The sequence below is a fragment of the Caulobacter sp. GW821-FHT10F06 genome, assembly GCF_058809215.1.
Genome location: NZ_JBXASK010000004.1, coordinates 57,502 through 111,569 on the forward strand (window position 1 = coordinate 57,502; position 54,068 = coordinate 111,569).

General features: G+C 67.1%; 56 protein-coding genes and 1 pseudogene (1 of these 57 running past the window's edge). 26 read left to right on the forward strand and 31 right to left on the reverse strand.

Annotation, left to right across the window (positions count from 1 at the left end; all coding sequences use genetic code 11):
- Positions 1-373, reverse strand: the 5' portion of a protein-coding gene (locus AC1RUS_RS09610) for an acetyl-CoA acetyltransferase (protein WP_492915424.1). 848 nt of this gene lie to the left of the window's left edge; 373 of the gene's 1,221 nt are visible here — the first part of the coding sequence; it begins with the start codon at positions 371-373; its stop codon lies off the left edge, out of view.
- A 104-nt stretch (positions 374-477) separates the two neighbouring features.
- On the opposite strand from AC1RUS_RS09610, the gene AC1RUS_RS09615 reads away from it, so the two are divergent.
- Positions 478-1,458, forward strand: coding sequence for a winged helix-turn-helix transcriptional regulator (locus AC1RUS_RS09615; RefSeq protein ID WP_492915426.1), 981 nt, complete (start codon positions 478-480; stop codon positions 1,456-1,458).
- Between the two features lie 102 nt (positions 1,459-1,560).
- Here the strand turns inward: AC1RUS_RS09615 and AC1RUS_RS09620 are convergent, their stop codons facing one another.
- Positions 1,561-2,565, reverse strand: coding sequence for an aldo/keto reductase (locus AC1RUS_RS09620; protein ID WP_492915428.1), 1,005 nt, complete (start codon positions 2,563-2,565; stop codon positions 1,561-1,563).
- A 129-nt stretch (positions 2,566-2,694) separates the two neighbouring features.
- On the opposite strand from AC1RUS_RS09620, the gene AC1RUS_RS09625 reads away from it, so the two are divergent.
- Positions 2,695-3,579 (forward strand): LysR family transcriptional regulator, encoded by an 885-nt coding sequence (locus AC1RUS_RS09625; RefSeq protein ID WP_492915430.1) that lies wholly within the window; start codon positions 2,695-2,697, stop codon positions 3,577-3,579.
- Between the two features lie 80 nt (positions 3,580-3,659).
- Positions 3,660-4,148 (forward strand): VOC family protein, encoded by a 489-nt coding sequence (locus AC1RUS_RS09630; RefSeq protein ID WP_492915432.1) that lies wholly within the window; start codon positions 3,660-3,662, stop codon positions 4,146-4,148.
- 36 nt (positions 4,149-4,184) lie between these two features.
- Here the strand turns inward: AC1RUS_RS09630 and AC1RUS_RS09635 are convergent, their stop codons facing one another.
- The 5 genes and pseudogenes from AC1RUS_RS09635 to AC1RUS_RS09655 form a co-directional block, all read right to left on the reverse strand.
- Positions 4,185-5,225, reverse strand: coding sequence for a spore coat protein U domain-containing protein (locus AC1RUS_RS09635; protein WP_492915434.1), 1,041 nt, complete (start codon positions 5,223-5,225; stop codon positions 4,185-4,187).
- Between the two features lie 176 nt (positions 5,226-5,401).
- Positions 5,402-5,514, reverse strand: a pseudogene (locus AC1RUS_RS09640) (hypothetical protein); the annotation flags it as partial.
- Between the two features lie 17 nt (positions 5,515-5,531).
- Positions 5,532-5,753 (reverse strand): alkylphosphonate utilization protein, encoded by a 222-nt coding sequence (locus AC1RUS_RS09645; RefSeq protein ID WP_492915436.1) that lies wholly within the window; start codon positions 5,751-5,753, stop codon positions 5,532-5,534.
- Between the two features lie 176 nt (positions 5,754-5,929).
- Positions 5,930-6,838, reverse strand: a complete 909-nt coding sequence (locus tag AC1RUS_RS09650; RefSeq protein WP_492915438.1) for a site-specific tyrosine recombinase XerD — start codon at positions 6,836-6,838, stop codon at positions 5,930-5,932.
- Complete coding sequence (locus AC1RUS_RS09655; protein ID WP_492915440.1) at positions 6,835-8,298, reverse strand: hypothetical protein; 1,464 nt, start codon at positions 8,296-8,298, stop codon at positions 6,835-6,837. The genes AC1RUS_RS09650 and AC1RUS_RS09655 overlap by 4 nt, the downstream gene beginning before the upstream one ends.
- A 188-nt stretch (positions 8,299-8,486) precedes the next feature.
- Between AC1RUS_RS09655 and AC1RUS_RS09660 the strand changes: the two genes are divergently transcribed.
- The 7 genes from AC1RUS_RS09660 (at position 8,487) to AC1RUS_RS09690 (ending at position 17,970) form a co-directional block, all read left to right on the forward strand.
- Positions 8,487-9,056, forward strand: coding sequence for a shikimate kinase (locus tag AC1RUS_RS09660; protein ID WP_492915442.1), 570 nt, complete (start codon positions 8,487-8,489; stop codon positions 9,054-9,056).
- Between the two features lie 11 nt (positions 9,057-9,067).
- Positions 9,068-10,177: a 3-dehydroquinate synthase gene (aroB, locus tag AC1RUS_RS09665; protein ID WP_492916274.1), complete on the forward strand. Its 1,110-nt coding sequence runs from the start codon at positions 9,068-9,070 to the stop codon at positions 10,175-10,177.
- Between the two features lie 405 nt (positions 10,178-10,582).
- The gene (locus AC1RUS_RS09670) at positions 10,583-10,975 is read left to right on the forward strand and encodes a GreA/GreB family elongation factor (RefSeq protein WP_492915444.1); all 393 of its coding nucleotides are present in this window, start codon (positions 10,583-10,585) and stop codon (positions 10,973-10,975) included.
- Between the two features lie 16 nt (positions 10,976-10,991).
- A complete protein-coding gene (locus AC1RUS_RS09675) occupies positions 10,992-12,278 on the forward strand; it encodes an HlyC/CorC family transporter (protein ID WP_492915446.1) in 1,287 nt (428 codons plus the stop codon).
- 87 nt (positions 12,279-12,365) lie between these two features.
- The gene (locus AC1RUS_RS09680) at positions 12,366-13,967 is read left to right on the forward strand and encodes an HWE histidine kinase domain-containing protein (RefSeq protein ID WP_492915447.1); all 1,602 of its coding nucleotides are present in this window, start codon (positions 12,366-12,368) and stop codon (positions 13,965-13,967) included.
- A 2-nt stretch (positions 13,968-13,969) separates the two neighbouring features.
- Positions 13,970-14,347 carry a response regulator gene (locus tag AC1RUS_RS09685; RefSeq protein WP_492915449.1) on the forward strand — a complete coding sequence of 126 codons (378 nt, stop codon included), beginning with the start codon at positions 13,970-13,972 and terminating at the stop codon, positions 14,345-14,347.
- 392 nt (positions 14,348-14,739) lie between these two features.
- Complete coding sequence (locus AC1RUS_RS09690) at positions 14,740-17,970, forward strand: TonB-dependent receptor domain-containing protein (RefSeq protein WP_492915451.1); 3,231 nt, start codon at positions 14,740-14,742, stop codon at positions 17,968-17,970.
- An 88-nt stretch (positions 17,971-18,058) separates the two neighbouring features.
- On the opposite strand, the gene cdd is transcribed toward AC1RUS_RS09690, so the two are convergent.
- Positions 18,059-18,484, reverse strand: coding sequence for a cytidine deaminase (cdd, locus tag AC1RUS_RS09695; RefSeq protein ID WP_492915453.1), 426 nt, complete (start codon positions 18,482-18,484; stop codon positions 18,059-18,061).
- 109 nt (positions 18,485-18,593) lie between these two features.
- Positions 18,594-18,866 (reverse strand): BolA family protein, encoded by a 273-nt coding sequence (locus AC1RUS_RS09700; protein ID WP_492915455.1) that lies wholly within the window; start codon positions 18,864-18,866, stop codon positions 18,594-18,596.
- 58 nt (positions 18,867-18,924) lie between these two features.
- On the opposite strand from AC1RUS_RS09700, the gene AC1RUS_RS09705 reads away from it, so the two are divergent.
- Entirely contained in the window at positions 18,925-19,578 is a 654-nt protein-coding gene (locus tag AC1RUS_RS09705; RefSeq protein ID WP_492915457.1) for a J domain-containing protein, read from the forward strand.
- 94 nt (positions 19,579-19,672) lie between these two features.
- Entirely contained in the window at positions 19,673-20,122 is a 450-nt protein-coding gene (locus tag AC1RUS_RS09710; protein WP_492915459.1) for a hypothetical protein, read from the forward strand.
- A gap of 215 nt (positions 20,123-20,337) precedes the next feature.
- On the opposite strand, the gene AC1RUS_RS09715 is transcribed toward AC1RUS_RS09710, so the two are convergent.
- On the reverse strand, positions 20,338-21,063 hold the full coding sequence (locus AC1RUS_RS09715; RefSeq protein WP_492916276.1) for a phosphatase PAP2 family protein: 726 nt from the start codon (positions 21,061-21,063) through the stop codon (positions 20,338-20,340).
- A gap of 179 nt (positions 21,064-21,242) precedes the next feature.
- Here AC1RUS_RS09715 and AC1RUS_RS09720 point away from each other — a divergent pair, with 179 nt between their 5' ends.
- Positions 21,243-21,602 (forward strand): RcnB family protein, encoded by a 360-nt coding sequence (locus AC1RUS_RS09720; RefSeq protein WP_492915462.1) that lies wholly within the window; start codon positions 21,243-21,245, stop codon positions 21,600-21,602.
- Between the two features lie 132 nt (positions 21,603-21,734).
- Complete coding sequence (cobS, locus tag AC1RUS_RS09725) at positions 21,735-22,745, forward strand: cobaltochelatase subunit CobS (protein WP_492915464.1); 1,011 nt, start codon at positions 21,735-21,737, stop codon at positions 22,743-22,745.
- 80 nt (positions 22,746-22,825) lie between these two features.
- Here the strand turns inward: cobS and AC1RUS_RS09730 are convergent, their stop codons facing one another.
- From AC1RUS_RS09730 to AC1RUS_RS09740, 3 genes are all read right to left on the reverse strand, one after another.
- Positions 22,826-23,764: an IS110 family RNA-guided transposase gene (locus AC1RUS_RS09730; protein ID WP_492915466.1), complete on the reverse strand. Its 939-nt coding sequence runs from the start codon at positions 23,762-23,764 to the stop codon at positions 22,826-22,828.
- A gap of 367 nt (positions 23,765-24,131) precedes the next feature.
- Positions 24,132-24,278, reverse strand: coding sequence for a hypothetical protein (locus AC1RUS_RS09735; RefSeq protein WP_492915468.1), 147 nt, complete (start codon positions 24,276-24,278; stop codon positions 24,132-24,134).
- A 175-nt stretch (positions 24,279-24,453) separates the two neighbouring features.
- Positions 24,454-25,269 carry an MliC family protein gene (locus tag AC1RUS_RS09740; protein WP_492915470.1) on the reverse strand — a complete coding sequence of 272 codons (816 nt, stop codon included), beginning with the start codon at positions 25,267-25,269 and terminating at the stop codon, positions 24,454-24,456.
- 151 nt (positions 25,270-25,420) lie between these two features.
- On the opposite strand from AC1RUS_RS09740, the gene AC1RUS_RS09745 reads away from it, so the two are divergent.
- The 3 genes from AC1RUS_RS09745 (at position 25,421) to AC1RUS_RS09755 (ending at position 26,701) form a co-directional block, all read left to right on the forward strand.
- Positions 25,421-25,666: a DUF2188 domain-containing protein gene (locus AC1RUS_RS09745; protein ID WP_492915472.1), complete on the forward strand. Its 246-nt coding sequence runs from the start codon at positions 25,421-25,423 to the stop codon at positions 25,664-25,666.
- Between the two features lie 73 nt (positions 25,667-25,739).
- Positions 25,740-26,231, forward strand: a complete 492-nt coding sequence (locus tag AC1RUS_RS09750) for a bactofilin family protein (protein ID WP_492915474.1) — start codon at positions 25,740-25,742, stop codon at positions 26,229-26,231.
- Positions 26,232-26,383: 152 nt separating this feature from the next.
- Positions 26,384-26,701, forward strand: a complete 318-nt coding sequence (locus AC1RUS_RS09755; RefSeq protein ID WP_492915476.1) for a hypothetical protein — start codon at positions 26,384-26,386, stop codon at positions 26,699-26,701.
- 239 nt (positions 26,702-26,940) lie between these two features.
- Here the strand turns inward: AC1RUS_RS09755 and AC1RUS_RS09760 are convergent, their stop codons facing one another.
- Complete coding sequence (locus AC1RUS_RS09760; RefSeq protein WP_492915478.1) at positions 26,941-27,192, reverse strand: hypothetical protein; 252 nt, start codon at positions 27,190-27,192, stop codon at positions 26,941-26,943.
- Positions 27,193-27,410: 218 nt separating this feature from the next.
- The gene (locus AC1RUS_RS09765) at positions 27,411-27,794 is read right to left on the reverse strand and encodes a hypothetical protein (protein WP_492915480.1); all 384 of its coding nucleotides are present in this window, start codon (positions 27,792-27,794) and stop codon (positions 27,411-27,413) included.
- A gap of 200 nt (positions 27,795-27,994) precedes the next feature.
- Between AC1RUS_RS09765 and AC1RUS_RS09770 the strand changes: the two genes are divergently transcribed.
- The 5 genes from AC1RUS_RS09770 (at position 27,995) to AC1RUS_RS09790 (ending at position 31,895) form a co-directional block, all read left to right on the forward strand.
- Positions 27,995-28,462, forward strand: a complete 468-nt coding sequence (locus AC1RUS_RS09770) for a chemotaxis protein CheW (RefSeq protein ID WP_492915482.1) — start codon at positions 27,995-27,997, stop codon at positions 28,460-28,462.
- Positions 28,463-28,557: 95 nt separating this feature from the next.
- On the forward strand, positions 28,558-29,658 hold the full coding sequence (locus tag AC1RUS_RS09775) for a Zn-dependent alcohol dehydrogenase (RefSeq protein ID WP_492915484.1): 1,101 nt from the start codon (positions 28,558-28,560) through the stop codon (positions 29,656-29,658).
- 226 nt (positions 29,659-29,884) lie between these two features.
- Complete coding sequence (locus tag AC1RUS_RS09780; protein ID WP_492915486.1) at positions 29,885-30,262, forward strand: hypothetical protein; 378 nt, start codon at positions 29,885-29,887, stop codon at positions 30,260-30,262.
- 30 nt (positions 30,263-30,292) lie between these two features.
- A complete protein-coding gene (locus tag AC1RUS_RS09785; protein WP_492916279.1) occupies positions 30,293-30,799 on the forward strand; it encodes an ImmA/IrrE family metallo-endopeptidase in 507 nt (168 codons plus the stop codon).
- Between the two features lie 16 nt (positions 30,800-30,815).
- Positions 30,816-31,895 (forward strand): beta family protein, encoded by a 1,080-nt coding sequence (locus AC1RUS_RS09790; RefSeq protein ID WP_492915488.1) that lies wholly within the window; start codon positions 30,816-30,818, stop codon positions 31,893-31,895.
- Here AC1RUS_RS09790 and AC1RUS_RS09795 read toward each other — a convergent pair.
- Entirely contained in the window at positions 31,892-32,524 is a 633-nt protein-coding gene (locus tag AC1RUS_RS09795; RefSeq protein WP_492915491.1) for a sce7726 family protein, read from the reverse strand. The genes AC1RUS_RS09790 and AC1RUS_RS09795 overlap by 4 nt on opposite strands.
- Positions 32,525-33,440: 916 nt before the next feature.
- Here AC1RUS_RS09795 and AC1RUS_RS09800 point away from each other — a divergent pair.
- Entirely contained in the window at positions 33,441-34,745 is a 1,305-nt protein-coding gene (locus AC1RUS_RS09800; protein WP_492915493.1) for a M20/M25/M40 family metallo-hydrolase, read from the forward strand.
- A gap of 126 nt (positions 34,746-34,871) precedes the next feature.
- Here the strand turns inward: AC1RUS_RS09800 and AC1RUS_RS09805 are convergent, their stop codons facing one another.
- The 4 genes from AC1RUS_RS09805 to AC1RUS_RS09820 form a co-directional block, all read right to left on the reverse strand.
- Positions 34,872-35,741 (reverse strand): DMT family transporter, encoded by an 870-nt coding sequence (locus AC1RUS_RS09805; protein ID WP_492916281.1) that lies wholly within the window; start codon positions 35,739-35,741, stop codon positions 34,872-34,874.
- Positions 35,742-35,983: 242 nt separating this feature from the next.
- On the reverse strand, positions 35,984-37,357 hold the full coding sequence (locus AC1RUS_RS09810; RefSeq protein ID WP_492915495.1) for a M23 family metallopeptidase: 1,374 nt from the start codon (positions 37,355-37,357) through the stop codon (positions 35,984-35,986).
- 252 nt (positions 37,358-37,609) lie between these two features.
- On the reverse strand, positions 37,610-38,305 hold the full coding sequence (gene ctrA, locus AC1RUS_RS09815) for a response regulator transcription factor CtrA (protein WP_492915497.1): 696 nt from the start codon (positions 38,303-38,305) through the stop codon (positions 37,610-37,612).
- 425 nt (positions 38,306-38,730) lie between these two features.
- Complete coding sequence (locus AC1RUS_RS09820; RefSeq protein WP_492915499.1) at positions 38,731-39,492, reverse strand: LytTR family DNA-binding domain-containing protein; 762 nt, start codon at positions 39,490-39,492, stop codon at positions 38,731-38,733.
- Positions 39,493-39,612: 120 nt separating this feature from the next.
- Here AC1RUS_RS09820 and AC1RUS_RS09825 point away from each other — a divergent pair, with 120 nt between their 5' ends.
- From AC1RUS_RS09825 to AC1RUS_RS09835, 3 genes are read left to right on the forward strand one after another with little or no spacing between them, the layout of a single operon-like run.
- Positions 39,613-40,596 carry an alpha/beta hydrolase family protein gene (locus AC1RUS_RS09825; protein WP_492915501.1) on the forward strand — a complete coding sequence of 328 codons (984 nt, stop codon included), beginning with the start codon at positions 39,613-39,615 and terminating at the stop codon, positions 40,594-40,596.
- 57 nt (positions 40,597-40,653) lie between these two features.
- Positions 40,654-41,991: a flagellar protein export ATPase FliI gene (gene fliI / locus AC1RUS_RS09830; RefSeq protein ID WP_492915503.1), complete on the forward strand. Its 1,338-nt coding sequence runs from the start codon at positions 40,654-40,656 to the stop codon at positions 41,989-41,991.
- Positions 41,988-42,407, forward strand: a complete 420-nt coding sequence (locus AC1RUS_RS09835; protein WP_492915505.1) for a flagellar export protein FliJ — start codon at positions 41,988-41,990, stop codon at positions 42,405-42,407. The genes fliI and AC1RUS_RS09835 overlap by 4 nt, the downstream gene beginning before the upstream one ends.
- A 10-nt stretch (positions 42,408-42,417) precedes the next feature.
- Here AC1RUS_RS09835 and AC1RUS_RS09840 read toward each other — a convergent pair whose 3' ends face one another.
- The 11 genes from AC1RUS_RS09840 to AC1RUS_RS09890 form a co-directional block, all read right to left on the reverse strand.
- Positions 42,418-42,810, reverse strand: coding sequence for a DUF4282 domain-containing protein (locus AC1RUS_RS09840; RefSeq protein ID WP_492915507.1), 393 nt, complete (start codon positions 42,808-42,810; stop codon positions 42,418-42,420).
- A 109-nt stretch (positions 42,811-42,919) separates the two neighbouring features.
- Complete coding sequence (locus AC1RUS_RS09845) at positions 42,920-43,429, reverse strand: hypothetical protein (RefSeq protein WP_492915509.1); 510 nt, start codon at positions 43,427-43,429, stop codon at positions 42,920-42,922.
- Positions 43,430-43,505: 76 nt separating this feature from the next.
- Positions 43,506-45,614: a flagellar biosynthesis protein FlhA gene (gene flhA, locus AC1RUS_RS09850; RefSeq protein ID WP_492915511.1), complete on the reverse strand. Its 2,109-nt coding sequence runs from the start codon at positions 45,612-45,614 to the stop codon at positions 43,506-43,508.
- 132 nt (positions 45,615-45,746) lie between these two features.
- Entirely contained in the window at positions 45,747-47,114 is a 1,368-nt protein-coding gene (gene flbD / locus AC1RUS_RS09855; RefSeq protein WP_492915513.1) for a sigma-54-dependent transcriptional regulator FlbD, read from the reverse strand.
- A 27-nt stretch (positions 47,115-47,141) separates the two neighbouring features.
- Positions 47,142-47,477, reverse strand: a complete 336-nt coding sequence (gene fliN, locus AC1RUS_RS09860) for a flagellar motor switch protein FliN (protein WP_492915515.1) — start codon at positions 47,475-47,477, stop codon at positions 47,142-47,144.
- 5 nt (positions 47,478-47,482) lie between these two features.
- Positions 47,483-48,130: a FliH/SctL family protein gene (locus AC1RUS_RS09865; protein ID WP_492915517.1), complete on the reverse strand. Its 648-nt coding sequence runs from the start codon at positions 48,128-48,130 to the stop codon at positions 47,483-47,485.
- A gap of 13 nt (positions 48,131-48,143) precedes the next feature.
- The gene (fliG, locus tag AC1RUS_RS09870; RefSeq protein ID WP_492915519.1) at positions 48,144-49,166 is read right to left on the reverse strand and encodes a flagellar motor switch protein FliG; all 1,023 of its coding nucleotides are present in this window, start codon (positions 49,164-49,166) and stop codon (positions 48,144-48,146) included.
- Positions 49,166-50,815 carry a flagellar basal-body MS-ring/collar protein FliF gene (fliF, locus tag AC1RUS_RS09875; RefSeq protein ID WP_492915521.1) on the reverse strand — a complete coding sequence of 550 codons (1,650 nt, stop codon included), beginning with the start codon at positions 50,813-50,815 and terminating at the stop codon, positions 49,166-49,168. Before fliF ends, fliG begins: the two co-directional genes overlap by 1 nt.
- A 243-nt stretch (positions 50,816-51,058) precedes the next feature.
- Complete coding sequence (gene sciP / locus AC1RUS_RS09880) at positions 51,059-51,340, reverse strand: CtrA inhibitor SciP (RefSeq protein ID WP_062148715.1); 282 nt, start codon at positions 51,338-51,340, stop codon at positions 51,059-51,061.
- 169 nt (positions 51,341-51,509) lie between these two features.
- Positions 51,510-53,195 (reverse strand): flagellar hook protein FlgE, encoded by a 1,686-nt coding sequence (gene flgE / locus AC1RUS_RS09885; protein WP_492915524.1) that lies wholly within the window; start codon positions 53,193-53,195, stop codon positions 51,510-51,512.
- 134 nt (positions 53,196-53,329) lie between these two features.
- Positions 53,330-54,058: a flagellar hook assembly protein FlgD gene (locus AC1RUS_RS09890; protein WP_492915526.1), complete on the reverse strand. Its 729-nt coding sequence runs from the start codon at positions 54,056-54,058 to the stop codon at positions 53,330-53,332.
- Positions 54,059-54,068: the final 10 nt, after the last annotated feature.

Genomic DNA, 54,068 nt, shown 5'->3' on the forward strand with positions numbered 1-54,068 from the left:
CCTTCTGGCCAGGGACGTTGCGCATCTGCTCGATGCCGACCACGCAGGCCAGGTCGTAGCGCCCGGCCTCGATCTCGGCGGTGGCCGCCAGGATGGCGACGCTGCCCGAGGCGCAGGCGGCTTCGTGGCGGGCGGTCGGCAGGCCGTCAAAGGCGGGGTGGACCTGACCGAACATCCCGCCCAGCAGGCCCTGCCCGGCGAACAGCTCGCCGGCGAAGTTGCCGACATGGCCGGTCTGGATCTCCTCGGGATCAAGCTGCGCGGCCGCCAGTCCCTCGCCGATCGCCTCACCGAAGGCGTCGGCCAGGTCGCGACCCTGCCGGCTCCAGTTGGCCGAGAAGCCGCTCTGCCAGCCTCCCAGGACATAGACCATGGCGATCTCCCCGCCGCTCCTCAGTCAGTCCAACTATACAAGTGACTTGTCGGCTGTCCATGGCCGTCATTGACAGTCCGCCGCGAAGCGCCGCACCAAGCCCCATGGTCGAACCCTCCACGGACCCAGCCAGGACCCCGGCGCTTGTCCGCATCAGTTCGGCCGCCCGCGCGCTGAACCTGATCGGCGACCGCTGGACGCTGCTGCTGCTGTATTCGGCCTTCATGGGGGTCAAGCGGTTCGACGGCTTCATCGCCATGACCGGCATGGCCCGCTCGCTGCTGGTCGACCGGCTGGGCCGGCTGGAAGCGGCCGGTGTGCTGGAGAAGCGGGCCTATCAGGACCGCCCCGTCCGCCACGAATACTGCCTGACCGCCATGGGCCGAGACCTCTACGACTCGGCGTTGATGCTGCTGGGCTGGGAGATGCGCTGGCGCCTGGATCCCGACTGCCCGTCGCACCGCATCCTCCACGCGACATGCGGAAAGCCTCTGCGGCCGGTGCTGGTCTGCGAGGCCTGCGCCGCGCCGGTGAAGGTGCGCGACATCACCCTGACGCCCGGTCCCGGGGCCGGCCTGGAGCCCGCGCCCCGCGCCCGCCACTCGCGCCGGGCCAGCGACGAAAACGTGGGCGCGGCGCCGCTGCATCCGATGCTGGAGCGCTCGATCGAGGTGCTGGGCGACCGCTGGACGGCCCACCTGGTGGCCGCCAGCTTCTACGGCCTGACGCGGTTCAAGGACCTGCAGGACGAGCTGAAGGTGGCCAGCAACATCCTGACCGACCGCCTGGCCCGGCTGGTCGAGCGCGGCATGCTGGAAAAGCGCCTCTACCAGACCCGCCCCGAACGCTGGGAATACCGGCTGACGAAGGAAGGCCGCGACTTCTTCCCGCTGATCGCCGCCCTGATGGCCTGGGGCGATCGCTGGCTGGCCGGCGAGGCCGGACCGCCGGAGATCCTCACCCATTCGTGCGGCGCGCGGCTGGTTCCGGTGGTGCGGTGCCAGGCGTGCGACGGGGTGGTGGATGTGAAGACGACGGCGCTGGGCGATGCTCCCCTTTCGGGGGAGCTGTCGCGGAGCGACTGAGGGGGCAGCGCCTGCCCAGGCCGTGCTTGACGCGACCTGGGCTAGCGCCGAGCCGCCCCCTCCGACGCTCCGGGGCCTCCCCAGAAGGAGAGGATCTGGCGCCTACCGCCCCACCATCGCCAGGCCGGCCTCGCTGTAGCGCGCGCCCTCGACGGCCGTCTCGGGCACGGCGGCGGCGATCTTGGCCAGATCATCGGCCGACAGCGACACCTCGACCGAGCCGACGTTCTCCTCCAGGCGCGAGATCTTGGTCGTGCCGGGGATCGGGGCGATGTCCGGACCCTGGTGGAGGATCCAGGCCAGGGCCAGCTGGGCCGGGGTGATCCCCTTCTCGCGGGCGATCTGCGTCAGGGCCTCGACCAGCGACAGGTTCTTGGTCAGGGCCTCGCCCTGGAACCGCGGCAGGCCGCGGCGGAAATCGTCCTTGGCCAGGCCGTCGTTGGAGGTCAGGGCCCCGGTCAGGAAGCCCCGGCCCAGCGGGCTGTAGGGCACCAGGCCGACGCCCAGCTCGCGGATGGTCGGCAGGACCTTGTCCTCGATCCCCCGCGTCCACAGCGAATATTCGCTCTGCAGGGCGGCGACCGGCTGCACCGCGTGGGCCTTGCGGATGGTCTCGGCGCCGGCTTCGGAGAGGCCGAAATGCTTGACCTTGCCCTCGGCGATCAGGTCCTTGACCGTCCCGGCCACGTCCTCGATCGGCACGTTGGGGTCGACGCGGTGCTGGTAGAAGAGATCGATGACCTCGACGCCCAGGCGCTTGAGCGACGCCTCGGCCACGTCGCGGATGTGCTCGGGACGGCTGTCGACGCCGACCATGCGGGCCGTGCCGCCGGCCTCCTCGGGCGGAGCGATCTTGAAGCCGAACTTGGTGGCGATCACCACCTTGTCGCGGAAGGGCCTCAGACCCTCGCCGACCAGCTCCTCGTTGACATAGGGACCATAGACCTCGGCGGTGTCGAAGAAGGTCACGCCCAGCTCGACCGCGCGGGCCAGCACCTTGAAGGTCTCGGCCTTGTCGGGGGCGGGACCGTAGGCCCAGCTCATTCCCATGCAGCCCAGGCCGATGGCCGAGATCTCCAGACCGTCGCCGAGTTTCCGCGTCTTCATGGGTCAGCTCCTGTATCGTCATCGAAGGGTCGCGCGAGCCCCTGGCCTGGCGACACGGCGAAGATGGGCGCGAAGCCGGCCCGGGATAAGCGCTTGCAGTCTCAACGCACTGCTGAGCTAAATTCAGCAATGGATTCACGCCCCCTGCCCGACCTCGTCGCCTTCGCCGTCGTGGCCGAGCGCCGCAGCTTTCGCGCCTCGGCCCAGGAGCTGGGCGTCTCGGCCTCGGCGCTCAGCCACACGATCCGCAACCTGGAGACCCGGCTGGGCGTGCGGCTGCTGAACCGCACCACCCGCAGCGTCGCCCCCACCGAGGCCGGCGAGCGGCTGCTGGCCCGGCTGCGGCCGGCGCTCAGCGACATCGACGACGCCCTGGCCGAGGTGGCGGTGTTCCGCGATCGGCCCTCCGGCCGGCTGCGCATCAACATCGCCCGCACCGCCGCGCGGATGCTGCTGGGGCCCCGGCTGGGCGGCTTCCTGCGGGCCTATCCCGAGGTGCGGCTGGAGATCACCTGCGACGACGGCCTTTCAGACATCGTCGCCGGCGGCTTCGACTGCGGCGTGCGGCTGGGCGAGCGCCTGGCGCCCGACATGATCGCCGCGCCGCTGGGCGGACAGGCCCGCCAGGCCCTGGTCGGCTCGCCCGACTACGTGGCCGAGCACGGCGCGCCGACGGATCCCGAGGATATCGCCGGCCACCGCTGCCTGCTCAGCCGCCGCCCGACCGGCCAGCCCTGGCCCTGGGAGTTCGAGCGGCAGGGCCGGCTGATCGTGGTCAACCCGCCCGGCGTGCTGATCGCCGACGACAACGAGGTGCTGCGCCAGGCCGCCGTCGACGGCGCGGGCCTGGCCTTCCTGTTCCTGCCCCTGGTGGCCGACGACATCGCCGCCGGCCGGCTGGTGTCGCTGATGGAGGACTGGTGCGAGCCCTATCCGGGGTTCTTCCTCTACTATCCCAGCCGCCGACAACTCTCGCCGGCGCTGCGGGCCTTCGTCGACTGGATGAAGACCTGAATTTGACGGCGGATGTCGGAACCCCGCCCGCCGGTCCGTCCTTGGACAAAGGCCCGCGCGGCCGCCAAGGAGGATGCGACATGCCCAGGATCACCTCGTGCCTGTGGTTCGACGATCAGGCGCAAGAGGCCGCCGAGTTCTACGTCTCGATCTTTCCCAACTCGAAGATCACCTCGGTCGAGCGCTATCCGATGGATATCCAGGAGGGCGGCGGCAAGAAGGCCGGCGAGGTGATGACCGTCGTGTTCGAGCTGGACGGCCGGCCGTTCATGGGCCTGAACGGCGGCCCGGTCTTCAAGTTCGACGAGGCGATCTCGTTCGTCATCGACTGCGACGGCCAGGCCGAGGTCGACCGCTATTGGGACGCCCTGCTGGCCGGCGGCGGTCAGGAAAGCGTCTGCGGCTGGCTGAAGGACCGCTTCGGCCTGTCCTGGCAGGTCACGCCCAAGCAGCTGACCGAACTGACCACCGGCCCCGACAAGGCCAAGGCGGCCCGCGTGTTCGCGGCGATGATGAAGATGGTCAAGATCGACGTCGCCGCGTTGCAGGCGGCGGCCGAGGGACGCTGAAACAGGTGCTCCCCCATTGAGGGAGCATCCATGGCCTCACTTCACCAGGAACGGCGCCGAGACCGAGAAGGAGGACTGCTTGGCCATCGCGCCCTGGGGCCGGATGCGCAGATGAGTGATGGCCGCCTGGGAGGCCAGGTTTCCGGCGGTCGGGACATAGGTCCAGGTCGCGCCGCCGTCCGACGAGAAGTCGACGTCGTCGGTGGTGGAGCTCGGGCCGACATAGTTCAGCGTGGTGTTGGAGACCGGTGAGCCTTCGGTCAGCTTGATCGCCGCCCCGCCGGTCGCGCCGTCGCCGTCCAGGGCCAGCACCGCCCCCGAGGGCGTGGGCAGCACCAGGGCCAGGGCGCCGGCGTCCAGCGGCACGATGTCGGGATTGGTCACGCTCAGCGACAGCCGGCGGCGGGCCCCGGGAATGGCCTTGGGCGAACTGGCGGCGTTGACCGGATCCCAGGTGGTGGCGCCGCTCATGACCACGATGATGTTCTGCGGCGAGACGATCAGGCTGACGGTGATCACCGACGTGGCCGTGCCGCTGTCGGGCGTGCCGATGCAGGCGCCCAGCAGGCCGATGCCCGGACAGAGGTTCCAGGTCCAGTCGATGGTGATCTTGTCGGTATAGGTCCCGATCGGCGGCGCCACGCCCGAGGGTTTGACGTAGATCGGCAGGTCGGCGTTGCTCGACCCCAGCAGGCCCAACAGGTTGAGCAGGTTGTTCTGCATGTAGTCGACGCTGGCCCCTTCGGCGAAGGGGACCGTGCCGCCGGGGTCCGCCGAGGCGACATAGGCGATGGTGGTCGCGCCGCTGGACGGCTTGAGCTTCAGGCCGTTCTGGCTGTGGAACTTGCCCTTGATGGCGTTGTTGCTCAGCAGCACCAGCAGGGCGCTGTCGCACATCAGTCCCGCCCGGCTCTGCAGGGCCGGGACGGCGCCGGCCTTCACCGCCGGCGGCGAATAGGTTCCCAGGGTCGTGCTGACGGTGGTGCTGACGGTGCAGGCCTGCGCCTTGCCGAAGACCGCCAGGCACAGGACGGCGGCGAGCACGGCGATCAGGCGCGGGCAGGAGACGGAAACCATGGCCCAGACCTAGCAACCCCGCCGGGCCAACTGCTTAATGGCCGGCCAAAACTAGACTAAGGTCTAGAACGACGCGCGATCTGGCCGCCACCCGCTCGGGGCCGCAGATCCTGACGCTGGCCTGAGGGGGAGCGCGGCGACAAGTCGGGCTCAGCACGCCCCCTCCGTCACGTCGCCTATCGGCGCCGCGCCACCTCCCCGCAAGCGGGGCAGGAGAGTTCTGTTTCCTCCTCCCCTGTGAAACGGGGGAGGTGGCGCGATGCGGATACGCATCGTGACGGAGGGGGCGCGCGGCGCCCTACGCCCTCAAGCCTTCTTGACGAACTCCACCCGCAGGACCAGGCCGCGCACCTTCTCGACATTGGCCTCGATCTCGTCGGTGTCGTCGGTGAGGCGGATGTTCTTGACCAGCGTGCCGCGCTTGAGCGTGACCCCGCCCGAGCCCTTGACCTTCAGGTCCTTGATCAGGGTGACGTTGTCGCCATCGGCCAGGATCGTGCCGTTGCTGTCGCGGGTTTCGTCGGCCATGGGGAAGTCCTTACATTTTCTAGGGGCTTCCTAGAGAGCGCCGCCCGCGGACACAATCCCCGTCGTTCTCTGTCATCCCGGGCGCAGCGAAGCGGAGACCCGGGACCGCAAAAGGCGCCGCGCTTCCGGCGATCCCGGCTCGGCGCGCTCCGCGCTTGGCCGGGATGACAGCGAAATCACTTCCGCCCCAGCGGATGCTTGGTCTTCACCACCTGGGCCAGATGATCCCCCGCCACATGGGTGTAGATCTGGGTGGTGGCGATGTCGGCGTGACCCAGCAGGGTCTGGATGACCCGCAGGTCGGCGCCGCCCTCCAACAGGTGGGTGGCGAAGGCGTGGCGCAGGACGTGGGGGCTGACCTTCTCGCGGTCGATGCCGGCCGCGATGGCGGCGTCTTCCAGCAACTGCGAGACCCGGCGGGCGGTCAGGCGTCCGGAGGCCGAACGCGAGGGGAAGAGCCAGGGGCTCTCCTTGACGCCCTTTGGCAGGAACTGAGGCCTCGCCGCCAGATAGGCCGTCACCGCCGCGCGGGCGGCGTTGTTCATCGGGGCCAGCCGCTCCTTGCCGCCCTTGCCCTTGACGATGACGAAGGCCGGGTCGCGGGCCACCGCCGCCAGCGGCAGGGCCAGAAGCTCGGAGATCCGCAGGCCCGAGGCGTAGAGCAGCTCGATCATACACGCCAGGCGCAGGCCCTGGCCGCCGTCCTTATGGGCCGCCGCCGCGATCAGCCGGTCGACCTCATCGCGCGACAGCACCTTCGGCAACGGCCGGCCGGCCTTGGGCGCGACCACGCGGCGGGAGGGATCGTCCTGCCGCCAGCCCTCGCCCAGCACGAACTTGTAGAACTGCCGCACGGCCGAACGCCGGCGGGCGGCGGTGGCCGGCGACAGGCCGCGCGCGCCGAGGTCCTGGAAATAGGCCTCGATGCTCTCGGCGGGGGCGGTGTCGAGATCCTCGCCGGAACCGACCAGGAAGCCTCGGGCGTCCTCCAGGTCCTTGCCATAGGCGGTCAGGGTGTTGCGGGCCGAGGCGCGCTCGACCGCCATCATCTCCAGGAAGGCGTCGACCCAGCCAGCGGCGCTCATTTGGCGGGCGCGGTCACGGGCAGGGTCAGGGCCAGCAGCCCCTCGATCACCACCGCCCGCGCGTCGGATGTCAGGCCCACGCGATGGAGGCCCTGGGCCAGGCGCGCGCGATCGACGACGGTAGGGCCTGCCGCACCGGACTCAGACGCCGCCGACAGGACCAGCAGCGCCGCCTCGCCCTTGCGGCCGGCCAGAGCGGCGTCGTCCAACAGCGTCAGCCGGGCGGCCGAGGCCGTCGACTTTCCCAGGTCGAAGCTGGCGAACTGTCCGCGTTCCTCAGGCCCCAAGGCGCCGCCCAGTGACGCCAGCAGCAGGGCCGCAGGTTGGGCCGGCGACTTGGCGCCGCCCTGCGCGCCGCGATCGATCAGAAGGCCCAGCACCTGGTTGTCGACCTTGCCCGAGGCGGCGGCGATCAGGGCGTCCAGCAGGGCCAGGTCGGTGGTGGTCGCGCCGGGGATCTGATCCTGCACCAGGCGCGAGCGGATCAGCTGGGCGGTCGGCAAGTCGCCGGCCGCCGCAGCCGCTCGGGCGAACAGCACCGGATCGGTCAGCGGCGCGTCGGCCTTGGCCAGGTTGGCGATCGAGCCGGCCGAGGTCTTGGCCGCGTCGAGGAAGCCGGCCAGCCCCTTGGCCTGGCGCAGGAAGGCCAGGTCCGAGGCCTGCACCGCCGTCAGGTCGGCGCCGGCCAGGGGCGGCGGCGGCGGACCGGGCGGGGTGATCGCCGCCTTCACCGCCGGCGAAGCCGTCGACGCGGCGGCCGACAGGTCCAGGTTCAGCTTGCGCGACAGGGCGTAGTTGATCCCGTTGCGCAGGTTGGCCGCGCCGGGCGGCGTTGCGTTCAGCACCGCCGTCATCAGCCGGGCGTAGTCGGCGTCCTTCGTCTGCTGCTGGGCCAGGGTGAAGGTCAGGTGCGCGGCGTCGTCCTGGCCGGCGCGGACCTGGCAGAAGGCCCGCAGGCGCAGCCAATAGCCGGCCCCACGATCCACGGTCAGGGCCTCGCCGATGCGGCAGGCCTTGTCGTCGTCGCCCTTGATCAGCGCCGCCTCGGCCGCCGCCAGCGACAACGAGGCGTTGCCCGCCAGGCCCGGCGCGCGATCCAGCACCAGGTCGGCGCCCGCCGCCTCGCCCAGGGCCAGCAGCCCCAGGGCCCGGGCCGCGCCGAGGTCGGGATCGTTCCCCACGCCCGTCGGAGCGTTGGCGCCGGTGGCCAGCACCTTGCGCGCCAGCGCGGCGAAGGCCGGCGTGAGCGGCTTGGCCGCGAGCCTGGGCAGGGCGTCGCGGAAGATGTCGGGGGCGGTGTCCTTCCACAGGTTAGGGCCCAGGTCGCTCTGGCCGGCCGGGGTCGAGAACAGGTCCGGCGGGGCCAGGGATTGCACCTGCACCTGGGCCAGGGCCGAGGACGCGACGGTGGTCAGCAGGGCGGCGAGGATCGGCGCGGCGACGCGGCGGCGGGAACGCATGCGGGACATCATCCTTCGGTTATGACGCAAGACCCCGTTCCGGAAAACTCGGGCGGGACGATCCTGCCCAAACCGCCCGCCCCGCGAGCATGAGCGGGGCTTGAAAGGCTTGGAGATTAAGTCGTCCGCGCGCGGGTCAGTGAAACTTGGCGCTAGAGCCAAGCCTGATGTAAACCCGCGTCCGCATCATGACCGACCTGTCCGCTTCCCTGCTTCAGCCCCTGCGCAACCGCACGATCGTGCTGGTGGGGCTTATGGGCGTCGGCAAGTCCAGCGTCGGGCGGCGCCTGGCCCAGGCCCTGGACATGCCGTTCCGCGACGCCGACAACGAGGTCGAGAGCGCCGCCGGCCGCTCGATCCCCGAAATCTTCGCCGAACTGGGCGAGGCCGCCTTCCGCGACGGCGAGCGCCGGGTGATCGCCCGCCTGCTGGAGGAGCCGCCGCACGTGCTGGCCACCGGCGGCGGGGCTTTCGTCAACGACGAGACCCGGTTCCTGATCAACCAGCACGCCGTCTCGGTGTGGCTGAAGGCCGACATCGAGCTTCTGGCCCGCCGCGTGGGCCGCAAGGACAACCGGCCGCTGCTGAAGAACAAGGACCCGTTCGAGGTCCTGACCCAGCTGGCCGAGCTGCGCTATCCGGCCTATTCCCAGGCCCATCTGCACGTTCAGACGGGCGACACGCCGCACGCGGTGGCCATGGACGCGATCATCGCGGCCCTGCGCGCCCGGGCGGACCAGGAGTCCTTCACACCATGACCGGGCATCCCGTGACCAAGACCGTCCCTGTGGGCCTGGGCGATCGCGCCTACGACGTCGTCATCGGCACGGGGCTGATCGACCGCGCCGGCGAGGCCATCGCCCCGCTGCTCAAGCGCAAGCGCACCGCCATCGTCACCGACGCCAATGTCGGCGAGCACCATGGCGAGCGCCTGTCGGTGTCGCTGGAAAAGGCCGGGATCGCGGTCGACATGATCGTCATGCCGCCCGGCGAGGAAACCAAGAGCTTCGAGGGCCTGGCCGACCTGTCCGACCGCCTGCTGGCCCTGGGCCTGGAGCGCGGCGACATGATCGTGGCGTTCGGCGGCGGCGTCGTGGGCGATCTCGCGGGCTTTGCGGCCTCGATCTACAAGCGCGGCATCGACTTCATCCAGATCCCGACCACCCTGCTGGCTCAGGTCGACAGCTCGGTCGGCGGCAAGACCGCCATCGACACCCCGCGCGGCAAAAACCTGATCGGCGCCTTCCACCAGCCACGCCTGGTGCTGGCAGACCTCGACGTGCTGGCCACCCTGCCCGCCCGCGAGCTGGCCTGTGGCTATGCCGAGATCGTCAAGTACGGCCTGCTGGGCGACTTCGCCTTCTTCGAATGGCTGGAGGCCAACGTCGGCGCCGTGCTCGAGCGCGACACCGACGCCCTGGTCCGCGCCGTCGGTCGCAGCGTCGAGATGAAGGCCGAGATCGTCGCCGAGGACGAGAAGGAAGCCGGTCGCCGGGCCCTGCTGAACCTGGGCCACACGTTCGGCCACGCCATCGAGGCCGAGATGGGCTTTGGCGACGCGCTCAAGCACGGCGAGGCCGTCGGGGTCGGCATGGCGCAGGCTTTCCGGTTCTCGGCCTGCCAGGGCCTGTGCTCCAGCCAGGACGCCGTCCGCGCCGAAGCCGCCATCAAGGCCGCCGGCCTGCCGACCCGTCTGAGCGACGTGCGCCTCGAACCCTTCGCCGCCGACGCCCTGGTCGCCCACTGCGGCCAGGACAAGAAGGCGCAGGGCGGGACCCTGACCTTCGTGCTGGTGCGCGGCATCGGCGACGCCTTCGTGGCCAAGGACGTGGATCGCGCGGCGCTGCGGGCGTTCCTGGTCGAGGAAGGGGCGGTCTAGAGCAACCGTCCGAGACGCCGACCTCGCCCTTCGACAGGCTCAGGGTGAGGTCCAACACTAGCCTTTCAGTCGGAAACCTCATCTTGAGCTTGTCGAAGGACGAAGCTTCCGCAGGCCCGCCATTTGACATTCGCCAACCGCTTCCCCATCTACGCTTCACCAGAGGCGCACAAGACGCCGCTGGACGCCTGAACGCAGGCCTCTAGACCCCGCGCCGATCAAGCCTGGGGCGACGTTGAAAATCCCCGGAACAGCTCTTTTCCAAGACAGTCCTCCAGGGCCTTCCCCAAGAGATCCGCGTCCGACGACGCTCGCGCCCCAAGGCGCGTCCCATCGAGCCCCCGCATGCCGCCTCGTTATCTAAGGCCGCCGGAAGAGGCTCAAATTCCCCCAAGAAAGCTATCCATGACTACCCATACCCAGACCCTGCCCACCATCTATGTGACCGAGGCCGACCACGAGATCCTGTCCAACCTGGCCGAGGCGGTCGCCGACCGCGCCGCGGGCAGCCGCGTGCTGGCCGGCGAGATGGCCCGCGCCGTGATCGTCGAACCCGGCGAGGCGCCCTGCCCGTTCGCGGGCGTCGGCTCGACTGTCCGGTTCCAGGACCTGACCAGCGGCCAGACCCGCACCGTGCGCCTGAGCCTGCCGCGCGACGCCAGCATCGACGACGCCCGCATCTCGGTGCTGACGCCCGTCGGCGCGGCCCTGATCGGCATGACCGCCGGCGAGACCTTCCACTGGACCGACAATGACGGCCGCGCCCGCGGCGTGCGGGTCTTGTCCCTGCAAGCCTAGGGTCTAGAACGGGGGCATGATCGCCGCCCTCCTAGGCCTTGCCCCCATCGTCATCGCCCTGCTGACCCTGTCGGCGCTGTTCTCGGCCGCCGAGACCTCGTTGACCGGGGCCAGCCGCGCGCGGATGCACCAGCTGGAGCGCGACGGCGACAAGCCGGCCAAGCGGGTCAACCAGCTGCTGTCCGACCAGGAGACGATGATCGGGGCGGTGCTGCTGGGCAACAACCTGATCAACATCCTGGCCTCCGCCCTGACGACCCAGGTGCTGACCGCCGCCATCCCCGGCCCCTGGGGCGTCGCCGTCGCCACGGCGGTGATGACCGTGCTGGTGCTGGTCTTCGCCGAGGTGCTGCCCAAGACCCTGGCGATCCTGAAGTCCGACGACGTGGCGCGGTTCCTGTCGGGCCCCACCCTGCTGGTGGTGCGCCTCTTCGGTCCGATCATCTACGCCATCCAGTGGATCGTCCGGCGCACCCTGCGGCTGTTCGGCGTCAAGCTGGACATGGCCGTCGACGTGCTGGCCGCCCACGAGGAGATCCGCGGCGCGGTCGAGTACCACCACTCCGAAGGCCTGGTCGAAAGCGGCGACCGGCGGATGCTGGGCGGCGTGCTGGACCTGTCGGACATGGACGTCTCGGACATCATGGTCCACCGCAAGTCGATGGTGGTGCTGGACGTCGACCTGCCGCCCCGCGACCTGGTGGCCGAGGCGCTGGAGGCCCAGCACACCCGCATCCCGCTCTATCGCGACGAGCCCGACAACATCATCGGCGTGCTGCACGCTCGCGACCTGCTGCGGGCCCTGGCGGAGTCGGAGGGCGGCATCGAGGCCCTGGACGTCGCCGCCATCCTGCGCGAGCCGTGGTTCATCCCCGACACCACCAATCTCAAGGACCAGCTCAACGCCTTCCTCAAGCGCAAGAGCCACTTCGCCCTGGTCGTCGACGAGTACGGCGCCCTGCAGGGGCTGGTGACCCTGGAGGACATCCTCGAGGAGATCGTCGGCGAGATCGACGACGAGCACGACACCAGTGTCGACGGCGTGCGCCGCCAGACCGACGGCTCGGTCAATGTCGACGGCGACGTGACCGTGCGCGACCTCAACCGCGCCATGGACTGGGACCTGCCGGAAGACGAGGCGGTGACCATCGCCGGCCTGGTGATCCACGAAGCCCAGACCATTCCCGAGCCGGGCCAGACCTTCATCTTCCACCAACACCGCTTCCAAGTGCTCCGTCGGCAGAGGAACCAGGTGACGGCGTTGCGGATCAGCGCCAAGTTGGATGAAGGGACAAGTTTGTAGAATCGTTCCTGAAACGCTTGGGAACCAAAGCGCCCAAGCTTCGTTAAACGCGCTTGCCGGCCACGGGGGGCCGGTCGGGAGGGCTTGTTGGGCAACCTTGCAGAGACCGAGGTTCGCGCCGAAGAGGACGCACTTGAACGCCGGCTCGCCAGGATCCAGGCCGAGCTGTGCGACGAGATCAACCGGTCCAAGACCCTCAGCCGTATCGCCGAGGCCGTGGCGGCCGCCGGCGGCATCGACGAGGTGGTGCAGGTGGTGGTGGACGGCGCGCGCGAACTGACGGGCGCGGCGTTCGGAGCCTTTTTCTACAACCAGGTCGATCCCGACGGCGAAAGCTATTCGCTCTACACCCTGTCGGGCGCGCCGACCTCGGCCTTCGCCAACTATCCCATGCCCCGCAAGACCGCGATCTTCGCGCCCACCTTCGACGGCGTGGGGCCGGTGCGGTCGGACGACATCACCAACGATCCGCGCTATGGCGGCAGCGCGCCCCATCACGGCATGCCCAGCGGTCACCTGCCCGTGCGCAGCTACCTGGCCACGCCGGTGGTCACCCGCCAGGGCGAGGTGATGGGCGGGCTGTTCCTGGGCCATCCCGAACCCGGACGCTTCTCGGCCCGCGCCGAGACCGTGCTGGTGGGCCTGGCGGCCCAGGTGGCCGTGACCATCGAGTCGCTGCGCGCCAAGGAGGACGCCCTGCGCGAGCTGGCCTATCGCCGCCAGACCGAGGAACGCCTGAAGTTCGCGCTCGACAGCGGCCGGCTGGGCTCCTGGGAGCTCGACGTCGCCAGCCGCGCCTACGACGCCTCGGACATCTGCAAGTCCAACTACGGCCGGCGGCCGGACGAGAGTTTCGGCTTCGACGACCTGGTCGGCTCGATCCACGCCGAGGACCGGCCGCGGATGATCGACGCCATCGAGACGGCGATCCGCGACGGCTCCAACTACGACATCGAATACCGCACGACCACGCCGGCCGGCGAGACGCGCTGGGTCCACGCCCGCGGCCGCGCCGCCCAGACCAGCGACGAGGGCGGCGTGCGGCGCATGGCCGGCGTCTCGCTGGACGTCACCGAGCGCAAGGTGGCCGAGGAGCGCCAGCGCCTGCTGCTCAACGAGCTGAACCACAGGGTCAAGAACAGCCTGGCGGCCGTGCAGTCGATCGCCGCCCAGACCCTGCGCACCAGCCTGTCGCCGGAACAGTTCCAGGAAGCCTTCGAGTCGCGGATCATGGCCCTGTCCAAGACCCACGACCTGCTGACCAAGGAAAACTGGGAGAGCGCCGGCCTGCGCGAGGTGCTCGACGTCGAGCTGATGGCCCTGGGCGGCGACGACCGGGTGCGCTTCGATTACGTCCAGGATCTCCGTCTCAGCCCCAAGGCGGTGGTCGCCATCGGCATGGCGATCCACGAACTGGCCACCAACGCCGCCAAGTACGGCGCCTTTTCCGTTCCCGAGGGCCAGCTGAAGGTCGAATGGCGCGTCGAGCACGCCCCGACACCGATGCTGCGCCTCGTCTGGACGGAAAGCGGCGGCCCGCCGGTCTCTCCTCCCACCCACCTGGGCTTCGGCGCCAGATTGTTGGAGAAAGGTCTCGCCGGCGAACTGTCGGGAGACGTCGTCTTAACTTATGATAGCCTCGGACTGATCTGCCGCATGGGGCTTCCGATGCGAGCCCTGGAGCCTTGAACATGAGCAGCCTCTCCAATCTGAAAGTCCTGGTCGTCGAAGACGAAGCCCTGGTCTCCATGCTCGTCGAGGACATGCTCAGCGATCTGGGCTGTGTCGTCGTCGGTCCCGCCGCCGAGATCGAGGAAGCCCTGCGGCTGGCTCACGACGCCGAGATCGACGCGGCCCTGCTGGACGTCAATCTGGGCGGCCGCCCGATCTTCCCGGTCGCCGACTCGCTGAAGGCCCGGGGCGTGCCCTTCGCCTTCGCCAGCGGCTATGGCGAAGCGGGCCTGTCGGAAAGCCATCGCGGGGCCCTGGTCCTGCAGAAACCCTTCCGCGAGGCGGACTTGCGCCGGGTGCTCGAAGAGCTGGCGCGCCAGAAGTCGCTCGCAAGCTAGGCGCCGCCTGCCCGTTTTCAGGCGCCGCCGGATTGCCGACCGCAATCCGGAGACACATTAAACGGGCCTTAATCCCGAGAAAATTCGCCAATTTTCCCGCGCTAGGGGCTCCCGTTCGGCGAGCGACGTTCGGCGTCAGGCAAGAATCTCCCCCAAAACGCCGGCCATAGGGGGCGGCGTGGCGGCCCAATTGAGGCATGATCTTGCCCCACGGCCGGAGAGCGGCCCAAATCGTGACTTTTTTGTAACTCTCAGCCACCATCACGGCACATTTCCGCCTTGTTCGGTTTTTGTGACAGCCGAAATCGCTAACGTTGCATCCGAGGAACAAGACCTCCGCCCCAGTGCAATTCGCGCCCTGGGGCGTCTTTAGTTTTGAGGACAACGGACACATGGCGTTGAAAACCAAGGTTCTGCTCGCGACGACGATGCTGGGGAGCATCGCCCTGCTCGCCCCGACTGTAACCCTGGCGCAAACGGCTCCGGCCGCGGCTACCGACGACGCGACTGTCGAAGAAGTCGTCGTCACCGGTTCGCGCATCCGCCGCGACCCCACCAATGCCCCCACCCCGCTGATCCAGGTTTCGCGCGACGACGTCGTGTCGACCGGTCAAGCCAGCGTCATCGACGTCCTGGCCGACATCCCCGCCCTGTCGGGTTCGATCGTCCCGGAAGACACCACCGGCTCGGGCCTGAACGACGGCGGCCTGTCGCTGCTGAACCTGCGCGACCTGGGCACCGCCCGCACCCTGACCCTGGTCGACGGCCGTCGCCACGTCGGTTCGTCCTCGGGCGGCCTGTCGGTCGACGTCGACACCATCCCGCGCCTGCTGATCCAGAACGTTGAAGTCATCACCGGCGCCAACTCGGCCCAGTACGGCGCCGACGCCGTCTCGGGCGTGGTCAACTTCATCCTGCGTCGCGACTTCGACGGTCTGGAAATCGACGGCACCGTCGCCCAGATCAACAAGAGCGCCAAGGTCGGCGGCGACCTGAACCGCCGCCTGTCGGTCCTGGCCGGCAAGAACTTCTTCGACGGCAAGCTGAACGTCTACGGTTCGGCCGAGTACGAAAAGAACGACGAAGTCCTCGACAGCGAGATGCACTGGCGTCGTGACGCCTACGCGCTGCTGGCCGTCGACTACGATCCCGCGGCCGCCAACAACGACGGCGTCTACGACAGCGTGCTCTACAAGGACGTCCGCAACATCTCGCGTTCGCGCGGCGGCACCCTGACCCTGTCCAGCGACATCCGTCCGGACGCCAGCCGCAACATCCCGCTGGCCGCCTGCGTCGCCGGCGCCAACGTCGCGATCAACGCCAACTGCATCACGCCGGAACCGGGTTTCACCTACCAGTTCGACGAGAACGGCAAGGCGCGCCTGGCCAACTTCGGCACCGTCCGCAACAACGTTGGCCGCTCGCGCGTCAACAACGTCGGCGGCGACGGCCTGAACATCAACACCGAGTTCAGCCAGTTCAGCCGTCTGCCGGAATCCGAGAACAAGCGCTTCCAAGGCGGCGTGAACTTCAACCTCACCGAAAACCTGCAGCTGTTCGGTGAAGGCAAGTTCATCAAGGAAACCACCTACGACGAAAGCCAGCAGACGTTCTTCGACATCGGCATCGTCAACCTATCGCCGACCCAGAACGGCGTGCTGACCAGCACCTCGGCCTTCAACATCGGCCTGGACAACGCCTATCTCGACTCGACCGTCCGCAACGCCATCCTCACCAACATGCGTCCGATCTACAACGCCGCCGGCGTTCAGACCGGCAGCGTGCTGGACCAACGCGCCCGCATCAGCATCTTCGGCCCGAGCCGCAGCCAGCTGAACAAGAAGGAGCTGACCCGCTTCGTGGTCGGCGCCCGTGGCGGCCTGGACGAGTTTGCGTTCGTCAAGAACCTGAGCTACGAGCTGAGCTACACCCAAGGCGAATACGACAACGTCAACTACGAGCGTGGCGTCGACGTCATCCGCTTCAAGCACTCGGTCGACGCCGTCGTCGACACCGCGGGCATCGTCAACGGCAAGCCGGGCGAAGTCGTCTGCCGCGTGAAGCTGCTGGCCGCCAACGGCACCCCGATCGCCGACCAGTATCGCGGCGGCAACTACACCCCGGGCACCGCGGCCTACAAGGAAGTCAGCGAATGCGCCCCCTCGCGCGTGTTCGGTGAAGGCGGCTTCAACGCGGCCGCCTCCAAGTACTTCGGCGCCGAAATCAACGTGAAGAACCACAACAAGCAGGAAGACGCCCTCGGCTACGTCTCCGGCGAACTGTGGGACTTCTGGGGCGCCGGCCGCATCGGCCTGGCCGTCGGCGCGGAATGGCGTCGTGAAGAAACCTCGACCATCGGCCGCTCGGCCTCGACGGGCGACCGCTACCTGTTCCTGAACACCGGCGGCGACCTCCCGGGCGCGTCGTACGAGACCAAGGAATACTTCGGCGAAGCCCGCCTGCCGCTGCTGAAGAACGTGTTCCTGGCCAAGTCGCTGGAAGTCGGCGCTGCGTTCCGCAGCTCGGACTACACGACCGTCGGCAAGACCGACACGTACAACTTCAACGCCTCGTGGCGTCCGATCCAGGACATCCTGTTCCGCGCCACCGCGGGTAAGGCCGTCCGCGTTCCGTCGCTGGCCGAGAACTTCAACCCGGCGTCGCAGACCTTCGTGTCGATCACCGATCCCTGCTCGGACACGGTCATCCAGGCCACGACCGACAGCAAGATCAAGGCGAACCGGATCAAGAACTGCCAGGCTCTGGGCATCCCGACCGGCACCGTGATCACCTACACCAGCACGGTCGCCGGCAAGAACTCGGGCAACCCCTTCCTGAAGCCCGAGCGTTCGTTCAGCTCGACCTTCTCGATGATCCTGACCCCGCGCTTCTGGCCGAACTCGACCTTCGTCGTCGACTACTATGAAATCGACATCAAGGACGTGATCGCGGCGGTTTCCGCCCAGGTCGCGGCGAACCAGTGCGTCGCTGGCGACACGCTGAACACCGCCATCTGCGCCACCCTGACCCGCACCGGCGCCGCCGGCCAAGGCACCACGCCCGGCTACGGCATCGTCGACTTCATCCAGGGCTCGGTGAACTACGCCCGCACGATGAACCGCGGCATCGACTTCCAGTACATCTACAAGACCGACTTCGAGACCCTGACGGGCCTGGACTGGGGTCGCCTGGACTACCACCTGGGCGGCACGTACCTGTTCGAGCAACACGACTTCACGAACATCTCGAACCCGAACGAGCACACCGACTACGAAACCACGCAAGGCCTGCCGCGCCTCCGCTTCAGCTCCAAGCTGAACTGGACGGTCAACGACAAGCTCTCGCTGCAGTGGGCGGTGGACTGGCAGTCGTCGCAAGAAATCGTCGACCCGGACACCCTGGGCGGCAACAACGACATCTACGATCCGAAGTACTACACGACGGGTTCCTTCACGCAGCACGACTTCACCGTGAAGTACAGCCCGCGCGAAGACATCACCCTGCGTGGCGGCGTCGTGAATGCGTTCGACGCGACCCCGGCTCCGTGGCTGGGCAACACCAGCTCGGACAACTTCGACCTGTTCGGTCGCCGCTTCTTCATCGGCTTCAACTATAAGATGTAAGCCGACGCAGAGCGTCAGATATGGGAAAGGGGCGGTCTTCGGACCGCCCCTTTTTCTTTGGGTTCAGCGCTGAAGGAAAAGCGACCGGCTAGTCCAGGTCCCGGGGCCCGAAGCTTTCCGGCAGCAGGCTCCAGAACGGCGTGCGGCGAGTGGCGACGCCGTCCTGCACAGAGACGATCTCGCAGGCGTCGGAGGCGAATTCGGCGATGCGCTGGCGGCAGGCGCCGCAGGGCTGGACCACGGCGTTGGAGCCGGCCGCGATCAGCACCTTGTCGATGCGCCGCGAGCCGGCCGTGACCATGGCCCCGATCGCCGTCTGCTCGGCGCAGGTGCCCGACGGATAGGCGGCGTTCTCGACATTGACGCCCAGGTGCACGGTTCCGTTCTCGTCGATCACGGCGGCGGCGACGGTGAAGTTCGAATAGCGCGCATAGGAGCGCTTCAGCAGCGCCGGCAGATCGGCGGCCGCCAGGGATTCGACCAGTTCATGGGTGGTGGTGGTGTCGGCGCTCATGCCATCCTCGCTGCTTCAGGGCCAGAAAGGCCCCGCCGACGAGATCGCGCCGGGGAGAGAGGCAATCAGTCGCGGGGCCGGCTTGCAAGCCCCATCGACGTCGAAAGGCTCAGCTTTCGCCGGGCGCCGTGGCGATGATCGAAAGGGCGTGGACGGGGCCCGCCAGCTCGTCGGCCAGCACCTTGTGGACCATGCGCTGGCGCATCACCCGGGCCTTGCCCGCAAAGGCTTGCGCCTCGATCACCAGGTTGAAGTGGCTCTCGCCCGCGCCGGTGTGACCCGCGTGACCGTGGTGACGGTCGCTGTCGTCCTTGAGGTCCAGCTTCGAAGGCTGGAAAGCGGCTTCGAGCTTGCTTTTGATCGTGTCGGATACGGCGCCCATGCCCCTCTCTCGCATGTCAATCCTTGAACGGAAATAGCTCCGGCTTACTCTAGGGACCATGAGCCGTGAGTTTGAATATCGCCCCAAGTTTTTCGACATCCGCGTCCGTCCCCCGAAGGCGGGCGAGGACGACGTCGCCAAGGACGTTCTGGGCCTCAAGCCCGGCGAGAAACGCTGCGATCATCCCGAGTGCCGCCTGCCCGGTTCGGCCAAGGCGCCCAAGGCGCGCAACCTGCCCAACGAGCACTACTGGTTCTGCCAGAAGCACGCGGCCGAATATAACAAGAACTGGAACTTCTTCGCCGGCATGAACGAAGCCCAGATCCGCGCCGAGCAGGAGACCGAGAAGGTCACCGGCGGCCGCCCGACCTGGAGCATGAAGGCCGACAGCCGCTCGCGCGAAGCCGCCGCCATGGCCGCCCGCGACGCGCGCCACATCGCCGACCCGTTCGGCCTGTTCCGGGCCCAGCAGCGCAAGGCCGAGGCCGACCGCGCCGCCGCCGACCGCCACCTGGGCAAGCTGGAGCGCGCGGCCCTGGCCGATCTCGACCTGGACGGCGCCGCCGATCCGGCGACGATTCGCGCCAAGTACAAGGACCTGCTCAAGCGCTGCCACCCGGACATGAACGGCGGCGATCGCAGCGCCGAACACAAGCTTCAGCGCGTGATCAAGGCCTACAAGACCCTGCAGAAGGCCGGAATGACCACCTGACGCGGTCACGTCGCGCCCGTCTCTTGCGACGAGGCGCGGCTGACGCCATGCTCCGCCCGCGCCCACGGGGAGGGCGTGAGGGACCTGGCACGCCATGACCGATCGCGAACCGGACGCCAGTCTGGCCGGAACGCCGCCTTTGGCTCCGACGCCGGTGACGCCGACTCCGTTCGGCATCCCGTGGAGCATCTGGTTCTGGGCGTCGGTGCTGTCGGCCAGCGGCGCGGTCTTCGCCGTGGCTCCCTTTCACATCGTCCGCATCCTGGGTTCGGAGCTGGATCCGGTCGCCGAGCCCTGGGCGCGGATGGTCGGCCTGATGCTGATCGCCTATTCCCTGGCCTATCACGTAGCCGGCTGGACCGGCGCGCGCACCTATATGCGGGCCTCTGTAGTGCTGCGTCTGTGCTCGCCGGTGGCGATCGGGATCCTGGTGCTGACGGGAAACCTGCCGCGCCCGTGGATGGTCATCGGCCTCTTGGACCTGGCCAGCGCGATCTGGACAGCGGTCGAGCTGGCCTGGCGGCCCAAGGCTAAGACGGCCTAGCGGCTCGACAGTTGGTCGCCCCTTCGCACCCGTGAAAACCGTCATCCCGGGCCTTGTGCCCGGGCCCCCTCTATCCGCCGCAGGTGCGGAGGGGGTGGACCGCTGGTGATCCGCTTGCGCCTCACGTGCACGCTGAAACAGGGGTCCCGGGCACAAGGCCCGGGATGACGGTGTTGTAGAAATCGGGTCGGGGCCGAAGCTCCCCTAGCTGAGCCCTAACCCGCGGCCCCGACCCGCCCGCGCCAGCGCGTCCAGGCGAAAGCCGCCAGCCAGCACAGCATGGCCCAGGCCGCGCCGACGCTCCAACCGGCCAGCACGTCGCTGGCCCAGTGGACGCCGAGATAAATCCGGCTGAGCCCGACCAGCAGCGACATGAACACCCCCGCGCCCAGGGCCAGGGCCTTGAGGCGCTTCTTCTCGACGAATCGCGCGGCCAGCGCGCCCAGGGTCAGGAACACCACGGCCGACATCATGGCGTGACCGGACGGGAAGCTGGCATTGACGGCCTCGACCGCGCGATAGGCCATGTCCGGGCGCTCGCGTCCGAACAGCGCCTTCAGGCCCTGGCTGATGCCCACGCCGCCAAAGGCGCAGACCAGCAGCAGCAGCCCCTCGCCCCAGCGCTTCAGGCACAGCAGGGTGGCGAAGACCAGCAGGATCAGCAGGCCCAGCACCGTCAGCGAGCCCAGCGAGGTGACGTCGATCGCCGCGTTGTGCAGCCAGTTGGGCCCGATCAGATCGTCGGGCCGTCCCGGCTCGCGCAGGGCGTGGAGGATCGCCAGATCGACGGCCCGCGTATCGCCCTCCCCGACCTCCTCGGCGATGTGCAGGAAGGCCAGCACGCCCAGGCCGGTCACCAGCAGGGCGGCGGTGGCGGCGATCTCCCGCCGTGCGGCGCGCAGCAGGCCCATAACATCGCGACGGGGATCGAGGGCGAACATCAACTTCATGGCGTCTCCAACACGCAAAATCCAGAACCGCCCCCGGAGCAGTATTCGACAATCATTCTCCGCCCGGCGCAACATTTCAGAATTGAAACATGAACAATTGCTGTCGATGGCCGTTCATGTCGGAGCCACATCGACTTCGCTAGGTTGGTGTCATCGAAAAGGAGACCGCCATGAAGCGCCTTGTCATTTCCGCCCTCGCCCTGTCCCTGCTGGCGGGCACCGCCGCCAACGCCGCGGGCCAACGCTACGACGACCGCCGCGACGACCATCGCTACGAGCAAAGCCGTTACGATCGTCGCGATGACCGTCGGGACGACCGCCGCGCGGATCGCCACGACCGTCGCGACTGGCGCAAGGGCCAACGCCTCGACAGCCGCTATCGCTCCAACAGCTATTATGTGAGCGACTACCGCCGCTATGGCCTGCGTCAGCCGCCCCGCGGTTATCGCTGGCAGCGCGTGGACGACCGCTACATCCTGGCGGCCGTCGCCACCGGCCTGATCGCCTCGGTGATCATCGCCAACCACTAGTCTTCCCGCCCTCGGGATCTGACTAGCCAAGCGCGCCCCGAACGGCTCAGCCGTCCGGGGCGTTCGCTTTTTTGCCCTTCCAGCGGCGTGACCTCTTTCCCTCCCCTAGGTCAAAAGGCTAATCGGATAGACATGCCCGAGTTCGCCGAAACCAGCTCCGCCGCCGATCCGCTGATCACCCTGGTCCCCGACAAGTGGGTGACGCTTCGTGAAGCCTTCGGGGTGGACAGCGACATGAAGGTTCCGGCCTTCAGCCATCGCGACAGCCACGTGCCGGACATCGATCCGGCCTACAAGTTCGACCCGCAGACGACCAAGGCCATCTGCGCCGGCTTCGCCAACGACCGTCGCGTGATGGTCCAGGGCTATCACGGCACTGGCAAGTCGACGCACATCGAGCAGGTGGCCGCGCGCCTCAACTGGCCGCTGGTTCGCGTGAACCTGGACAGCCACGTCAGCCGCATCGACCTGGTCGGCAAGGACGCCATCGTCCTGAAGGACGGCAAGCAGATCACCGAGTTCCGGGAAGGCATCCTGCCCTGGACCCTGCAGCGCCCCGTGGCCCTGGTGTTCGACGAATACGACGCCGGTCGTCCGGACGTGATGTTCGTGATCCAGCGCGTCCTGGAAGCGGGCGGCAAGCTGACCCTGCTCGACCAGAATCGCGTGATCCGCGCCAACCCGTATTTCCGGCTGTTCTCGACCACCAACACCATCGGTCTGGGCGACACCACCGGACTCTATCACGGCACCCAGCAGATCAACCAAGGTCAGATGGACCGCTGGTCGATCGTCACGACGCTGAACTACCTCGAGCACGACGTCGAGGCCGCCATCGTCCTGGCCAAGAACCCGGCCTACGACACGGTCGAGGGCAAGCGCACGATCTCGGCCATGGTCCGCGTGGCCGACATGACCCGCAACGCCTTCATGAACGGCGACATCTCGACCGTCATGAGCCCGCGCACGGTGATCACCTGGGCCCAGAACGCCGAGATCTTCGATCACGACGTGGCCCTGGCCTTCCGCCTGACCTTCCTGAACAAGTGCGACGAACTCGAACGCGCCACGGTGGCCGAGTTCTTCCAGCGCGCGTTCGGGACGGATCTTCCGGAGAGCGCGGCGCGGGTGAAGGTGGCCTGAGGCCTTACTTTCCCTCTCTCATAGAGAGAGGGAGGGGCCCGCCGCCGCAGGCGGTGGGAGGGTGAGCAACTGTCTTGAGGTTATGCGATTGCGGAACGCCATGGGGCGTTGTCGCGGAGCATGGCGTTGAGGATGGTGATGAGCTTTCGCATCAGGGCCACGAGGATGACCTTGGCGGGTTTGCCGGCCTTGGCGAGACGGTCCTTCATGGCGGCCAGGGCGGGGTTGAAGCGGGCTCCGACCAGGGCGGCCATGTAGAGGACGTTGCGAACGACGGGGCGGCCGCCGCGTATGGCGCGTCGTCCCCGTCGCGCTCCGCTGTCGTGGTCGTAGGGCGCGACCCCGACCAGGGCCGCCACTTGCCGGGCGTCCAGATCGCCCAGTTCCGGCAGCCGGGCCAGCAGGGTCCAGGCCAGGACGGGACCCACGCCGGGCACGGAACGCAGCAGCGCGTCCTTGCGCGCCAGGTCAGGATCCTCGGCGACCAGCAGCGCCAGGCGCTTCTCGATCAGGATCAGATCCAGACGGGTTCGCATCCGTCGCCGCTGGGCCAGGCGGGCCAGCACGGGCTCACGCACCAGGCGGGCGGCGTTGTCCAGCCGCGCCTGCTCCTCGACCAGTCGGCGCCGGGCGTCAACCAACTCAGCCAGCCGGGCGGCCGCCGGGTCGACCCGCGCCGAACGGCTGGGCATCAACGCCACGAAGCGGGCGATCAGCGCCGCGTCGATCCGGTCGTTCTTGGCCAGCACACCGCAGGCCTGGGCGAAGCGCCGAACCTTGCGAGGGTCCAGAAGCCGCGCGTCCAGACCCGCCGCCGCCAGAGCTTCCAGCGCGGGCTTCTCATAGCCGCCAGTCGCCTCCAATCCGATCGGACCGGCCTTGGCCGCCTTCAGCCGTCGGACCAGATCCCGCAGGCCCGCCGCGTCATTGGACACCGCGAAGCTCTCCCCCTCCAGCACCGCCACGTCCAGGCGATCCTTGGAGACATCGACTCCCACAAACACGCGATCCTGTGGCATCCTCTATCCCTTGCCAGTGCGAGGTCCAACAGGCCTCGTGCAACTGTTCGGGTTTGGAAGATCACGACCGGCCCAAACTCACCCACGGCCTTCAACGCCAAGGGGTTCACGGGCTCAAGGTCGCGGCGGGCGGCTGCTGCTAACAGCCGCCCGCATCACCACTTTAACCTCAGATCCAAGACACAAGAGGTTTCACCGTAGCCGGCGAACCCTCGTCCATCTTCTTGAGCTTATCCGCGCGCAGGTGCGCCCGCTGTCTATGCGCGCGCCCAGTCTTGTCAGCGCCTCATTCGGAGAGGGTGTAACCTCTCACCCTCCCATGCTGCGCATGGGCCCCTCCCTCTCTCTATGAGAGAGGGATTTCGGCCTAAAGCCCCCGCACCACGACCTGGAGCATCTCGAAGCCGATTGCGGCGCCGGCGATGATCACGGCCCAGCCGACGACGATTCCGGTGATCGGGTCGCGCTGCCACCAGCGGGACCCCAGCGTTGAAGGTGAAACAGCCTTTGCCATACGCGCACTCTGAACACTAAGCGGAAAACGATTGCACCGGCCGCCGGCGGCTCCTCGCCAACGCCTGTTTGATACCCAAACTGTGTGGCTGAACACGGGTCGTTAACAATCTGACGGAATGCCGCATGTGGAGGCGGGTTCTCGGCGGCGTCGCGGCCAAGCTTGATGCGCGTCTCTACCTCAGGTCTGGCGGCAGCAGTGACGCGGCGCAGTAGCGAAAGCGCTGTTCGCCGCCCCGGCCCGGCTGGGTGAATTCCAGGTTGTTGACGATGATGATCGTCTGCTGATCGGTCGAGCGCGGAGCCGGGCCGGCGCCGGCGTCGATGCAGGACTGCTCGACCCGATAGGTCGCCCCCGCGCGCGACAGCACCTTGGCGCGGCAGTCGCGGGTATGGGCGCCGCTGAGGCCCTGGCCGTCATAGCGGCGCAGGGCGGCGTTGGGCGGACTTCCACAATCCTGGCTGGCCTCGACGAAGACGCCGTGCTTGAGCGGCAGCACCCCGCCCAGGTCGCGTGAAGGCTCGATCAGCGACGTCTCCGGCTTGGGCGGCGGCGCGACGACCGGCGGCGGCGCGGCGGCCGCGGGCGGCGGCGCCACGGCGCAGCTGACGCCCGTCGCCGAGGCGACGTCCTCGCCCGGGGCCAGGGGCGCGATCGCGCCTTGCGTCAGGCCCTTGGTCCACCACTGCAGGCCCTCGCCGACATAGCGCGCGCCGCTGGCCGAGACGGCGGTCTTCAGCACGCGCGAGCGGCCCTGATACTCGACGATAGCGGTGTCGCGGTCGGGATAGCTGGCCCGCACCGCCTGGCCATCGTCGCAGCGATAGACCAGCACCTCGGAACCGGCGCCGTTGCCGGCGGCCGGCGCGGCGGCGGGCGAAGGCTCCGGCGCGGGGCCCTTGGGGCCGGCGGGCGTCTTCTGGTCGGAGCAGGCGCTGATCGTCAGCAAGCCGCCGAGCAGCAGGGCGACGCGAAACGGGATCGGGGACATGGCGGCTCCAGCGGCTGGTCGCCTGATAAAGCGGCGGCGACGCTTGCGTTCGGTTTTCCCGCGCGCGGCGCGGGACCGTACAAGACTCCGCGCCTGGAACCGTGCTTGATCCCTGCTGTTGTTGTTGCCTGAAGCCTCTGGAGACCAGACCATGACCGACATCACCTACACCATCGTCGAGCACGATGGCGGCTGGGCCTACAAGCTGGGCGACGTGTTCTCCGAGACCTTCAAGACCCACGACGCGGCCCTGAACGCGGCCAAGCGCGCCGCCGCCGAGCAGCGCGTGCCCGGCGAGACCGAAGGCATCAGCTACGAGGACGCCAACGGCCGTTGGCACGACGAGGTGTCGTCCGGCGACGACCGTCCCACCACCCACGTGGTCGACACCAAATAACGGCGTTGGGCGGCTGGCCTCCGTCTTGCTCCTCGGAAGCTCGACGAGCCATTTCGAGACAAGGTCGCCGCCCATGTTCGCCAAGAAGAAAGACACCCCCGCCCCGGTCGCCCTGGCGCCGCTGGACGCTCCACGTGCGCCGGCTCCCGCCGCCGCACCGGCGCCTGCGCCGCGCCCCAAGCCCGCCTCGATGATCGCCCAGGGCGTCACCATCAAGGGCGACGTGGTCGGCGACGGCGAGCTGCACCTGGACTGCGTGGTCCTGGGCGACATCCGGGTCGGCAAGCTGATCCTGGGCCCCAACGCCCGGGTCGAGGGCGGCGTCACCGCCCAGGTGGTCGAGATCCACGGCGCCGTGGTCGGCAATGTCACCGCCCAGGCCGTGCGTCTTTATGGGACGTGCCACGTCGACGGCGACATCACCCACGAGCAGCTGGCCATGGAAACCGGCGCGCAGTTCCAGGGCCGCAGCCTGAAGTTCCAGCGTCCGGCCCCGCAGGCGACCGCGCCGTCGCACGTTCCGCCGATGCCGCAAGGCGCGCCGCAAACCTACGCGCCGCACTGATTTCAGGCGCCCGACGTCTCGGGGCGGCGGAGCTGTGGCGCAAGCGCCACGGCCCGCCGCCTTTGGCGTTCAGGGCCGGAACGCTGACGCTTGTCGCGGCTTAGTTAGGTCAGTGGTCGGTCTATTCCGACCGGCTTCGAGGAACCTGATCCATGGCTGGCAAGCCCCTTTCCCTGGTCCCGCCGTCCGCGTCTTCCTCCGCCCACGTCGCCGAGCTCTATGACCTCGGACGGGGCCCCGAAACCACCGCCCAGCGCGTCAAGCGCCTGCAGACCGAGGCCCGCATGCTGGCCCGCGAAGAGGTCGAGCGCCTGGATCGCGGCCTGTCCGACATGGCGGCGATCGCCGCCGAAATCGCCGCCGGCGGCGAGGCCTATCCCGCCGGCGTCCGCGAGCTGGCCTCGCGCCTCGCCGCCGACCTGCCGCAAAAGGCCCAGGGCCTCCGTTCGCTGGTCAGCCGCACCTTCTGATTTCGAAACCCCACGATCGGGGTCCCTCCGCGCGATCTGGGGGACACGGCGGAGAGACCCCGCGGCAAGCCCGCCGTTGTGGGGGGACGGAGCGGCGGGCCGCGGTCGGGCCTGTCCGTGACGGATGACAAATCACGGCCAGGCGACGGCGTCCCAACAGCTACGCGGCGCGATAAAGCTCGGATGCAGGCCGGATGCGCTGAATTGTCGCGTTTTTTCCGGTGCGCTCGAGAAGGCGTTCAGCCGGCCGCGTTGGCCATCTTGCGCAGCCGCCGGGCCAGGTCTTCGGGCCGGTCGGCGATCTGGTCGAACAGGGCCTGGACCTCGGCCTCGCGGAACCCGGCCGCCCTCAGCGTGCGCCAGGCGCCGGCCAGCACGGCCTCGGCGATCTCCATCCGGTCATGGGTCTCCCCGCCCGTCACGCCCAGTCCCGAAAGAGCGCCGGACAGGGCCGTGTCGGGCGCGGCGGCATGGAACGAGGCGGCGGACATCGCGGATCTCCTGGGTGCGGAAACCACAATGTTCCTTTTTTGTTCCGACGACAAGCGTCCTGTCGGCCAGACGTGAAAAGACCCCGGGCTTGGGGCTCCGGGGTCCTTTCCGGGTCAGGCGCGAGGCCTGGCCCGTTAGGTCGGATTGGTGGGCATCCGAACCTGCCCCCCGAACCCCCATGAATTGGAATTCGAGGAATCTTTTTTAGGTCAATATCTTAGCGGCAAACGGTCCGCTCATAGACGGCGCCGCTGCGACGGTCGTAGTCGCGGGTCACCCAGCAGTCGCTGCGATAGCGGTCGTAGTGGCGCGGGCCGTAGCCGTAGCCATAACGCGGCGGCGGGGGCGGCGGCGCATAGTCGTAGCCGCGACGGTCGTAACGGCTGTCGTAGCGGTCGTTGTTGTTGCCGGCGATCGCCGCGCCCACGGCCAGGCCGAGCACGCCGGCCACGATGGCCGCCTCGGTCTTGCCGCCGTTGTCGCGGTGATGGTCGCGGTAGTAGCGCGACTGGGCCGAGGCGGCGCTCGTCGCGGCCACCATCGACAGCGCGGCGAGACCCGCCGCGACACGGCCGATGACGGTGCTGATCTTGCGGGTCATGAAGCTCTCCCTTTCGTTACGACCCGCCGTCGGCAGGCCGTTCTGATATCGTGAAGACAGCATCGTCCTTGCTGGCTGAACCGCACCTGAACGGAAAATCCGGGCGGTCGTCGCAACCGGTTTGTTCACTATTTCTCGGCAAGGTCGGATTGCCCGGCGACCACACTCGCCGCCGGACCGGTCGACCAGCGGAGGCTTCCATGACCAGCAACGTGGCGTACAAGACGGGCGAAGCCCTTCAAGTCCTGTCGTTCGAAGTCGGGACCCAGACCTACTGCGTGCAGGTCAACTCGGTTCGCGAGATCCGCGGCGTCACCCCGCCGACCCAGCTGCCCGACGCGCCGCCCTATGTGCGCGGCGTCATCAACCTGCGCGGCCAGGTCATGCCGGTCATCGACCTGTCGGCCCGCCTCGGCAAGGGCGTGGCCCAGGACGGCCCGCGCCAGGTCATCATCGTCATCGAGAGCGGCGACGACGTCGCCGGCCTACTGGTGGACGCCGTCTGCGACAGCTTCACCGTCAACGCCGACCAGATCAATCCGCCGCCGTCGATGGGCGAGGAGAACTCGCCCCTGGTCTCGGCCGTGATCACCTCGGACACCGGTATGACCGTGCTGCTGGCCGTCGACCAGATCATCCCCGAGCGCCGCGCGCCCATCGCCGCTTAAGCGCCCGGACTAAATTCGAACGATTGTTCGAATAAGCCCTTCCGCTCGCCCCTGACGCGACGCTAGTCTCCGCCCAAACCAGGGAGAGACAGCGAATGAAGGCGGCCGTGCTGCGCGAGGTGGGCAAGCCCCTCCAGATCGAGACCGTGTCCATCGGCAAGCCGGGCCCGCGCGAGGTGCTGATCCGCACCAAGGCCGCCGGCGTCTGCCATTCGGACCTGCACTTCATCGAGGGCTCCTACGCCCATCCCCTGCCCGCCGTGCTGGGCCACGAGAGCGCCGGGATCGTCGAGGCGGTCGGCTCCGAAGTGCGCACCGTCAAGGTCGGCGACCACGTCATCACCTGCCTCAACCCCTATTGCGGCCACTGCGAGGTCTGCCTGACCGGGCACATGAACCTCTGCATCAGCCCGGAGACCCGCCGCGCCAAGACCGACGAGCCGCGCCTGTTCCGCGAGGACCTGTCGGGCGCCGGCGAAACCAAGATGGCGCAGTTCCTGAACCTGTCGTCCTTCGCCGAGATGATGCTGGTGCACGAGCACGCGTGCGTGGCCATCCGCAAGGACATGCCGTTCGACCGCGCCGCCCTGATCGGCTGCTCGGTGATGACCGGCGTCGGCGCGGTGATCCACACCTCCAGCGTCCGCCCGGGCGAGACCGTGGCCGTGATCGGCTGCGGCGGCGTGGGCCTGGCCACCATCAACGGCGCGGCCATGGCCGGGGCCGGCCGGATCATCGCCATCGACCGCGTGCCGGGCAAGCTGGCGCTGGCCAAGACCTTCGGCGCCACCGACGTGATCAACGCCAGCGAGGGCGACACGGTCAAGCAGGTGCAGGAGCTGACCGGCGGCGGCGTCCACCACAGCTTCGAGGCCATCGGCCTGAAGGCCACCGCCGAGCAGGCGTTCAAGATGCTGCGCCGGGGCGGCACGGCCAACATCATCGGCATGATCCCCCAGGGCGTGAAGATCGAACTGACCGGCTCCGACTTCCTGGGCGAGAAGCGCATCCAGGGCAGCTACATGGGCTCCAACCGCTTCCCGGTCGACATGCCCCGCCTGGTCGACGCCTACATGGCCGGCAAGCTGAAACTGGACGAGCTGATCTCGCGGCGGATCAGGTTGGAGGAGGTCAACTCGGCGTTTGACGAGCTCAAGCGCGGGGAGCTGGCGCGGTCGGTGATCGTGTTTGATTAGAGGGGGGTGATCGGTCGAGCGTGACTTTTCTTCTCCCTTTGAGGTCGCTGCTGCACGCTTTTGGCGAAGTCGAATCAGCAAACAACGACGCGTCGTGTTAGCAATGAACGACTCGGGGGAGGCGGGAATGGCTAGAACAGCGCTCATCGGTTTCGTAGCGGGCCTACTAGGCACCTTACTCATCTTTGTGGGGCAGGGCTTCGAGCTTCACATAAGGCCTGTAGGGATGACCTACGCCGACCTAGCTGCGACGATTCTCGCGGGCGTGGCTGTCCTAACCACCGTGCTCGGTGTGTTCTTAGCTGTCCTTGCAGTCTGGGGCTTTACCGCCCTAAAGGGCAGCGCGAAAAGCGCCGCGAAGGCACACGTTGGAGCTCAGCTTCGCGAAGGCGATCTGCGAACCCATCTAGAAGCGAGCGTCACCGAGTTTTTGACCAAGGAGTTTGCGGATGGAAACTTGCGCAAGTTGGTTGAGAGACGGGTTGATGCGGTCATCTATTCTGGAGCCGGTGAGCGGGCGGGGGGCTCTGCCGATGACGAGTTTGAAGAGGAAAGTGCGACCGAAAATGTCGCAGGAGCGGCGGAGGGTGCAAAACGTGAGTAATGACACCCAAGCACAGGAGCGCACATCGTGATGAGTCGTGAATGGCGAAGCCTGAACGAAGAGGTTCGCATGCAACTCAAAGCACATCAGGCCGAAATTCCAGTTAAGCTCGGTGCTCTAGCTAAATCCCTAGGTTTGAAGGTTGCGGCTTCGACGTTAGCCGCCGGCATTTCAGGCGAAATCCGGCCTGACGACACAACGGCAGCGGGCTACATTATTCGTGTCAATCGCCATGATCCGAGTAAGCGTCAGCGCTTCACAGTGGCGCACGAGATTGGGCACTATCTTCTGCACCGAGATCATATCAGGGAAGGCATCACAGACGACGTGTTGTACCGTTCGTCGCTAACTGATTGGAGAGAGGCTGAAGCTAACAGGCTCGCCTCTGACCTACTAATGCCCGACCATCTCTTGGTCCCGCTATTGGAGGAGGCTCGCGCAAAAGGCGTTTCAGATATTGCCTTCTATCTTGCCGAGCTATTTGATGTGTCAGAAGCGGCTATGAACATACGTTTGGAGATGTTCCAAACGAAGTAGTCCTGGGGGGAATGTAATGGCGTTAAGAGATTTCTCGCGCGTTCCATATCTGCCCATGCTTGCTGTTAGCGTTTCTGAAATGCGTGCTCTTGAAGAGCTACCCGAGCGCGATAAAGACGCGCTACTACCGTTCTTTCAGATCAGGTCTTGGGGCGTGTCGTACGCTCTTGAGAACACGATGGACCGCATCGCTCAAGCCTACGGCGAGCGCCCGTATATCGGCGATCTATGCCCCCCGGAAAAGCCAAAGGGTGATCCGCGTCCGGTTCACGGCGAACTCCAACAACTTAGATTACCAGAGCGCGGCTATGCTAATTGGTGCTCGTTTGTCGAAGAGCGGGCCAACATAATTCCTACCGTGCAACTGGGCGACCTAGCCCAACTAACGGCCCAAATTGCGCGGCTAAGGGCGCTGGGACGTGGAATCGCTGTGCATTTTCAGGGGCCAGCGCTTCGGATTTTACGAGAACTCAGTGAAGCGATTGGAGCGCAAACTAACGGAGGCGAGGACGCATGTCTGATAGTTGATCTGGGCCAACAGAGCGCCGGTCTCCTGTTGGACCAAGCTACGGCAACAGCCTACGTTCGCACACTGAGAGAAACGATGCCGCGTGCAGTGATAGCTATTTCAGCTTCATCTTTTCCTTCTGGGTTTGTGAACTTGGATGAACAAGCGATTTATGAACGAGCCCACTTCAATGGTGTTACCTGGCAACTTGGACCCGCGGGGCTTATCTACAGCGACCGAGGTAGCGCCCGAGCCGAAAAGCAAATGGGTGGGGGAGGAACACCTGCGCCTCGTGTTGACTTGGCTAGTGGTGGACGGTGGACGTTCTTTCGCGAGAATGATGACACACTGCCTCGCTCTACCGGCTACTTGAACCAAGCGGACAATGCGATGAAGTCCGCTGACTGGGATGGCGCGCTCAGGCTGTGGGGTGCCCAGATGATTGAGCGGACGGCCGGAGGCGATTTGAACGCAATAAAGTCTCCCTCAAGCTCGACAGCTGTCCGGATCAACTTGCATCTACATCGCCAGTTGTTTTTCGATGATCCTGACGGTCTGTACGAAACCGATGAGGAGTGGACCGACTAGGCGGCAAGTTCGGGTAGGATCGCGAGGGCCTGTTGCTCCCAGCGAAGCCATTCCAAATCCCGGTTCTCTTTCCATAGGCGAAGTTCTTCTCGCTCCGCACGGAAACGGCTGAGCGTGGAGAGGTCGCCCTCAACGATCCGCCTGCGGCCCAGACTCAACCAAAACGCGGAACTGGTTTGCCCGAAGCGTTGGCGAAATGCTGTGCGGAAAGCTTCGTCGGCAGGCGATTCGCCAGCCTTCTTTAGCTCAGCTTGCGTAAGCAACTTTGCGAACGATGCCTCGTCTATCGAGAGTGCATTCTCTGGCTCGGCGATGATCGTGAGGGTGCCATCGTTGTCAAAGCGCCAAATCTCGGTGTTTGCCATAGATTGCTCGGCGGCTATTCCGGCGTGCTTTGCCGCGAGCACCACAATGGTTCTCTGGAAGTGCGCTTTGTACGCCTCAAGCTGACGCGGTAGCCGGCGCAGACTGTCGCGCTCGCTTTTGATCTCGACACCAATGAACTCATTGCTGAGCAGGGCCAAGTCAGCGCGCACCGATGTTTTGCCTATGGTAAATTCGTTCGCGATAACCGAGTGGCGATTGATAACCCCGGTCGATCGCAGCCGTTGGAGCACGGCAGCCTTCATGTGGGCTTCGCCACTTCGAGGCATGGTTTCCGTATTCCGCTCGTTCAATTTCGCGCCTTTCCCATATCCAGCAACTACGCGAGATTGGTGATCATTTCGCAAGAAAGCGTTTACCTTGAATCCGTCGATTTGAAGGGCTTCTAGAGAGTGGGACGCTGTCGTTAGGCTTGGTGGATGGCAGATCGTGAAGCGCCATATTCCCCGGCTAGGGCAGCAAGGGAAGCTTTGGCTCGCCCAGGGGGATGATCTAGCACCTGCGCCTCGCGCACTGAATGTCCACTTCTTGGAGGCGAGCCAACATCAACAAGTGGCGCATTTCAGCCAGGCATCGCCACTTATCCCCGCTCCCTCACGAGCATAACCGCCACTCCGCCCCAACAAATTCAACGCCCTAACCGCCCGACCCAGCGTCACGATCCAAAATCGACGCATCATCCGCCAAACCCGCCACATAATCACTCTCGCCCCGCCACTGGGGAGGCCGTCCAGCTGGCGACCTGACGGGTGGCGGGGGCGGTTGTGCGGGTTCAGAGGACAGGGGACGTAAACCTGTCCATCGGGGATGGCCAAAACCCCGCCCGTCCGAAGGTTCGCTCCGGGTCCCTGCGGAATCGGCGTGGCTTGCAGCTTAAGGGCTGGGTCCGTCGCGAGGAGGACAAATCCGGGTGGGGCAAAGGGTTGAACAAGACCCGCGCGCCCCGGCCAGAGGGATAACGATCGCGCGGAGCGCTCCGGCCACGGCCGAAACGGTACTCCACTACACACTCATCCGGGCCTGGCCCGGACGCTCCGCCGCCTCCCCACACTTGCCGGAAAAGCCGGCGAGGATGCGAACCTGTGTCCTCGTGGCGTCCTCGGGATGACACCGCTGGGCGCGCCCCCTAGGCTGCCGCGCACAGTTTCGGGGATTCTCCAGATGACCAGCACCCTTCGCCGCTCCGCCTCGCTGATCGCCTTCGCGGCGGCCTTGGTCGCCTCCCAGGCCCAGGCCGCGCCCAAGACCGACCACGCCGGGACGGTGCGCAAGCTGGTGGCCTCGCCGGCGTTCAAGGCGGCGGCCGCCAAGCTGGACGCCGACTTCGACCGCACGGTCGCCGACATCGTCACCCTGACCGAGATCCCCGCCCCGCCCTTCAAGGAGGAAAAGCGGGCCAAGGCCTATCTGGAGATGCTGAAGGCCCACGGCCTGTCGGACGTCGCGATGGACGCCGAGGGCAATGTCTCGGGCGTGAGGGCCGGGACGGCGACCAAGGGCAAGGGCCCGTTCGTGGTCATCGCCGCCCACCTGGACACCGTCTTCCCCGAAGGCACCGACACCAAGGTCAAGCGCGAGGGAACCAAGCTGTCGGCCCCCGGCATCGGCGACGACACCCGCTCGCTGGCCACCCTGCTGGCCTATCTGCGGGCCATGGACGCGGCGGGCATCAAGACCAAGAGCGACATCCTGTTCGTCGGCAATGTGGGCGAGGAAGGCCCGGGCGACCTGCGCGGCGTGCGCTATCTCTTCAACAAGAGCGCCTATAAGGGCCGGATCAGCGCCTTCTTCTCGATGGACGGCTCGGACCCGTCGCGGGTGGTCGATCGCGGCGTCGGCTCCAAGCGCTATCGCGTGACGTTCAAGGGGCCGGGCGGCCACAGCTACGGCGCGTTCGGCACGGTCAATCCGATGGCGGCGATGGCCAAGTCGGTGGTCGACCTCTACGCGGTGCAGACGCCCAAGGATCCCAAGACCACCTATTCGGCCAGCGTCACCGGCGGCGGCACCTCGGTCAATTCGATCCCGAACGAGGTGTTCATGGAGTTCGACATGCGCTCGGAGAGCGCCGAGGAACTGGCCAAGCTGGATAAGACCCTGCTGGGCATTCTCGACGCCGCGGTCGCGGGCGAGAACGCCGCGCGCTCGACCCGTTTCGGCAAGATCACCGTCGATCCCAAGGTGATCGGCGAGCGTCCGGCCGGCGGGACCGATCCCAACGCGGCGATCGTCGGCCTGACCGACGCGGCGATCTCGGCCCTGGGCTTCAAGCCCGAGCATGACGCCTCGTCGACCGACAGCAACCTACCGATGAGCCTGGGCATCCCGGCCGTCACCATCGGCTCGGGCGGCAAGGCGGGCCGCGCCCACGCGCTGGACGAATGGATCGATGTCGAGAAGGGCGAGAGCCTGAAGGGCATGCAGGTCGGTCTGGCGGCGCTGCTGGCCGTGGCGGGGGTGGACTAGGTTCAGATCGATCCTCCCCCTTTGGGGGAGGTGGCCCAGAGGGCCGGAGGGGGTCCTCTCCGGCCTACTCCGCTGAGGACCCCCTCAGTCGCTCCGCGACAGCTCCCCCAAAAGGGGAGCATCTCTCTAGGGCTTGCGCGTCACCAGCCAGATGCCGCCGCACACCAGCGCCAGGGCGGCGGCGTTCTTCCAGGCCAGCACCGGCTCGTGCAGGAACAGCGCCGACAGCAGCACCCCGAACACCGGGATCAGGAAGTTGAACACCGCCAGCATCCCGACCGGATTGTGCTTCATCAGCAGGCTCCACACGGCGAAGGCGGTGGCCGACAGCCCGGCCATATAGGCCAGCAGGGCCAGGGCGCGGACGTCGAAATGTCCCAGATGGCCGCCGGCGACCAGGCCGATGGCCAGAAGGGCCGCACCGCCGATAGCCAGCTGCCAGCCGGTCATCACCATCGGGTCGACCTTCTGCGAGATGGTCTTGCCCCAGATCGAGGCGGCGGCCAGCACGAAGGCGGCGATGACCACGAAACCTTCGCCCAGCAGGGTGAACTCGAAGTCCAGCCCCTTGCCGCCCAGATTGACCGCCAGCACCCCGGCGAAGCCCAGCAGGCAGCCGGCGATCTTGCGCGGGGTCAGGCGGTCGTTGCGATAGAGGAAGTGCGCCAGGATCACGCCGAAGAAGGCCCCGGTGGCGTTCATGATCGACGACTTGACGCCCGTGGCGTGGGCCAGGCCGATATAGAAGAAGACGTACTGCACGGTGGTCTGGACAAAGCCCAGGGCGACCACCCGGCCGATCTGGTCGCGCGGCGGAACCAGGCTCTTGCGCCCCACCGCCGCCAGCACCAGCAGGATCAGCCCCGCCGCCAGGAAGCGCCAGCCGGCGAACAGCATCTGGGCGGCGGTGTCGGTCTTGGCCACGTGCAGCAGGGCGTAGCCGGCCTTCACCGCCGGAAACGCGCTGCCCCACAGCACGCAGCACAGCACGGCCATGCCGACGACGAAGCGGCGGTCTTGATAGAGGGCGGCGCGCTGGGACACGGGGAGCCTTGGCTGAAAAAGACATCGCCGCCCCACGGATGCGGGGCGGCGATTGATGATCTCGAAGGCGGTCTTTCTAGGCCGAAACACCCCGCGGTGTCATCCCGGGCGAAGACCCGGGACCGCCGGAAACGCGGCGCCTGCCGTGGTCCCGGGTCTGCGCTGCGCTTCGCCCGGGATGACAGCCTTTTTGACTACCGCAGCTTCGGCTCGGCCTTGTCCAGCTTGGCCAGGGTCAGCTTGGGCGTCTCGTCGCTGCTGGCCATCGACACCGAGCCGCCGTCGGCCAGCATGCGGTCGATGCGCGACTTCTTGGACTTGAACGAGGCCAGTTCGCCGCCCGCCAGGATGGTGCCTTGCGGCACCTTGGCCCCGATCGGATTGACCCGCTCGCCGTTCAGCCAGACTTCGTAGTGAAGGTGCGGACCGGTCGCCAGGCCCGTCGAGCCGACATAGGCCACGACCTGGCCCTGATGGACGCGGGTTCCGGCCTTGATGCCCGGAGCGTAGCGCGAGATGTGGCCGTAGCCGGTGTCCCACTGGCCCGAATGGCGGATGCGCAGCCAGTTGCCGTAGCCGCTCCAGCGGCGGGCTTCCAGGACCACGCCGTCGCCGGCGGCCAGGATCGGGGTGCCGGTGCCGGCTCCGAAGTCGACGCCCTTGTGGGCGCGGGTATAGCCCAGCACCGGGTGCTTGCGGGCCCCGAAGGTGGAGGTGATGCGGGCGCCGTCGACCGGCGTGCGCAGCAGGAAGCCTTTGATGTTCTTGCCCAGCTCGTCGAAGAACTGGGTTTTGCCGTCGCGGTCGAAGGCGTAAAAGCGCTGGCCCTTGACCTCAGCGTACTCCAGGTCGCCGGCCTCGACCGTGCGGCCGCTCTCGGTGACCTTGCGGTCGAACACCAAACAGAACTTGTCGCCTTCGTGGATGTCCCGCGAGAAGTCGATCTTGTGCGAGAACAGCTTGGCCGCCTCGCTGATCACGGCCGGGGTGCCGCCGACATTAGCGACGCTCTCGTAGAACGAGCCGTTCATCTCGCCGCAGGCCACCTTGGTCTCGTCGGTGACCTTTTCCTCGAGCTCGCGCAGGCGCAGGGCGCCGTCGAAGGTGCGCGAGACGGTCAGGGTCGAGGACGGGCCGGTGCGCATCGACAGGCCGATCAGGCGGGCCGGACCGCGCTCGCTGCGGCGCTGGGCGATGGCGGCCTCGAAGGCCATGCCGGCCTTGATGTTGACGGTGTCGATCGCGCCTTGGAGCGTGGCGACCACCTGGCGGGCCTCCTCGGGGGCGACGCCGGCGCGCTGCACGGCGTTTTCGAGGGTTTCGCCGGGACGGACCTTAACCGGAATGCTTTGCGGGCGGTCGAAGCCCGGCTGGGCCTCGGCGCTGGCGAAGGCCACGTGCTGCAGGGCGACCAGGGCGGCGGGGTCGAGGGGAGCCTTGGCGATCGGCGCATCGACGTCGGCCGCCGTCAGCTTCCAGCCCAGGCCCAGAGCAGCCAGGCCGGCGACGGCTGTGAACAGCCGGGGCGCCAGACGCAAGGTCGGGCGTCGCGGATCAAATTCCTGCATCGTTCCCCCATCGGTTGCGATGCCGCGCAAAGGTCAAAATGACACGGCTGGGTAGCCCCCCAGCAATCGTCGCGCCGGAAGATGGCCGGAGCCTCTCGAAGCGACAAGCACTATTCGGTGCTTCGGTCTTTTTGTCACGGGTACGGTTAACGCGGACGGCCCGGCTGGCGCCAAGCCCATGAAAGACAAAAGAAAAGCGCCCGCCTTTGTGGGGCGGGCGCCTGTCTGTGTGCGAAGCTTTCGCGGCGCTTTTTAGGCGGCGGCGATCTGCTCGTTGGGATCGCGCAGCACGTAGCCGCGGCCCCAGACCGTCTCAATGTGGTGCTTGCCCTGGGCCGAGGCCGCCAGCTTCTTGCGGAGCTTGCAGATGAAGACGTCGATGATCTTCAGTTCCGGCTCGTCCATGCCGCCGTACAGGTGGTTCAGGAACATCTCCTTGGTCAGGGTCGTGCCCTTGCGCAGGGAGAGCAGCTCCAGCATCTGGTATTCCTTGCCGGTCAGGTGAACGCGGTTGCCGTTCACTTCGACCGTCTTGGCGTCCAGGTTCACGATGATGTCGCCGGTCTTGATGACCGACTGGGCATGACCCTTCGAACGACGGACCACCGCGTGGATGCGGGCGATCATCTCGTCCTTGTGGAACGGCTTGGTCATGTAGTCGTCGGCGCCGCCCGAGAAGGTCTTCACCTTCGTGTCGATTTCCGACGAACCCGACAGGATCATGATCGGCGTATTGACCTTCGCGACCCGCAGGGTGCGCAGGACATCGATGCCGCTCATGTCAGGAAGATTGAGGTCGAGCAGGATCAGATCGTAGTCGTAGATCTTGCCGAGATCGACGCCTTCTTCGCCGAGATCCGTCGTATAGACGTTGAAGCCTTCAGACTTCAGCATCAATTCGATGGTCTGCGCCGTTGCGCTGTCATCCTCGATCAACAGTACGCGCATGAGCCCCTCCACGCCACTCGGTGGCGTTATTCGACGTCTTGGCGGAAGCCGCCCGTTAAACCCGTCCTGCACTTTGCAGGTGAGTTAATTTAAGACTGGTTAATGGTGAATGATCTCGATGGCCGAATGGTTAATATGATTTGCGAATCGGGTGCAAGCGGTCGCTGAGTCGCAACCAGAAAACGCAGGGGACGGATTTTGGAGCCCCGAAAATGGATTCTCCCAGGCCGCGAACAGCTCAAAACCCAGCGCATTCAAGGTTAGCGCGGTAAAGCTTCTCTTCGCCGCCAGGGTGCGCGCCGTTAGCCATTGCGGCGCGATTGCGGCGTTCTGTCGCTAAGATTTCAGGGCGCTTTCCGGCGGCTCGCGACCGGAGGCGTCGAACGCGGTCCTGGACCGCGACAGCGCGTCGCAACAGAAAAAACCTAGGTCTCGGCCGGCAGCCAGCCGACTTGCCGAAGCTTGGCCACCGAGGCGCGCGAAACCGGCGCCCGCAGACCGTTCGAAAGGCGAAGCTTGAGGTTGCGGCCATCGACCTCGACGGCCTCGACGGCGGCGCGCGACACCCACCAGGAACGGTGAACCTTCATGCCCTGCCCGTCGCCCAGCCCGGCGATCACCCGCTCGAACGGACCAGGCACCAGGCGCGAGCCGCCGGCGGTGTGGACGCGGACATAGTGATCCTCCATCCGCAGGCAGATCACCTCGCCCGTCAGGGGCCGCACATCCGACGCGACCTCGACGACCTCGGGCAACGGCGGGGGTCGTTTGAAGACGCCTTCGCGAAAGAACATGTAGAGCAGCACCGGGGCCGAGAGCATCAGGCACTGGCCATACATGTCCAACGGCGACAGTCGGCCGGTCAGGAACGGCCATATCCTCGTCACCATCCAACCCACGAAGAGCGACAGCGGCGCGCAGCCGATCACCACGGCCGCGATCAAGGCCAGCCATACCGGCACGCCCGCTCGCCGAGCCCAAGCGGCGACCAGCCGCCGCAGCAGACCGAAGATTGCCGTCCCCACCAGGAAGCAGGCCACGAAGTGCAGGATGCGCGGTGAGGCGCCGCCGTTCGTGAAGCTGCCGAAGGGGCCGATCACGCCCAGGAAGACGCCCAGCCCGGCGCCGACGGCCAGCTCGATCGCCCATTCGCGGGCGGTTCCCAATGACGGCGGTTGCGAAGCCATGTCGTTCTATAGCGCAGGTCGCCGGATCGCGAACCCGTTCGCCCATTCGCGAAGCGGCCGTGGCGAAGGTCGGCAAGGCGGCCCATCCCGTCGACATCGCTTCAACAGTCGAGGATGTCCATGTCGCTTCGCTCTCTCCTGCTCGCCCTTCTGGCGGCCCTGGCCCTGGCCTCGCCGTCCCTGGCGGCGACCGCCGGCTTCATCGTGGTCCAGGCGCCGGACCCGCAAGGCCCGCCGATCACGGTCGGCATCTGGTATCCCACCAACACCCCGGGCAAGACGATGCCGATGGGCCTGGGTCAGCAGACCGCCGCCTATGGCGCGCCGCTGGTCGGCGGCCATCTGCCGCTGATCGTCATGTCGCACGGCAATGGCGGCGTCTTCGCCGGCCACGCCGACACCGCCCAGGCTCTGGCCGAAGCCGGCTTCGTGGTCGCCGCCCTGACCCACACCGGCGACAACTACCAAGACCAGAGCCGCGCCACCGACATGGCCAACCGACCCCGCCAGCTGTCAGTGCTGATCGACTACATGCTCAAGGATTCGTCCCTGCACGCGGCCCTCGATCCGGCCAAGGTCGGAGCGTTCGGCTTCTCGTCGGGCGGCTTCACGGTGCTGGCGGCGGCGGGCGGCAAGCCCAGCCTGGCCCGCGTCCCACTCCACTGCCTGGCCCACCCCGCCTTCTTCGACTGCAAGCTCACCGCCAGCCGGCCGCCGTCGACCGGCGCGCTGAGCGCCGCCTGGGTCGTCGATCCGCGGATCAAGGCCGTGGTCTCGGCCGCGCCGGCCATGGGCTATGCGTTCAGCGACCTCAGCAAGCTGACCATGCCGATCCAGCTGTGGCGCGCGGGCGACGACAAGATCCTGCCCGATCCCTACTACGCCACGGCGGTGCTGAAGGCCCTGCCCAAGCGGCCCGACTACCATGTCGTCGACAACGCCGGGCATTTCGATTTCCTGCAGCCCTGCGTCAATAAGGACGCCCCCGAGACCAAGACCATCTGCGACAGCAATCCAGGCTTCGATCGCGCCGCGTTTCACCGGGATTTCAACGCCGCGGTCGTCGGTTTTTTCACGGCCCATTTGGTCGCACCCAAGGGCTAGTTTCACACCCGGTTAACCCTGTTGGCCGAGTCTGACGGCTCTGTTTTAGGAGCCGATTTGCGTAGCCTGATCGCCGCTATCGAACGTATCGATCCGCTGACCATTTCCGGTCGCGTCGCCGCCGTGAACGGCCTCCTGATCGAGGCGCGCGGCGGTCTGACGCGACTGGCGGTCGGGGCCCGGGTCGAGATCGATCGGCTGGGCCTGCCCGTGCTGCCCGCCGAGGTGGTCGGCTTCCGCGAGACCCGCGCCCTGCTGATGCCCTTCGGCCCCGTCGAGGGCGTGGCCCCCGGCGCCGAGATCCGCATCATGCCCGAAGGCGCCACCGTGCGCCCGACCAAGGCCTGGCTGGGCCGCATCATCAACGCCTTCGGCGAACCCATCGACGGCCTGGGCCCGTTGCCCCAGGGCGAGGTCCCCTATCCCCTGAAGACCCCGCCGCCGCCCGCCCACGCGCGCGGTCGCGTCGGCGAGCGCCTGGACCTGGGCGTGCGGTCGATGAACGTCTTCACCACCACCTGCCGCGGCCAGCGCCTGGGCATCTTCGCCGGTTCGGGCGTGGGCAAGTCGGTGCTGCTGTCGATGCTGGCCAAGGAAGCCACCTGCGACGCGGTCGTGGTGGGGCTGATCGGCGAGCGCGGCCGCGAGGTCCGGGAGTTCGTGGAAGAGACCTTGGGCGAGGAAGGCCTGCGCCGCGCCGTCGTGGTGGTCGCCACCTCGGACGAGCCGGCCCTGACCCGCCGCCAGGCCGCCTACATGACCCTGGCGATCTGCGAATATCTGCGCGATCAGGACCAGGAAGTGCTGTGCCTGATGGACTCGGTCACCCGCTTCGCCATGGCGCAGCGCGAGATCGGCCTGGCCGCCGGCGAGCCGCCGACCACCAAGGGCTATACGCCCACCGTCTTCACCGAGCTGCCCAAGCTGCTCGAGCGCGCCGGTCCCGGCCCGATCCGTCCCGACGGCACCACGGCCGCCCCGATCACCGCGCTCTTCACCGTGCTGGTGGACGGCGACGACCACAACGAGCCGATCGCCGACGCCACGCGCGGCATCCTGGACGGCCACATCGTCATGGAACGCGCCATCGCCGAGCGTGGCCGTTTCCCCGCCATTAACGTGCTCAAGTCCATTAGTCGGACCATGCCGGGCTGCCAGTACGATCATGAGCGCGCCATCGTGAAGGGCGCCCGCCAGGTGATGGCGGCCTACGCCAACATGGAAGAGCTGATCCGCATCGGCGCCTACCGCGCCGGGGCCGATCCGATCGTCGACCGCGCCATTCGCCTGAACCCGGCGATCGAAGAGTTCCTCAGCCAGGACAAGGAGGAGGCCACCAGCCTCGACGACTCCTTCGGCCACCTGGGCAGTATCCTTGAAAGTGACCACGGATGACCAAGTGGGCCGCCTCGCTGATCCGCATCTCGACCCACGAGGTCGAGACGCTGCAAAAGCGCCTCGCCGACATCGTGGAAAAGCGCATGGCCGCCGAGCTGCGCGTGGCCATGCTGGACGCCGAGGCCGAGGCGGAAGCCAAGCAGGCCGAGGGCGACGCCAGCGCCGGCTGGTACATGATCGGCTACCGCGAGGGCTCCAAGCGCCGTCGCAGCGAGATGCTGCTACAGATCGAGCAATGCCAGATCGAGGAACAGGGCGCCCGTGACGCGCTGTCCCAGGCCTTCGAGGCGCTGAAAAAATATGAGCACGTCGCCGAGGCGGCCAAGGTCGCCCAGGCCAAGAAGATGGGCAAGTTCGAAGCCGCTCAGCTGGACGAGCTGGGCCTGCGCCGCACCGGCACGCACGGCGCCTAGGCGCCCGCTATCACCCCTGACGCGGCGCGGGCGGCGGCGTTGAGGCGCGCTGGCGGAACGCGGCGTGATCGGCGTCGCTGGTCTGGCGCAGGGCGCGCAGGTCTTCGCTGATCCGGAAGATGGCGACGTAGAATTCGCAGAAGGCGCGCCACAGCAGCACCATGGCGCCGGCGACCAGCAGGCCCGCGATCAGCACCGGGAAGGCCAGCAGCAGCGAACCGACGCCGGGCTCCTTCAGGGCCAGGCCGACGGCGGCGCCGACCACGGAAAACGCGAAAAGGGCCACGACGCCCAGGCCGGCCCAATAGATCAGGTGAATCACCGGACCGGTCACGAGCCGGTCGAAGGTCAGAAGGTCCCAGAACAGGGAACCGCTGGACTTGGCTTGCTTGGCCGGAGGCATACGACACACCCGAAATCGGCGAGAGAAATCGCCACCTTGGGCGCATCGCTAGCAGCGCTAGGCCCGCTCGGCAATGCCGGGCGGGCCATAGCTTTGAGACGTATAAAGGTTACTTGGGCTTGGCGCCCGCCAGGGTGGCGTCGATCTGCGCCTTCGTGGCCGTGGTGCTGGTCACGCCGGCGTTGGTCGACAGGCTGTTGCCCGGCAGGGCGAACTTCACGCCGCCATTGGTGATGACGACATTGGTCGAGCCGTCAGCGGCGGCGCTGGTGCCCGAAATCGTGCCGATGCTGACGCCGCCTGCATCCTTGACCTCGGTGCCGACCTTGAAGTCGGTGGCCACGGTGGCCGAGGTCGGAGCCGCGGCCGTGTCGGCGCTGGGCTGGGCGGCGGCCGGATCAGAGGCCGGCGCGGTCGTGGTGGTCGTCGTGGTGCTGGTGGTGGCCGGAGCCGACGGCGTCAGCGACGCGGGCGGCGTCGGCGCGGTCTGGGCAGGAGGGGTGGCGGCCGGCGCGATCGCGGGAGCCGCCGGGGTCGGCGCGGTGGTCTGAGCCAGGGCGGCGCCCGAGAAAGTCAGGGTCGCGGCGGCGGCGAAAAAGGCGAGTTTGTTGCTCTTCATGTGAACGCTCCGTCGGTTTCGTAAGCCCCAGCCCACAAAAGCTAACGTCGCCGCAACTTGAGAGTTCCGAGAAAGGCTACACCATCCCGACGGTCTTGAGCCGCGCGCGGGGGTGGATCTCGTTCTGGCTCATCACCACGGTCTGCCCCCGGAAGCGCTCGATGATCGAGCGGACATAGGGGCGGACGCCGGGGCTGGTCAGCAGCACGGCGGCCTCGCCCTGTAGGGCGGCGCGCTCGAACGCCTCGCGCACGCCGCGGATGAATTCCTGCAGGCGCGAGGGGGCCAGGGCCAGTTGCTTGTCGTCGCCGGGACCGATCAGGCTCTCGGCAAAGGCGTGCTCCCAGTCGGCCGACAGGGTGATGATCGGCAGGGCGCCGTCGTCGCCGCGATTGGCCCAGCACAGCTGGCGGGCCAGGCGGGCGCGGACCTGCTCGACCAGCTGGGTGACCGAGCTGGTGTGCGGGGCGGCCTCGCCGATGCCTTCCAGGATCTGCGGCAGGTCGCGGATCGAGACCCGCTCCTTGAGAAGGGCCTGCAGAACGCGCTGCACCGTCGTGGCGGTGGCCACCGACGGGATCAGGTCGTCGACCAGCTTCTTCTGGCCTTCCGGCAGTTCCTTCAGAAGCTTCTGCACTTCGGAATAGGACAGCAGGTCGGCCATGTTCTCCTTGAGGATCTCGGTCAGGTGCGTGGTCAGCACCGTGGCCGGATCGACGATGGTGTAGCCGCGGAAGGTGGCTTCCTCGCGCAGGTCGTCGGCCACCCAGGTGGCCGGCAGGCCGAAGGCCGGCTCGCGCACGTGCTCGCCGGGCAGCTCGACCTGGCCGCCGCGCGGGTCCATGGCCATCAGCATGCCCAGACGCACCTCGCCGGCGCCGGCTTCCATTTCCTTGATGCGGATCGCGTAGCCCTGATTGGCCAGGCGCATGTTGTCGAGGATGCGCACCGGCGGCATCACGAAGCCGAACTCGGTGGCCAGGGTCTTGCGCAGGGCGCGGATCTGGTCGGTCAGGCGGCGGCCGTCCAGGTCGTTGATCAGGGTCAGCAGACCGTAGCCCAGCTCGATCTTGACGTCGTCGATGGCCAGCGAGGCGCTGATCGGCTCCTCCTCGGGCTCGGCCGAGGCGTTGGCGGCCTCGGCGATCGCTGGATCCACGACCGCCGGCTTCTTGGCGTCGATCGAGCGGCGATAGGCCAGGAAGCCCGTGGCCAGCGACAGGGCGGCGAACGGGATGATCGGAATGCCCGGGATCAGGGCGATGACGCCGGCCGAGGCCGAGACCATGCCCAGGGCCACCGGATTCATCGACAGCTGCTTGGTCAGGGCGGCGTTGGCCGAGCCCTCGACGCCGGCCTTCGACACGACCATGCCGGCGGCGATCGATATGATTAGGGCCGGGATCTGGCTGACCAGGCCGTCGCCGATGGTCATGATGGTGTAGCTGGCCGAGGCCGCGCCGATCGGCATCTTGTGCTGCACGACGCCGATCAGGATGCCGCCGACGATGTTGATGCCGGTGATGATCAGGCCGGCGACGGCGTCGCCCTTCACGAACTTGCTGGCGCCGTCCATGGCCCCGAAGAAGGTCGATTCCTGCTCCAGGTCCTTGCGGCGCTGCTTGGCCATGTCCTGGTCGATCAGGCCGGTCGACAGGTCGGCGTCGATGGCCATCTGCTTGCCGGGCATGGCGTCCAGGGTGAAGCGGGCCGCGACTTCCGCGATCCGGCCCGAACCCTTGGTGACGACCATGAAGTTCACCACCACCAGGATGATGAACACGATCACGCCGATGACGAAGTTGCCCTGCATCATCAGGTTGCCGAACGCCTCGATGACGGCGCCGGCCCCGTGCGAGCCTTCCTGGCCGTGGCCGAGGATCAGGCGCGTCGAGGCGATGTTCAGGCCCAGACGATAGAGGGTGGCGACCAGCAGGACGGTCGGGAATGAGGTGAATTCCAGCGGCTTCTTGATCAGAACCGCGGTCATCAGGATCAGCACCGAGCCGGTCAGCGAGATCGCCAGCAGCAGGTCCAGCAGGAACGGCGGAACCGGCAGGATCAGCAGGACGATGATGCCCACGACGCCCAGCGCCAGGCCCATTTCGCCGCGCAGGATCCCCTCCCACATAGCCTTGGGGCTAGGGACGGACGAGGCGGTCTTGGGCAGGGCGGCGTCAGCCATTCAGTGCGTCGATCCCTAGAAGCGTTCTTCGCGCATGAAGCGATTTGCGCGTGGTCGCCAGTTCCTTAATGGAAATTATCCATGTTCGGCGCCGGACCGATGGTCGCGGCGCCGAGCAAGGATGTCGCAGTCCTAGGCGGCGGCTCCCACGCCGCCTTGCGGCGGCGGAACGGAGACGCCGGCGTCGCCGTATTCCTTGAGCTTGTTGCGCAGGGTGCGGATCGAAATGCCCAGGATGTTGGCCGCGTGGGTGCGGTTGCCCAGGCAGTGCTCCAGGGTGTCGATGATCAGGTGCTGCTCGACCTCGGCCACCGTCGAGCCGACAAAGGCGCGGGTGGCGGCGTCGGCGGCCATCTGGGCGCCGCGGGCGACCTGGACATCGGGGTTGGGCGCCATCGGCTGGCCGTCTGGCAGGCGGATGGCGAATTCCTCGATCTCCGCGCCGCTCGACAGCAGCACCGCGCGGTGCATCGCGTTCTCCAGCTCGCGGACGTTGCCCGGCCAGCGGTGGCCGACCAGGCGGCGCTTGGCCTCGGCCGAGATCGGCTTTTCCTGCACGCCGTTGGCGGCCGAGTACTTCTTCACGAAGAACTCGCACAGGCTCAGCACGTCGGCCGGACGCTCGCGCAGCGGCGGCAGGCGCAGGTTCACGACGTTCAGGCGATAGAGCAGGTCTTCGCGGAACGTGCCGTCCTTCACCGCCTGGGTCAGGTCGCGGTTGGAGGTGGCCAGGATGCGGATGTCGACCTTGACCGGCTTCTGGCCGCCGACGCGGTCGATCTCGCGCTCCTGGATGGCGCGCAGCAGCTTGGCCTGCAGGCGCACGTCCATTTCCGAGATTTCGTCCAGAAGCAGGGTGCCGCCGTTGGCTTCCTCGAACTTGCCGATGCGGCGGGCCATGGCGCCGGTGAAGGCGCCCTTCTCGTGACCGAACAGCTCGCTTTCCAGCAGGTTCTCGGGGATGGCGGCGCAGTTGACGCTGATGAACGGAGCCTTGGCGCGGCGCGACTTGCCGTGGAGGTAACGGGCCATCACCTCCTTGCCCGAGCCGCTTTCGCCGGTGATCAGGATCGAGGCGTCGGACGGCGCGACCTGATCGGCCAAGCGGATGACGCTTTCCATCGACGGATCGCGGACGATCATCGGGCGCTCGTCGTCGGTGACGGCGGCCAGCACCGCGGCGATCAGCTCAGCGTCCGGCGGCAGCGGGATGAACTCCTTGGCCCCAGCCTTGATGGCGCCGGCCGCGCGCATCGGATCGGCGTCGACGCCGCAGGCCACCACCGGCACCCGGATCCGCTCGGCCTCGTTGGCCGCGATCAGGGCCCCGATGTCGAGCGAGTACTCGACCATCAGCAGGTCCGCGCCCTGGCCAGCGCGCAGGGCGTGGGTCGCCTGCTCGATGGATTCAACGTGCGAGACCTTGGCGCCCGTGTTCATCGCCATCTTCACGGCGACGGAGAGCTGTCCGTTCAGTTTACCAACGACGAGAAGCCGCATGTTCTTGTTCTCCTTGACGCGTCAGGCTCAGCCCGCCGCGTCGCCGTCCTTGATGATTTCCGTCATGGTCACGCCCAGGCGCTCGTCGACGACGACCACCTCGCCCCGGGCCACCAGCCGGTTGTTCACATAGATGTCGATCGCCTCGCCGACCTTGCGGTCCAGCTCGAGGATGCTGCCGTTGCCCAGCTGCAGTAGCTGGGCGACCGACATGTGGGCGCGTCCGAGGACGGCCGAGATATTGACGGGAACGTCGAACACCGGCGCCAGGTCGGAGGCGATCTTGTCGGACAGCTCCACCGGCATTTCGGAGGCGAGCATCTGCCCGCTGAATTCGTCGAGGGTGAGATTGTCTTCGGCCATGGTGATCAGCCTTCGCTAGCGGGAAGCAGGGGTTCGGCGTGTAGTCCTTCGGCGGCGATCGCCGCCTCGAGGGCTTCGACCACCCGTTGGGTGGCCTGGTCCGGGTCGAAGGCCGCGCGGCCGTCGCCCCAGTCGAATGTGAAGGCGGCGGGCGCCATGGCGTCGCCGCGGGCGACGATCTGACCCGGGAAGCCGATCGCGTGGGCGGTCTCCTCCAGCGCGGCCTGGACCCGCTCGACCAGGTCGTGGGCGACCCGCACGGTGATGCGCGGCTGGGCCTCGACCTCGCGCGCCAGGGCCACCAGGGCCGCAGAGGCCGGCGCTTCAGGGAAGCGCTCCAGGGCGGCGTCGGCGATCTTGCGGCCGGCGGCCAGGGCCAGCATGGCCGAGCCCGAACGATGTTCGTGGGCCACGGCGATCAGGGTCGAGAAGGCCTCGCGCACCGCGCCGGCGACATCGCCCAGGGCGTTGGCCGCGTGCTGTTCGGCGCGGGCCACAGCCGAGCGCTCGCCCTGCGAATAGGCCTCGGCCTTGGCGGCCTCGACCTCTTCGGGGGTGAAGCTGCGCTTCGGACGCGGCGGAGGCTCGCGCATGCCGCCGTGATCGTCGAACACGGTGTCGAAGGCGAAGCGGCGGTGGGGAATGTCGTTCATGCTGCCATCTCCCCTAGTAGATCAGCTCGTCGTCGCTGCCCGAACCGGCCAGCATGATCTCGCCCTTGGCGGCCAGGTCCTTGGCGACCTGGACCATGGCGACCTGGGCCTGGTCGACGTCCTTCAGACGCACCGGGCCCATGCTCTCCATGTCTTCGCGCATGATCTTCGAGGCGCGTTCGGACATGTTGGAGAAGAACATCTCGCGCAGCTTGTCCGAGGCGCCCTTCAGGGCCAGGGCCAGCTGCTCCTTGCCGGTGGCGCGCAGCAGGGTCTGGACGCCGCCCGGGTCGAGCTTCGAGAGATCCTCGAAGACGAACATCAGGGCGCGGATCCGCTCGGCGGCCTCTCGGTTGCGCTCTTCCAGCGCGGCGATGAAGCGGGCTTCGGTCTGGCGGTCGAAGTTGTTGAAGATCTCGGCCATCATCTCGTGGCTGTCGCGCTTGGACGTGCGCGCCAGATTCGACATGAATTCGGTGCGCAGGGTCTGCTCGATCTTGTCGAGGATCTCGCGCTGCACCGGCTCCATCCGCAGCATGCGGGTCACGCATTCCAGGGCGAAGTCCTCCGGCAGCGAGGCCAGCACGCGCGCGGCGTGGTCGGACTTCACCTTGGACAGCACCACGGCGACGGTCTGCGGGTATTCGTTCTTCAGGTAGTTGGCGAGCACCGCCTCGTTCACGTTGCCCAGCTTGTCCCACATGGTTCGACCCGCCGGACCGCGGATCTCTTCCATCAGCTGGTCGACCTTGTCCTGGGGCATGAACGAGGCCAGCAGGCGCTGGGTCTGCTCGTACGACCCCATGATCGCGCCCGTCGAGCTCATGCCCGAGACGAACTCGACCAGCAGCTCCTCGACGACGGACGCCGAGACCGTGCCGAGGCCGGCCATGGCCTGGGAGACTTCCTTGATCTCCTCGTCGTCCAGGGCTTCCCAGATGCGGGTATGGTCTTCGCCAAGCGACAGCAGGACGATCGCGGCCTTTTCCGGACCGGCGAGTTTGCTGACATCGTTGACGGCGGCTTTCATGGCCATCAGTTCGACTCGTGCAGCCAGGTGCGCAGGATGGCCACCGATTCATCGGGATGCTTGTCGACGAACTCGGAGACCCGCTTGATCGACGAGGCCTTAACCTGCCCCTCGATCTTGGCGATGTCGATACGCTGGTCGATGTCGGCGCCGCCGGAAGGACCGGCGATGGCGATCGGCTCGCCCGACTGGTCGATGATGACTTCCTGGGTCGAGCCGTCCGACAGGGTGACCATGCGGGTCACGGCCGGCACGCCTGCGCTCTGATTGGCGCCTTGCGACATCATGCTCTTCAGGAACGGGCGGACCGCGAAGACCAGGATCATGATGGCGACGACCGCCAGGATGCCCAGTTCGACCATGCGCATGATGTCGTTCTTGTCGAAGCCCGACAGCAGGCCGGCCTTGCCTAGGGCCTGATCCTCGGGCTGCGGGAAGCGGATGTTGGTCACCTTGACCTGGTCGCCGCGGGCGGCGTCGAAGCCGACGGCGGTCTTGACCAGCTCTTCCAGCTGGGCGCGCTCCTGCTCGGTGCGCGGCGTGTAGGCGCCCGGCTTGCCGTCCTTGCCCGGAGGGGCGGTGACGCCGTCGATGGCCACGGCCACGGCCAGCTTCTTGATGGTGCCCGGCTCGGTGACCTCGGTGCGGACTGACTTCGAGATCTCGTAGTTGGTGACGCTCTCGTTGCTGCCCGACTTGGAGCCCAGCGCCTGGAAGCCGCCGGGCGCGCCGCCCGGGACGTTCTGGGTCGCCGAGACCGTGCTGGTGTCGTCGTTCTTGGTTTCGCTGTTGTTGGCCTCGTTGGTGCTTTCCGAGCGAACCACCTGGCCATCCGGATCGAACTTTTCTTCCTGGACGGTGACGCGGTTCAGGTCGAGTTCGGCGGTGACGTTGACGCGGGCCTTGCCCGGGCCGAGCACGCCTTCGACCATGTCCTTGACGGTCTTGGAGATGCGGGCTTCGACCTCGGACTTGCGGTCCTGGGCCAGTTGGCCGGCCAGGCTCTCGTCGGTCGAGGCCGACAGGGTCTTGCCGTGTTGGTCGATGACGCTGACCTTTTCCGGCTTCATGCCGGCGACCGAGCCGGCCACCAGGTTCTGGACGGCGCGGACCATGTCCGACGACGCTTCGCGACCGCCGGTGGCGATGGTGACGGCGGCCGACGGCTGCTCGGCGTCTTCCTCGAAGATCTGGCGCTTGGGCAGCACCAGGTGGACGCGGACGCTGTTGACGCCCTGCCAGCCCTTGATGGTGCGCTCCAGCTCGCCCTGCAGGGCGCGCTGGCGGTTCAGCTGCTGAACGAAATCGGTCTGGCCCAGCGCGTTGTTGCTGTCGAAGATCTCGTAGCCGATCGAGCCGGAGGTCACGAGACCCTTGCCGGCGATCAGCAGGCGGGCCGAGGCGACCTTGTCGCGCGGCACCATGATGGTCGAACCATCGCCCTTGGTCTCGTACTTCACGCCGGCCTGATCCAGAGCCTGGGTGACCGAGGAGGCTTCCTTCAGGTCGAGGTTGGAATACAGGAGCTCGCTCGGCTCCTTGCCCATGTACATGGTCAGGGCGACGAGAATGGCGACAACGCCGGCGCCGACACCCACCAGAGCGGCGAGCCGGCCGACGCCGAACCTCTGTATCGCGCTCAGAAAGCTATCCACTAAGGCCAATCCCCCAGAAAGCGAACCCCGATCGGGGGAACACGCAACGGCTGCCGGGAGGCGTCCGTCGCTAGGCAGGATTTACCCAGTTCAAGGTAAACGACACGTTTACAAATCGGCCTCCGAAGGCCTCGCCAAAGCGCCAAAACGTCGCGGCCGCGCCCCTTTCGGAGCGCGGCCGCTGAACGTCTTCGAGAGCTTTTCCGGCCGCTGGGCGACCGAAAACCCAGCACCGCTAAGGGTTTAGCGGTACTGCTGGAGCCGGGTGGTCCGCAGACCCGCCAGTCCGTGCTTGTCGATCGACTGTTGCCAATTGAGGAACTCCTCATTGGTCAACTTGTAACGATCACACGCCTCGTCGAGCGAGAGGAGACCACCGCGAACGGCGGCCACCACCTCGGCCTTGCGCCGGATCACCCAACGCTGGGTTTCCGGAGGCGGCAAGTCGGAGAGAGTAAGGGGCGCACCGGTCGGACCGATAACGTACTTCTCACCCCGGCTGTTCGTGCGCTGCTGCTGCAACATGGCTTTACGCCTTTCCCACAACCATCACTGTTGAAGGTGACTATAGGCGCCGCTCAATAACATCGGCTTAATTCCAATAGTAAAGAAAGGCCTAAACACCTGGCTTCTCCCGTAAGTCTTTAGTGTGCCGATGTGGAACACGTGTATTAAACCCAGTTAAGACCTATGATCAGCGCTTAATGCTCAGGAGTTCTTCAAGCATTTGGTCTGCGGTCGTGATGATCTTCGACGAGGCGGAGTACGCCCGTTGCGTGGTGATCAGGCCGGTAAACTCAGTCGACAGATCAACAGTCGAGGCTTCGAGCGTCGAAGGCGCGATGGAACCGGCGCCGCCTTGGCCTGGAGTCTTCAGGCTGTAGGTGCCGCTTTCGTTGGTGACGCGGTAAGCGTTGCCGTTCACGCCCTTCAGGCCGTTGGCGTTCGAGAAGGTGGCGACGGCGACCTGGGCGATCCGGCGGGTGACGCCGTTGTCGAAGATCGCCGAGACATAACCTTCGTCATCGACTTCGATGTTGGTCAGGTTGCCGAAGGCGGTGCCGTTGGTGTTGACCGACTGCACGACCGATTGGCTGTTGTACTGGGTCAGGCCGCCGGCGGCGTTGGCCAGGTCGATCTGGATGGTCTGGCTGTCGATGCCCAGGCCGTCGGCCCAGCGGGGAGCCGCGGTGACCACGTTGGGATCCGAAGCGCCCACGGTGATCGAGCTGGGGTTGGTGCCGCCGAACAGGTTGCCGACGCTGGACAGCTTGCCGTCCGTGGTGAAGGTCACCAGGCCCGAGCTGATCAGGCCGTTGGCGACGTTGTCCAGGTCGCCCGGCTTGGCGCGCAGTTCGGCGTACCACTGGTTGGGCACGTTGCTCTTCAGCAGCGACAGGGTGACCGTGCGCTGGCCGCCCTTGGAGTCGGAGACCGGAACCTGGATCTCGAAGTCCGGCTTCACGCCCGTGGTGTTGTCCAGGGCGTAGTCCGACATCGAGTTGGTGGCGACGTCGTACATGTTGCCGGTCTGCAGGTCGGTCGCGGTGTCCAGACCCAGGGCCGCGGCGGTGACGGTGGGCGTGCCCGCGCCGGTGCCGGAGACGTCGATCGGCGCGGTGGCCATGATGCCGGTGCCCGAGACGAACGCGCCGCCCGCGCCGGCGGCGTAGGTCGCCGTGCCGGTGCCGACCACGGCGTTGCCCTTCTTGATCTCGACGTCATAGACATTGGCGGTCGTCGTCGGCGAGTACGACACGGTGTAGGCGGCGGTGCCAGCGGCCGAGTCGGTGACCGACGGCTTGCTGACGCCGAACTTCACCTGGGCCGACAGCGGCTGCTCCGAGCGCAGGTTGGCGTTGACGGCCGCGCGGGTGGTCTTCTCGGCCGTGCCGCCGACGGTGCCGACGTTGATCGAGGACAGCTGGGTCAGGTCCGACGGGTCGGGCGTGATGTCGCCGGTCACCGGATCGGCCAGCCAGCCTTGCAGATAGAGGCCGGCGTCGTTCTTCAGATAGCCCAGGTTGTCCAGCTGGAACGAACCGGCGCGGGTGAACGAGCGGGTGTCGGTGGCCGTCAGGCCTTCCGGCTTTTCGGTGCCGACGAAGAAGCCGGCGCCGGCGATCGACAGATCCAGGTTCGACGTCGTCGACTGGGTCAGGCCCTGCTGGGTCACGAACTGGTGGGTCAGCGACTTGACGCCGCCGGCGCTGTAGGTGGCGTTCTTGCTCTGCGAGGTGACCAGGGTCGAGAAGTTGGCCTGGGTGCGCTTGTAGCCGACCGTGTTGACGTTCGCGATGTTGTCCGAGATCGCGGCCAGGGCGGACGAGTTGGCGATGAGGCCCGAGACGCCCGAAAGCATGGCGCTGTTGATGCTCATGACGAAATTCCTGCGTTGAATGTCAAATGACTGAGGGGTTCAGCGCGGTTTGCGTTTGGGCTCTGCAGGAACCGTTCCTGGGGAGAGCCGCGTCGGCGTCATTCTGACGCCCGGTTCATCGGGTGGAGCGGTCGCTAGGCTGCGGCCGAGGTGTCGGTGTTCGTGGCGGTATTGGTGTTGTTGTTGGCGGCCGGCGGGTTGGTGACGCCGATCACGGAGTCGAGCGCGACCTGGGTGCCGTTGATGGTGACCATGGTCTTGCCGGTGGAGTTGTCGATGGCGGTGACGATGCCCTGGATGCGGCCGGCGGACTTCGTGGTGATCGCCTTGCCGTCCGCGCCCGCGGCCGTGACCTTGAGCGTGTAGGCGCCGCCGTCGGCGAGCTGGGCGCCGCTGTCGTCCTTGCCGTCCCACACATAGGTGTGGTCGCCGCTCTTCATGTCTTCCGGGGTGATCGTGCGGACGACCTTGCCGGCGGCGTTGGTGATCTCGAGCTTCTCGGTGCTCGCCGCGCCGGCCTGGTTGTAGACGAAGGTCGCCGACTTATCCTTCAGGGTCGAGGTCGTGGTCTCGGCCGTGACCAGCTTGTCCATCATGCCCACGGCTTCGGACAGGCCCGAGCCGGTGTTCATGCCGACCAGGGCGGCCAGCAGGTCGTTGGTGACCAGCTGCTGCTCGACGCCCGTCATCGAAGTGATCTGGGCGGTCATCTGGGTCGTGTCCGTCGGGGACAGCGGATCCTGGTTCTTCAGCTGCGTGGTCAGCAGCTTCAGGAACGTCTGCTCATTGTTGGCGAGCGACGTGCGCGAGTTGTTGATCTTGTCGAGGACCGAGGTGCCCGAGGTAGCGGTCGTGGTGGTCATGACGCGAGCC

Excerpts from the sequence above, each read along its gene's own strand:
- AC1RUS_RS09615 (WP_492915426.1), top strand. The coding sequence starts at position 478 with ATGGTCGAACCCTCCACGGACCCAGCCAGGACCCCGGCGCTTGTCCGC.
- AC1RUS_RS09620 (WP_492915428.1), bottom strand. The coding sequence starts at position 2,565 with ATGAAGACGCGGAAACTCGGCGACGGTCTGGAGATCTCGGCCATCGGC.
- AC1RUS_RS09625 (WP_492915430.1), top strand. The coding sequence starts at position 2,695 with ATGGATTCACGCCCCCTGCCCGACCTCGTCGCCTTCGCCGTCGTGGCC.
- AC1RUS_RS09630 (WP_492915432.1), top strand. The coding sequence starts at position 3,660 with ATGCCCAGGATCACCTCGTGCCTGTGGTTCGACGATCAGGCGCAAGAG.
- AC1RUS_RS09635 (WP_492915434.1), bottom strand. The coding sequence starts at position 5,225 with ATGGTTTCCGTCTCCTGCCCGCGCCTGATCGCCGTGCTCGCCGCCGTC.
- AC1RUS_RS09645 (WP_492915436.1), bottom strand. The coding sequence starts at position 5,753 with ATGGCCGACGAAACCCGCGACAGCAACGGCACGATCCTGGCCGATGGC.
- AC1RUS_RS09650 (WP_492915438.1), bottom strand. The coding sequence starts at position 6,838 with ATGAGCGCCGCTGGCTGGGTCGACGCCTTCCTGGAGATGATGGCGGTC.
- AC1RUS_RS09655 (WP_492915440.1), bottom strand. The coding sequence starts at position 8,298 with ATGCGTTCCCGCCGCCGCGTCGCCGCGCCGATCCTCGCCGCCCTGCTG.
- AC1RUS_RS09660 (WP_492915442.1), top strand. The coding sequence starts at position 8,487 with ATGACCGACCTGTCCGCTTCCCTGCTTCAGCCCCTGCGCAACCGCACG.
- AC1RUS_RS09670 (WP_492915444.1), top strand. The coding sequence starts at position 10,583 with ATGACTACCCATACCCAGACCCTGCCCACCATCTATGTGACCGAGGCC.
- AC1RUS_RS09675 (WP_492915446.1), top strand. The coding sequence starts at position 10,992 with ATGATCGCCGCCCTCCTAGGCCTTGCCCCCATCGTCATCGCCCTGCTG.
- AC1RUS_RS09685 (WP_492915449.1), top strand. The coding sequence starts at position 13,970 with ATGAGCAGCCTCTCCAATCTGAAAGTCCTGGTCGTCGAAGACGAAGCC.
- AC1RUS_RS09690 (WP_492915451.1), top strand. The coding sequence starts at position 14,740 with ATGGCGTTGAAAACCAAGGTTCTGCTCGCGACGACGATGCTGGGGAGC.
- cdd (WP_492915453.1), bottom strand. The coding sequence starts at position 18,484 with ATGAGCGCCGACACCACCACCACCCATGAACTGGTCGAATCCCTGGCG.
- AC1RUS_RS09700 (WP_492915455.1), bottom strand. The coding sequence starts at position 18,866 with ATGGGCGCCGTATCCGACACGATCAAAAGCAAGCTCGAAGCCGCTTTC.
- AC1RUS_RS09705 (WP_492915457.1), top strand. The coding sequence starts at position 18,925 with ATGAGCCGTGAGTTTGAATATCGCCCCAAGTTTTTCGACATCCGCGTC.
- AC1RUS_RS09710 (WP_492915459.1), top strand. The coding sequence starts at position 19,673 with ATGACCGATCGCGAACCGGACGCCAGTCTGGCCGGAACGCCGCCTTTG.
- AC1RUS_RS09715 (WP_492916276.1), bottom strand. The coding sequence starts at position 21,063 with ATGTTCGCCCTCGATCCCCGTCGCGATGTTATGGGCCTGCTGCGCGCC.
- AC1RUS_RS09720 (WP_492915462.1), top strand. The coding sequence starts at position 21,243 with ATGAAGCGCCTTGTCATTTCCGCCCTCGCCCTGTCCCTGCTGGCGGGC.
- cobS (WP_492915464.1), top strand. The coding sequence starts at position 21,735 with ATGCCCGAGTTCGCCGAAACCAGCTCCGCCGCCGATCCGCTGATCACC.
- AC1RUS_RS09730 (WP_492915466.1), bottom strand. The coding sequence starts at position 23,764 with ATGCCACAGGATCGCGTGTTTGTGGGAGTCGATGTCTCCAAGGATCGC.
- AC1RUS_RS09735 (WP_492915468.1), bottom strand. The coding sequence starts at position 24,278 with ATGGCAAAGGCTGTTTCACCTTCAACGCTGGGGTCCCGCTGGTGGCAG.
- AC1RUS_RS09740 (WP_492915470.1), bottom strand. The coding sequence starts at position 25,269 with ATGTCCCCGATCCCGTTTCGCGTCGCCCTGCTGCTCGGCGGCTTGCTG.
- AC1RUS_RS09745 (WP_492915472.1), top strand. The coding sequence starts at position 25,421 with ATGACCGACATCACCTACACCATCGTCGAGCACGATGGCGGCTGGGCC.
- AC1RUS_RS09750 (WP_492915474.1), top strand. The coding sequence starts at position 25,740 with ATGTTCGCCAAGAAGAAAGACACCCCCGCCCCGGTCGCCCTGGCGCCG.
- AC1RUS_RS09755 (WP_492915476.1), top strand. The coding sequence starts at position 26,384 with ATGGCTGGCAAGCCCCTTTCCCTGGTCCCGCCGTCCGCGTCTTCCTCC.
- AC1RUS_RS09760 (WP_492915478.1), bottom strand. The coding sequence starts at position 27,192 with ATGTCCGCCGCCTCGTTCCATGCCGCCGCGCCCGACACGGCCCTGTCC.
- AC1RUS_RS09765 (WP_492915480.1), bottom strand. The coding sequence starts at position 27,794 with ATGACCCGCAAGATCAGCACCGTCATCGGCCGTGTCGCGGCGGGTCTC.
- AC1RUS_RS09770 (WP_492915482.1), top strand. The coding sequence starts at position 27,995 with ATGACCAGCAACGTGGCGTACAAGACGGGCGAAGCCCTTCAAGTCCTG.
- AC1RUS_RS09775 (WP_492915484.1), top strand. The coding sequence starts at position 28,558 with ATGAAGGCGGCCGTGCTGCGCGAGGTGGGCAAGCCCCTCCAGATCGAG.
- AC1RUS_RS09780 (WP_492915486.1), top strand. The coding sequence starts at position 29,885 with ATGACCTACGCCGACCTAGCTGCGACGATTCTCGCGGGCGTGGCTGTC.
- AC1RUS_RS09785 (WP_492916279.1), top strand. The coding sequence starts at position 30,293 with ATGAGTCGTGAATGGCGAAGCCTGAACGAAGAGGTTCGCATGCAACTC.
- AC1RUS_RS09790 (WP_492915488.1), top strand. The coding sequence starts at position 30,816 with ATGGCGTTAAGAGATTTCTCGCGCGTTCCATATCTGCCCATGCTTGCT.
- AC1RUS_RS09795 (WP_492915491.1), bottom strand. The coding sequence starts at position 32,524 with ATGAAGGCTGCCGTGCTCCAACGGCTGCGATCGACCGGGGTTATCAAT.
- AC1RUS_RS09800 (WP_492915493.1), top strand. The coding sequence starts at position 33,441 with ATGACCAGCACCCTTCGCCGCTCCGCCTCGCTGATCGCCTTCGCGGCG.
- AC1RUS_RS09805 (WP_492916281.1), bottom strand. The coding sequence starts at position 35,741 with ATGGCCGTGCTGTGCTGCGTGCTGTGGGGCAGCGCGTTTCCGGCGGTG.
- AC1RUS_RS09810 (WP_492915495.1), bottom strand. The coding sequence starts at position 37,357 with ATGCAGGAATTTGATCCGCGACGCCCGACCTTGCGTCTGGCGCCCCGG.
- ctrA (WP_492915497.1), bottom strand. The coding sequence starts at position 38,305 with ATGCGCGTACTGTTGATCGAGGATGACAGCGCAACGGCGCAGACCATC.
- AC1RUS_RS09820 (WP_492915499.1), bottom strand. The coding sequence starts at position 39,492 with ATGGCTTCGCAACCGCCGTCATTGGGAACCGCCCGCGAATGGGCGATC.
- AC1RUS_RS09825 (WP_492915501.1), top strand. The coding sequence starts at position 39,613 with ATGTCGCTTCGCTCTCTCCTGCTCGCCCTTCTGGCGGCCCTGGCCCTG.
- AC1RUS_RS09835 (WP_492915505.1), top strand. The coding sequence starts at position 41,988 with ATGACCAAGTGGGCCGCCTCGCTGATCCGCATCTCGACCCACGAGGTC.
- AC1RUS_RS09840 (WP_492915507.1), bottom strand. The coding sequence starts at position 42,810 with ATGCCTCCGGCCAAGCAAGCCAAGTCCAGCGGTTCCCTGTTCTGGGAC.
- AC1RUS_RS09845 (WP_492915509.1), bottom strand. The coding sequence starts at position 43,429 with ATGAAGAGCAACAAACTCGCCTTTTTCGCCGCCGCCGCGACCCTGACT.
- flhA (WP_492915511.1), bottom strand. The coding sequence starts at position 45,614 with ATGGCTGACGCCGCCCTGCCCAAGACCGCCTCGTCCGTCCCTAGCCCC.
- flbD (WP_492915513.1), bottom strand. The coding sequence starts at position 47,114 with ATGCGGCTTCTCGTCGTTGGTAAACTGAACGGACAGCTCTCCGTCGCC.
- fliN (WP_492915515.1), bottom strand. The coding sequence starts at position 47,477 with ATGGCCGAAGACAATCTCACCCTCGACGAATTCAGCGGGCAGATGCTC.
- AC1RUS_RS09865 (WP_492915517.1), bottom strand. The coding sequence starts at position 48,130 with ATGAACGACATTCCCCACCGCCGCTTCGCCTTCGACACCGTGTTCGAC.
- fliG (WP_492915519.1), bottom strand. The coding sequence starts at position 49,166 with ATGGCCATGAAAGCCGCCGTCAACGATGTCAGCAAACTCGCCGGTCCG.
- sciP (WP_062148715.1), bottom strand. The coding sequence starts at position 51,340 with ATGTTGCAGCAGCAGCGCACGAACAGCCGGGGTGAGAAGTACGTTATC.
- flgE (WP_492915524.1), bottom strand. The coding sequence starts at position 53,195 with ATGAGCATCAACAGCGCCATGCTTTCGGGCGTCTCGGGCCTCATCGCC.
- AC1RUS_RS09890 (WP_492915526.1), bottom strand. The coding sequence starts at position 54,058 with ATGACCACCACGACCGCTACCTCGGGCACCTCGGTCCTCGACAAGATC.